This window comes from Nocardia sp. N2S4-5 (assembly GCF_044628355.1).
In the GTDB taxonomy this organism is placed as follows: Bacteria; Actinomycetota; Actinomycetes; order Mycobacteriales; family Mycobacteriaceae; genus Nocardia; species Nocardia wallacei_B.
In genome coordinates this window covers 2,736,339-2,791,740 of the sequence record NZ_JBIUPM010000001.1, presented here as the reverse complement: position 1 = coordinate 2,791,740, position 55,402 = coordinate 2,736,339, and the positions used below count along the sequence as shown (strand labels likewise).

At 67.9% G+C, this 55,402-nt stretch carries 58 protein-coding genes and 1 riboswitch (2 of these 59 only partly in view); of the genes, 33 read left to right on the top strand and 25 right to left on the bottom strand.

The window, feature by feature from the left end; genetic code table 11:
• Positions 1–621 carry the 5' portion of an IclR family transcriptional regulator gene (locus ACFMRZ_RS12470; protein WP_280274734.1) on the bottom strand. 81 nt of this gene lie to the left of the window's left edge, so only the first 621 of its 702 coding nucleotides appear in the window; its start codon is at positions 619–621; its stop codon lies off the left edge, out of view.
• A 207-nt stretch (positions 622–828) separates the two neighbouring features.
• On the opposite strand from ACFMRZ_RS12470, the gene leuC reads away from it, so the two are divergent.
• From leuC to ACFMRZ_RS12455, 3 genes are all read left to right on the top strand, one after another.
• Positions 829–2,253, top strand: coding sequence for a 3-isopropylmalate dehydratase large subunit (gene leuC, locus ACFMRZ_RS12465; protein WP_280274733.1), 1,425 nt, complete (start codon positions 829–831; stop codon positions 2,251–2,253).
• A gap of 34 nt (positions 2,254–2,287) precedes the next feature.
• Positions 2,288–2,896 carry a 3-isopropylmalate dehydratase small subunit gene (leuD, locus tag ACFMRZ_RS12460; protein ID WP_280274732.1) on the top strand — a complete coding sequence of 203 codons (609 nt, stop codon included), beginning with the start codon at positions 2,288–2,290 and terminating at the stop codon, positions 2,894–2,896.
• A 156-nt stretch (positions 2,897–3,052) separates the two neighbouring features.
• Entirely contained in the window at positions 3,053–3,715 is a 663-nt protein-coding gene (locus ACFMRZ_RS12455; protein WP_280274731.1) for an HU family DNA-binding protein, read from the top strand.
• Positions 3,716–3,791: 76 nt separating this feature from the next.
• On the opposite strand, the gene ACFMRZ_RS12450 is transcribed toward ACFMRZ_RS12455, so the two are convergent.
• From ACFMRZ_RS12450 to cofC, 3 genes are all read right to left on the bottom strand, one after another.
• The gene (locus tag ACFMRZ_RS12450; RefSeq protein WP_400179267.1) at positions 3,792–4,760 is read right to left on the bottom strand and encodes an NUDIX domain-containing protein; all 969 of its coding nucleotides are present in this window, start codon (positions 4,758–4,760) and stop codon (positions 3,792–3,794) included.
• A gap of 35 nt (positions 4,761–4,795) precedes the next feature.
• Positions 4,796–6,979: an RNA degradosome polyphosphate kinase gene (locus ACFMRZ_RS12445; protein ID WP_280272760.1), complete on the bottom strand. Its 2,184-nt coding sequence runs from the start codon at positions 6,977–6,979 to the stop codon at positions 4,796–4,798.
• A 66-nt stretch (positions 6,980–7,045) separates the two neighbouring features.
• Positions 7,046–7,777 carry a 2-phospho-L-lactate guanylyltransferase gene (gene cofC, locus ACFMRZ_RS12440; RefSeq protein WP_400179266.1) on the bottom strand — a complete coding sequence of 244 codons (732 nt, stop codon included), beginning with the start codon at positions 7,775–7,777 and terminating at the stop codon, positions 7,046–7,048.
• A gap of 323 nt (positions 7,778–8,100) precedes the next feature.
• On the opposite strand from cofC, the gene ACFMRZ_RS12435 reads away from it, so the two are divergent.
• Together ACFMRZ_RS12435 and ACFMRZ_RS12430 are read left to right on the top strand one after the other, a co-directional pair.
• Positions 8,101–9,096 carry an NAD(P)H-dependent glycerol-3-phosphate dehydrogenase gene (locus ACFMRZ_RS12435; protein ID WP_400179265.1) on the top strand — a complete coding sequence of 332 codons (996 nt, stop codon included), beginning with the start codon at positions 8,101–8,103 and terminating at the stop codon, positions 9,094–9,096.
• A gap of 34 nt (positions 9,097–9,130) precedes the next feature.
• Positions 9,131–10,228, top strand: coding sequence for a D-alanine--D-alanine ligase family protein (locus ACFMRZ_RS12430; protein WP_280273235.1), 1,098 nt, complete (start codon positions 9,131–9,133; stop codon positions 10,226–10,228).
• Between the two features lie 88 nt (positions 10,229–10,316).
• On the opposite strand, the gene ACFMRZ_RS12425 is transcribed toward ACFMRZ_RS12430, so the two are convergent.
• Positions 10,317–11,222: a DUF3515 domain-containing protein gene (locus ACFMRZ_RS12425; RefSeq protein WP_400179264.1), complete on the bottom strand. Its 906-nt coding sequence runs from the start codon at positions 11,220–11,222 to the stop codon at positions 10,317–10,319.
• 208 nt (positions 11,223–11,430) lie between these two features.
• On the opposite strand from ACFMRZ_RS12425, the gene ACFMRZ_RS12420 reads away from it, so the two are divergent.
• Genes ACFMRZ_RS12420 through ACFMRZ_RS12410 form a run of 3 tightly spaced genes read left to right on the top strand, consistent with a single transcriptional unit; the run spans position 11,431 to position 13,421 of the window.
• Positions 11,431–12,399 carry a thiamine-phosphate kinase gene (locus ACFMRZ_RS12420; protein WP_400182841.1) on the top strand — a complete coding sequence of 323 codons (969 nt, stop codon included), beginning with the start codon at positions 11,431–11,433 and terminating at the stop codon, positions 12,397–12,399.
• 39 nt (positions 12,400–12,438) lie between these two features.
• The gene (locus ACFMRZ_RS12415; protein WP_400179263.1) at positions 12,439–13,116 is read left to right on the top strand and encodes a uracil-DNA glycosylase; all 678 of its coding nucleotides are present in this window, start codon (positions 12,439–12,441) and stop codon (positions 13,114–13,116) included.
• A 38-nt stretch (positions 13,117–13,154) separates the two neighbouring features.
• On the top strand, positions 13,155–13,421 hold the full coding sequence (locus tag ACFMRZ_RS12410) for a hypothetical protein (RefSeq protein WP_280273238.1): 267 nt from the start codon (positions 13,155–13,157) through the stop codon (positions 13,419–13,421).
• Here ACFMRZ_RS12410 and ACFMRZ_RS12405 read toward each other — a convergent pair.
• Together ACFMRZ_RS12405 and rpmB are read right to left on the bottom strand one after the other, a co-directional pair.
• Complete coding sequence (locus tag ACFMRZ_RS12405; RefSeq protein WP_400179262.1) at positions 13,384–13,902, bottom strand: GNAT family N-acetyltransferase; 519 nt, start codon at positions 13,900–13,902, stop codon at positions 13,384–13,386. The two genes, ACFMRZ_RS12410 and ACFMRZ_RS12405, sit on opposite strands and share 38 nt — an antisense overlap.
• Positions 13,903–13,990: 88 nt before the next feature.
• Positions 13,991–14,182 carry a 50S ribosomal protein L28 gene (gene rpmB / locus ACFMRZ_RS12400; protein ID WP_011210730.1) on the bottom strand — a complete coding sequence of 64 codons (192 nt, stop codon included), beginning with the start codon at positions 14,180–14,182 and terminating at the stop codon, positions 13,991–13,993.
• A 330-nt stretch (positions 14,183–14,512) separates the two neighbouring features.
• On the opposite strand from rpmB, the gene ACFMRZ_RS12395 reads away from it, so the two are divergent.
• From ACFMRZ_RS12395 to ACFMRZ_RS12385, 3 genes are all read left to right on the top strand, one after another.
• Positions 14,513–16,348: a DAK2 domain-containing protein gene (locus ACFMRZ_RS12395; protein ID WP_400179261.1), complete on the top strand. Its 1,836-nt coding sequence runs from the start codon at positions 14,513–14,515 to the stop codon at positions 16,346–16,348.
• On the top strand, positions 16,349–18,619 hold the full coding sequence (gene recG / locus ACFMRZ_RS12390; protein WP_400179260.1) for an ATP-dependent DNA helicase RecG: 2,271 nt from the start codon (positions 16,349–16,351) through the stop codon (positions 18,617–18,619).
• Positions 18,620–18,873: 254 nt separating this feature from the next.
• Positions 18,874–19,713, top strand: a complete 840-nt coding sequence (locus ACFMRZ_RS12385; RefSeq protein ID WP_400179259.1) for an EamA family transporter — start codon at positions 18,874–18,876, stop codon at positions 19,711–19,713.
• 7 nt (positions 19,714–19,720) lie between these two features.
• Here ACFMRZ_RS12385 and ACFMRZ_RS12380 read toward each other — a convergent pair whose 3' ends face one another.
• The 5 genes from ACFMRZ_RS12380 to ACFMRZ_RS12360 form a co-directional block, all read right to left on the bottom strand.
• A complete protein-coding gene (locus ACFMRZ_RS12380) occupies positions 19,721–19,954 on the bottom strand; it encodes a hypothetical protein (protein ID WP_400179258.1) in 234 nt (77 codons plus the stop codon).
• 416 nt (positions 19,955–20,370) lie between these two features.
• Positions 20,371–20,634 (bottom strand): hypothetical protein, encoded by a 264-nt coding sequence (locus tag ACFMRZ_RS12375; RefSeq protein WP_400179257.1) that lies wholly within the window; start codon positions 20,632–20,634, stop codon positions 20,371–20,373.
• Between the two features lie 174 nt (positions 20,635–20,808).
• Entirely contained in the window at positions 20,809–21,462 is a 654-nt protein-coding gene (locus ACFMRZ_RS12370) for a hypothetical protein (RefSeq protein WP_400179256.1), read from the bottom strand.
• Positions 21,463–21,518: 56 nt separating this feature from the next.
• Entirely contained in the window at positions 21,519–21,839 is a 321-nt protein-coding gene (locus ACFMRZ_RS12365; RefSeq protein ID WP_400179255.1) for a hypothetical protein, read from the bottom strand.
• Positions 21,840–21,889: 50 nt separating this feature from the next.
• A complete protein-coding gene (locus tag ACFMRZ_RS12360; protein ID WP_400179254.1) occupies positions 21,890–23,080 on the bottom strand; it encodes a hypothetical protein in 1,191 nt (396 codons plus the stop codon).
• 301 nt (positions 23,081–23,381) lie between these two features.
• Between ACFMRZ_RS12360 and ACFMRZ_RS12355 the strand changes: the two genes are divergently transcribed.
• From ACFMRZ_RS12355 to ACFMRZ_RS12315, 9 genes are all read left to right on the top strand, one after another.
• Positions 23,382–23,747 (top strand): hypothetical protein, encoded by a 366-nt coding sequence (locus ACFMRZ_RS12355; protein ID WP_400179253.1) that lies wholly within the window; start codon positions 23,382–23,384, stop codon positions 23,745–23,747.
• On the top strand, positions 23,728–23,970 hold the full coding sequence (locus tag ACFMRZ_RS12350; protein WP_400179252.1) for a hypothetical protein: 243 nt from the start codon (positions 23,728–23,730) through the stop codon (positions 23,968–23,970). Before ACFMRZ_RS12355 ends, ACFMRZ_RS12350 begins: the two co-directional genes overlap by 20 nt.
• 28 nt (positions 23,971–23,998) lie before the next feature.
• On the top strand, positions 23,999–24,181 hold the full coding sequence (locus ACFMRZ_RS12345; RefSeq protein WP_280366943.1) for a hypothetical protein: 183 nt from the start codon (positions 23,999–24,001) through the stop codon (positions 24,179–24,181).
• Positions 24,182–24,197: 16 nt separating this feature from the next.
• The gene (locus tag ACFMRZ_RS12340) at positions 24,198–24,503 is read left to right on the top strand and encodes a hypothetical protein (RefSeq protein ID WP_400179251.1); all 306 of its coding nucleotides are present in this window, start codon (positions 24,198–24,200) and stop codon (positions 24,501–24,503) included.
• 348 nt (positions 24,504–24,851) lie between these two features.
• A complete protein-coding gene (locus ACFMRZ_RS12335) occupies positions 24,852–25,208 on the top strand; it encodes a hypothetical protein (protein WP_400179250.1) in 357 nt (118 codons plus the stop codon).
• 121 nt (positions 25,209–25,329) lie between these two features.
• Complete coding sequence (locus tag ACFMRZ_RS12330) at positions 25,330–25,857, top strand: DUF3558 domain-containing protein (RefSeq protein WP_400179249.1); 528 nt, start codon at positions 25,330–25,332, stop codon at positions 25,855–25,857.
• A gap of 24 nt (positions 25,858–25,881) precedes the next feature.
• Complete coding sequence (locus ACFMRZ_RS12325) at positions 25,882–26,265, top strand: hypothetical protein (RefSeq protein ID WP_400179248.1); 384 nt, start codon at positions 25,882–25,884, stop codon at positions 26,263–26,265.
• A gap of 5 nt (positions 26,266–26,270) precedes the next feature.
• The gene (locus tag ACFMRZ_RS12320; protein WP_400179247.1) at positions 26,271–27,671 is read left to right on the top strand and encodes a hypothetical protein; all 1,401 of its coding nucleotides are present in this window, start codon (positions 26,271–26,273) and stop codon (positions 27,669–27,671) included.
• 93 nt (positions 27,672–27,764) lie between these two features.
• Positions 27,765–28,535, top strand: coding sequence for an ESX secretion-associated protein EspG (locus ACFMRZ_RS12315; protein WP_400179246.1), 771 nt, complete (start codon positions 27,765–27,767; stop codon positions 28,533–28,535).
• Positions 28,536–28,829: 294 nt separating this feature from the next.
• On the opposite strand, the gene ACFMRZ_RS12310 is transcribed toward ACFMRZ_RS12315, so the two are convergent.
• Entirely contained in the window at positions 28,830–30,251 is a 1,422-nt protein-coding gene (locus ACFMRZ_RS12310) for a short-chain fatty acyl-CoA regulator family protein (protein WP_280273257.1), read from the bottom strand.
• 116 nt (positions 30,252–30,367) lie between these two features.
• Here ACFMRZ_RS12310 and ACFMRZ_RS12305 point away from each other — a divergent pair, with 116 nt between their 5' ends.
• Positions 30,368–31,876, top strand: a complete 1,509-nt coding sequence (locus ACFMRZ_RS12305) for an MmgE/PrpD family protein (protein WP_400179245.1) — start codon at positions 30,368–30,370, stop codon at positions 31,874–31,876.
• A gap of 2 nt (positions 31,877–31,878) precedes the next feature.
• Here the strand turns inward: ACFMRZ_RS12305 and ACFMRZ_RS12300 are convergent, their stop codons facing one another.
• The gene (locus ACFMRZ_RS12300) at positions 31,879–32,049 is read right to left on the bottom strand and encodes a DUF1737 domain-containing protein (RefSeq protein WP_280273259.1); all 171 of its coding nucleotides are present in this window, start codon (positions 32,047–32,049) and stop codon (positions 31,879–31,881) included.
• A 47-nt stretch (positions 32,050–32,096) separates the two neighbouring features.
• On the opposite strand from ACFMRZ_RS12300, the gene prpB reads away from it, so the two are divergent.
• Together prpB and ACFMRZ_RS12290 are read left to right on the top strand one after the other, a co-directional pair.
• Positions 32,097–33,005: a methylisocitrate lyase gene (gene prpB, locus ACFMRZ_RS12295; RefSeq protein ID WP_400179244.1), complete on the top strand. Its 909-nt coding sequence runs from the start codon at positions 32,097–32,099 to the stop codon at positions 33,003–33,005.
• Between the two features lie 4 nt (positions 33,006–33,009).
• A complete protein-coding gene (locus ACFMRZ_RS12290; protein WP_400179243.1) occupies positions 33,010–34,140 on the top strand; it encodes a bifunctional 2-methylcitrate synthase/citrate synthase in 1,131 nt (376 codons plus the stop codon).
• Positions 34,141–34,192: 52 nt separating this feature from the next.
• Here the strand turns inward: ACFMRZ_RS12290 and metE are convergent, their stop codons facing one another.
• Positions 34,193–36,496 carry a 5-methyltetrahydropteroyltriglutamate--homocysteine S-methyltransferase gene (metE, locus tag ACFMRZ_RS12285; RefSeq protein ID WP_400179242.1) on the bottom strand — a complete coding sequence of 768 codons (2,304 nt, stop codon included), beginning with the start codon at positions 36,494–36,496 and terminating at the stop codon, positions 34,193–34,195.
• A 100-nt stretch (positions 36,497–36,596) separates the two neighbouring features.
• A riboswitch (cobalamin riboswitch) is annotated at positions 36,597–36,795 on the bottom strand.
• Between the two features lie 214 nt (positions 36,796–37,009).
• Here metE and ACFMRZ_RS12280 point away from each other — a divergent pair.
• Both ACFMRZ_RS12280 and rsmD read left to right on the top strand, forming a co-directional pair.
• Positions 37,010–40,414: a pyruvate carboxylase gene (locus tag ACFMRZ_RS12280; protein WP_400179241.1), complete on the top strand. Its 3,405-nt coding sequence runs from the start codon at positions 37,010–37,012 to the stop codon at positions 40,412–40,414.
• A 52-nt stretch (positions 40,415–40,466) separates the two neighbouring features.
• Positions 40,467–41,030: a 16S rRNA (guanine(966)-N(2))-methyltransferase RsmD gene (gene rsmD / locus ACFMRZ_RS12275; RefSeq protein WP_400179240.1), complete on the top strand. Its 564-nt coding sequence runs from the start codon at positions 40,467–40,469 to the stop codon at positions 41,028–41,030.
• A gap of 6 nt (positions 41,031–41,036) precedes the next feature.
• Here the strand turns inward: rsmD and ACFMRZ_RS12270 are convergent, their stop codons facing one another.
• Positions 41,037–41,624 (bottom strand): helix-turn-helix domain-containing protein, encoded by a 588-nt coding sequence (locus tag ACFMRZ_RS12270; RefSeq protein WP_400179239.1) that lies wholly within the window; start codon positions 41,622–41,624, stop codon positions 41,037–41,039.
• 83 nt (positions 41,625–41,707) lie between these two features.
• On the opposite strand from ACFMRZ_RS12270, the gene ACFMRZ_RS12265 reads away from it, so the two are divergent.
• Positions 41,708–42,814 carry an NAD(P)/FAD-dependent oxidoreductase gene (locus tag ACFMRZ_RS12265; RefSeq protein ID WP_400179238.1) on the top strand — a complete coding sequence of 369 codons (1,107 nt, stop codon included), beginning with the start codon at positions 41,708–41,710 and terminating at the stop codon, positions 42,812–42,814.
• A 205-nt stretch (positions 42,815–43,019) separates the two neighbouring features.
• On the opposite strand, the gene coaD is transcribed toward ACFMRZ_RS12265, so the two are convergent.
• The 3 genes from coaD to ACFMRZ_RS12250 form a co-directional block, all read right to left on the bottom strand.
• Complete coding sequence (gene coaD / locus ACFMRZ_RS12260; RefSeq protein ID WP_280273211.1) at positions 43,020–43,505, bottom strand: pantetheine-phosphate adenylyltransferase; 486 nt, start codon at positions 43,503–43,505, stop codon at positions 43,020–43,022.
• A 68-nt stretch (positions 43,506–43,573) separates the two neighbouring features.
• The gene (locus ACFMRZ_RS12255; protein WP_400179237.1) at positions 43,574–44,404 is read right to left on the bottom strand and encodes a hypothetical protein; all 831 of its coding nucleotides are present in this window, start codon (positions 44,402–44,404) and stop codon (positions 43,574–43,576) included.
• A 928-nt stretch (positions 44,405–45,332) separates the two neighbouring features.
• Positions 45,333–46,127 (bottom strand): GtrA family protein, encoded by a 795-nt coding sequence (locus tag ACFMRZ_RS12250; protein WP_400179236.1) that lies wholly within the window; start codon positions 46,125–46,127, stop codon positions 45,333–45,335.
• Between the two features lie 245 nt (positions 46,128–46,372).
• Here ACFMRZ_RS12250 and ACFMRZ_RS12245 point away from each other — a divergent pair, with 245 nt between their 5' ends.
• The 7 genes from ACFMRZ_RS12245 (at position 46,373) to ACFMRZ_RS12215 (ending at position 51,520) form a co-directional block, all read left to right on the top strand.
• Entirely contained in the window at positions 46,373–47,119 is a 747-nt protein-coding gene (locus ACFMRZ_RS12245) for a DivIVA domain-containing protein (RefSeq protein ID WP_400179235.1), read from the top strand.
• Positions 47,120–47,211: 92 nt separating this feature from the next.
• Entirely contained in the window at positions 47,212–47,892 is a 681-nt protein-coding gene (locus ACFMRZ_RS12240; RefSeq protein ID WP_280370068.1) for a DUF177 domain-containing protein, read from the top strand.
• A gap of 2 nt (positions 47,893–47,894) precedes the next feature.
• Positions 47,895–48,077, top strand: coding sequence for a 50S ribosomal protein L32 (rpmF, locus tag ACFMRZ_RS12235; RefSeq protein ID WP_280273214.1), 183 nt, complete (start codon positions 47,895–47,897; stop codon positions 48,075–48,077).
• A gap of 20 nt (positions 48,078–48,097) precedes the next feature.
• On the top strand, positions 48,098–48,835 hold the full coding sequence (gene rnc, locus ACFMRZ_RS12230) for a ribonuclease III (protein WP_400179234.1): 738 nt from the start codon (positions 48,098–48,100) through the stop codon (positions 48,833–48,835).
• Between the two features lie 104 nt (positions 48,836–48,939).
• Positions 48,940–49,797, top strand: coding sequence for a bifunctional DNA-formamidopyrimidine glycosylase/DNA-(apurinic or apyrimidinic site) lyase (mutM, locus tag ACFMRZ_RS12225; RefSeq protein ID WP_280273215.1), 858 nt, complete (start codon positions 48,940–48,942; stop codon positions 49,795–49,797).
• Between the two features lie 116 nt (positions 49,798–49,913).
• A complete protein-coding gene (locus tag ACFMRZ_RS12220) occupies positions 49,914–50,495 on the top strand; it encodes a dihydrofolate reductase family protein (protein ID WP_280370051.1) in 582 nt (193 codons plus the stop codon).
• Complete coding sequence (locus ACFMRZ_RS12215) at positions 50,495–51,520, top strand: PHP domain-containing protein (RefSeq protein ID WP_400179233.1); 1,026 nt, start codon at positions 50,495–50,497, stop codon at positions 51,518–51,520. Before ACFMRZ_RS12220 ends, ACFMRZ_RS12215 begins: the two co-directional genes overlap by 1 nt.
• A gap of 63 nt (positions 51,521–51,583) precedes the next feature.
• Here the strand turns inward: ACFMRZ_RS12215 and ACFMRZ_RS12210 are convergent, their stop codons facing one another.
• From ACFMRZ_RS12210 to ACFMRZ_RS12185, 6 genes are all read right to left on the bottom strand, one after another.
• Positions 51,584–52,033 carry a DUF350 domain-containing protein gene (locus ACFMRZ_RS12210; protein ID WP_400179232.1) on the bottom strand — a complete coding sequence of 150 codons (450 nt, stop codon included), beginning with the start codon at positions 52,031–52,033 and terminating at the stop codon, positions 51,584–51,586.
• Between the two features lie 39 nt (positions 52,034–52,072).
• Complete coding sequence (locus ACFMRZ_RS12205; protein WP_400179231.1) at positions 52,073–53,239, bottom strand: glutathionylspermidine synthase family protein; 1,167 nt, start codon at positions 53,237–53,239, stop codon at positions 52,073–52,075.
• Positions 53,239–54,045, bottom strand: coding sequence for a hypothetical protein (locus tag ACFMRZ_RS12200; RefSeq protein WP_400179230.1), 807 nt, complete (start codon positions 54,043–54,045; stop codon positions 53,239–53,241). The genes ACFMRZ_RS12205 and ACFMRZ_RS12200 overlap by 1 nt, the downstream gene beginning before the upstream one ends.
• A 24-nt stretch (positions 54,046–54,069) precedes the next feature.
• Positions 54,070–54,348, bottom strand: coding sequence for an acylphosphatase (locus ACFMRZ_RS12195; RefSeq protein ID WP_280273221.1), 279 nt, complete (start codon positions 54,346–54,348; stop codon positions 54,070–54,072).
• The gene (locus ACFMRZ_RS12190) at positions 54,345–54,794 is read right to left on the bottom strand and encodes an OsmC family protein (protein ID WP_400179229.1); all 450 of its coding nucleotides are present in this window, start codon (positions 54,792–54,794) and stop codon (positions 54,345–54,347) included. The genes ACFMRZ_RS12195 and ACFMRZ_RS12190 overlap by 4 nt, the downstream gene beginning before the upstream one ends.
• A gap of 215 nt (positions 54,795–55,009) precedes the next feature.
• On the bottom strand, positions 55,010–55,402 hold the 3' portion of the coding sequence (locus ACFMRZ_RS12185) for a response regulator (RefSeq protein WP_280270295.1). 309 nt of this gene lie beyond the right edge of the window; only the last 393 of its 702 coding nucleotides appear in the window; the start codon falls outside the window, past its right edge; its stop codon occupies positions 55,010–55,012.

Below are 55,402 nucleotides of genomic sequence, written 5' to 3'. Positions count from 1 at the left end.
GATCGGTCCCGATACCGACACCGCGGCGACCACGGCGCCCGCCGAGTCGCGTACGGGCGCCGAGACGCTGGCCACCCCGGCCGCTCGCTCGGCGGCGCTCTGCGCCCAGCCGCGGCGGCGCACCTCGGCCAGCGCGCGCTCGCCGAACACGGCATCGAGCAGTACTCCGCGCTGTATTTCCGGATCCGCCCAGGCCAGCAGGACCTTTGCGGCCGAGCCCGCGGTGAGCGGCAGGCGGGCGCCGACCGGCACGGTGTCGCGCAGGCCCGACGTCGGTTCCAGGGCGGCGAGGCAGATGCGCGAGTGGCCGTCGAGACGGTAGAGCTGCACACTTTCCCCGGTGATCTCGCGCAGCCGGGGCAGGATGGCCGTGGCGGCCTCCAGCAGCGGGTCCTCGGCGGCGTTGGCCAGCTCCGACAGCGCGGGGCCCGGCCGCCACAACCCGTTGACGTCCCGGGCGAGCATGCGGTGCACCTCGAGCCCCACGGCCAGCCGGTGCGCCGTGGCGCGGGGCAGGCCGGTACGGGCGCACAACTCGTTGAGGCCGCAGGGCTGCTCGGCCGCCGCGTAGAGCACGGCCATGGCTTTGTCGAGCACCCCGATACCGCTATGCTGTCTCATAGAACGATACTAACGTCTCGCATGTTGAGATAGTCAACCTTCTGCCGCCGGGCCGTGTGTTTCCTGCGGGTCGTGGCCCGCCTCGGGCCTGGACTGACGGAGCGGAGGCCGCCTGCGGCCGGAGCGGAGGAGGGAAGGCCCGAGGTCACGAGGGCCACGACAGCGACGGCGGAGCCGGCGCAATCGAACACGGAAAGGTGAACCACGATGGCCGAGCGGCCACGCACTCTGGCGGAGAAGGTCTGGGAGCAGCACGTCGTCGCGCACGGCGCGGGGGAGGGCGATGCCCGCGAACCGGATCTCATCTATATCGACCTGCACCTGGTGCACGAGGTGACCAGCCCGCAGGCCTTCGACGGCCTGCGCGCGGCCGGCCGCCCGGTCCGGCGTCCGGATCTCACCATCGCCACCGAGGACCACAACGTCCCGACCGTCGACATCGATAAGCCGATCGCGGACCCGGTTTCCCGCACCCAGGTCGAGACGCTGCGGCGCAATTGCGCGGAGTTCGGGGTCCGGCTGTACCCCATGGGCGATCTCGAGCAGGGCATCGTGCACGTGGTCGGCCCGCAATTGGGTCTGACACAGCCGGGGATGACCGTGGTGTGCGGTGATTCGCACACCTCCACGCACGGCGCGTTCGGCGCGATCGCGATGGGCATCGGCACCAGCGAGGTCGAGCACGTGCTGGCCACCCAGACGCTCTCGCTGCGGCCGTTCAAGACCATGGCGGTCAACATCGACGGGCAACTGCCGCCCGGCGTCACGAGCAAGGACGTGATCCTGGCCGTGATCACGCAGATCGGTACCGGCGGCGGTCAGGGCTACGTGCTGGAGTACCGGGGCGAGGCCGTGCGGGCCATGTCCATGGAGGCGCGGATGACCATGTGCAACATGTCCATCGAGGCCGGCGCCCGCGCGGGCATGGTGGCTCCCGACGAGATCACCTACGAATTCCTGAAGGGCCGCCCGCACGCCCCGCAGGGCGCGGACTGGGACGCCGCGGTCGCCGCCTGGGAGGCGCTGAAGACCGACGAGGGCGCCGAATTCGACGCCGAGGTGCACATCGACGCCTCGACACTGACCCCGTTCGTCACCTGGGGCACCAACCCCGGACAGGGCGCGCCGCTGGGCGCCGCCGTACCGAATCCGGCCGATATCTCCGACGAGACGGCGCGGGAATCGGCCGAGAAGGCACTGCGATACATGGATTTGGAGCCCGGAACTCCGCTTCGCGCGGTCGAGGTCGATACCGTATTCGTCGGCTCGTGCACCAACGGGCGTATCGAGGATCTGCGCGCCGTGGCCGAGGTATTGCAAGGTCGCAAGGTCGCCGACAGTGTCCGGATGTTGATCGTGCCGGGTTCGATGCGGGTGCGCGCGCAGGCCGAATCCGAGGGATTGGGCGAGATTTTCACCGCGGCCGGCGCGGAATGGCGGCAGGCCGGCTGCTCGATGTGCCTGGGAATGAATCCCGATCAGCTTTCCCCCGGTCAGCGCTGCGCCTCGACATCCAACCGGAACTTCGAGGGCAGACAGGGCAAAGGCGGCCGGACGCACCTGGTTTCGCCGCTGGTCGCGGCGGCCACCGCGGTCCGCGGAACGCTGTCCTCACCTGCGGATCTGAACTGATCGGCCGATTTTCACGGACTTTGGAGGAGAACTGATGGAACCGATCAAGGTACACAAGGGGATCGGCGTGCCACTGCGGCGATCCAACGTCGACACCGACCAGATCATCCCGGCTGTCTATCTGAAGCGGGTCACGCGAACGGGATTCGAGGACGGGCTGTTCTCGGCGTGGCGGTCGGATCCGACGTTCATTTTGAACACCGAGCCCTACAACCGGGGATCTGTCCTGGTGGCGGGTCCGGATTTCGGCACGGGCTCCTCGCGCGAGCATGCCGTTTGGGCGCTGACGGACTACGGCTTCCGGGTGGTGATCTCGTCGCGCTTCGCGGACATCTTCCGCGGCAACGCCGGCAAGGGCGGTCTGGTGGCGGCTCGGATGTCACAACATGATGTCGAATTGCTCTGGAAGTTGCTCGAGGAACAGCCCGGCCTGGAATTGACGGTCGATCTCGAGGCGCGCACGGTGGCCGCTGGAACCACCGTGTTGCCCTTCGATATTGACGACTACACCAGGTGGCGCCTGCTGGAGGGCCTGGACGACATCGGACTGACACTCCGGCGGGAAGACGCCATCAGTGCCTTCGAAAAGGCAAGGCCGGCATGGAAACCCACCACCATTCCAGACGCTATTTCGCAGGCGTAAACAGTCCGGGGTGTTAGCTGGGAGCTACCAATCACGGTTGCTGTGCGTGTGCCACGCCACATGAAATTTGGCGTGGCACATAGACTCTTGCCCATTGAGGGTTTACCGTGGTACCTAGTCGGTCCGACGACGGGCCATTAGTCTGCGGAGGATTCAATGAACAAGGCGGAACTGATCGACGTTCTGACCGAAAAGTTGGGTACTGACAGGCGCACGGCCACTGCGGCAGTCGAGCAGATTGTCGACACGATCGTGCGCGCGGTGAACAAGGGTCAGAGTGTCACCATCACCGGATTCGGTGTGTTCGAACAGCGCAAGCGCGCGGCGCGGGTGGCGCGTAACCCCCGTACCGGCGAAACCGTGAAGGTGAAGCCCACTTCGGTGCCGGCTTTCCGGCCGGGCGCGCAGTTCAAGGCGATCATTGCGGGTAAGCAGAAGATCGCCGCGGCCGGTCCGGCCGTGAAACGTGGTGTCGCAGCGCCGGTATCGGGTGCGGCGAAGAAGACGACGGCCAAGAAGACCGCCGCCAAGAAGACGACGGCCAAGAAGACCGCCGCCAAGAAGGCGCCGGCCAAGAAGACGGCCGCCGCCAAGAAGACCACGACGGCGAAGAAGACCGCCGCCAAGAAGGCGCCGGTCAAGAAGACGGCGGCCGCCAAGAAGACCACGGCGGCCGCGAAGAAGACCACGGTCAAGAAGGCGGCCCCGGCCAAGAAGACGGCCACCAAGGCCACCGCGAAGAAGACGGCGGCCAAGAAGGCCCCGGCCAAGAAGACCGCCGCCAAGCGCACCGCCGCCAAGCGGACCACGCGCCGCTGACGGCTCCCGACGCGAAAGCGGCCCCGGCCAATTCGGCCGGGGCCGCTTCGTTGTGCGTTCGTCGGACGCGGCGGGTTTAACCGGCCCCGTCCGTGGAACTCGTTCTGCCCCGCTCCGATTCGTGCTTGTGGCCGTGCACGCGCAGGGCCTTGTCGAGGTGGTCGGCGGCCACCAGGCGACCGTCGGCGACCGACAGCACCCACATGCTGCCTTTGCGGTTACGCGCGGGTGGCAGTGTGACACCGTCGATTTCGGCCCAGCGCTGCAACAGCGGCGGAATCACCTTGCCCTGACTGCAAATCGTCCGCACGACCGGGGCGGACACCAGCTCCCGCACGCGCGCCAGCGCCTCGTCCGGGGCTGCGGCATAACCGCTTTCGGACAGCAGCGGCTCCAGCTCGATCTCGGCGCCGAGGGACTCCGCGAGCGGGGCCACCGTCTGCACGCAGCGCAGCGGCGGCGCCGAATAGATCTCGGCGGCACCGAATGCCAGCAGATTGGGGGTCAGTGCCGCCGCCTGAGCGCGGCCCGCCTTCTCCAGCGGGCGTTCGTCGTCGGGTCCGCGGAAACGCTCGCGCCGGCCCGCCTTGCCGTGGCGCACCAGCAGCAGCGTGGCGGTGTCCGGCGGCAGCCGCAGGAAATTCCGCACCATGGTGCGGTCCATCGGGTAAGACAGCTGATCCATCACGCGGTCGACACGGTGCCAGCGCAACTGGTCGACCTCCGAATTGGGAACGAAGGCGCCCTCGGCGACCGACGCGGCCCAGTAGTCCACCCGCTTGAGTTTCCGATGCCCGGTAACCGGATAGGTCACATGACCGAGATAGCGGCTCAGGCGGCTGTGCAGCCCCGTTTCCTCGGCTACCTCGCGGACCGCGGTGACCACCGGGGTCTCACCGGGATCGATTTTCCCCTTCGGCAGCGACCAGTCGTCGTATTTCGGGCGGTGCACGAGCGCCACCTCGATCGCGCCGCTGCCCGGCGCCCGGCGCCACAACACGGCGCCCGCGGCGAGAATATTGGCCTTCACCCGGGGATCGGACACCCCGACGTCCTCGAAATCCTGTGTCGCCGAGCGGTTCACTGCTGACCCGGTCGCCGCAGTCGCATGAGGAACTCCTGGTGGTCGCGGACCTGTTCGTCGTGGACGCGGTCGGGATCGGGCTGGGCCTGCCAGCCGCCGTCGGGTTCGAGTACCCAGCAGCGGGTCGAACGATGCAGCGCCGAATCGAACACCTGCTCCAGCTGCTCGCACAGCCTGGCGTCCTTCACCTGCGCCATGACCTCCACCCGCCGATCCAGATTGCGATGCATCATGTCGGCGCTGCCGATCCAGAACTCGTCCTGCGCGCGGAAATGCAGCACGCGCGAATGCTCCAGGAAACGGCCGAGGATCGAGCGCACCTCGATGTTGTCGCTCATGCCGGGCACGCCGGGGCGCAGCCCGCAGATCCCGCGCACCACGATCTGCACCGGCACCCCCGCCTGCGACGCCCGGTACAGCGCGTCGATGATCTGCTCGTCGACGATCGCGTTGGCCTTCAACCGGATCCGGGCCGGCAGGCCCTGCTGCGCCAGCTCGGTCTCGCGGCGGATCCGCTCGACGATGCCCGAGCGCACGCTCGACGGAGCCACCAGCAGATTGCGGTAGTCGGCCTTGCGCGAGTATCCGGTCAGCGAGTTGAACAGGTCGGTCAGGTCGGCGCCGATTTCCGGTGCGGCGGTGAGCAATCCGACATCCTCGTACAGCCGCGCCGTCTTCGGGTTGTAGTTGCCGGTGCCGATGTGGCAGTAGCGGCGGATGGTCGCGCCCTCGCGGCGCACCACCAGGCAGGTCTTGCAGTGCGTCTTGAGGCCGATGAGGCCGTAGACCACGTGCACCCCGGCCTGTTCCAGCTGGCGGGCCCACTTGATGTTGGCCTGCTCGTCGAAGCGGGCCTTGATCTCCACCAGCGCCACCACCTGCTTGCCGGCCTCGGCGGCGTCGATGAGGGCGTTGACGATGGGGGAGTCGCCGGAGGTGCGGTACAGCGTCTGCTTGATCGCCAGCACCTGCGGGTCGGCGGCGGCCTGTTCGATGAACCGCTGCACGCTGGTGGAGAACGAGTCGTACGGGTGGTGCACGAGGACGTCGCCCTCGCGCAGCGCCGCGAAAACGTTTCGGGGCGTCTCCCTTTCGCCGAACGCCGACGGCGTGGCCGGGACGTAAGGGGCGTCCTTGAGATGCGGCCGGTCCACCCCGTACACCTGCCACAGGCACGACAGGTCCAGCAGGCCCGGAACCTGGATCACGTCGCCCGGGTCGACGTCGAGTTCGCGCAGCAGCAGATCGAGCATGTGCTCGGTCATGTCGTCGGACACTTCCAGGCGCACCGGCGAACCGAAGCGCCGCCGCGCCAGTTCGCGTTCGAGCGCTTGGAGCAGATCCTCGTCGCGATCCTCGTCGACCTCGAAGTCGGCGTTGCGGGTGATCCGGAACGAATGCTGTTCCACCACTTCCATTCCCGGGAACAGCTGATCCAGGTGCGCGGCGATCAGGTCCTCCATCGGGAGGAAAGCCGCGAGCCGGGCGGCGGCGCCCTCGGCGGTGGTGCGGCGCACCCGCACGAAGCGATCGACGTTGTCGGGCACCTTCACGCGCGCGAAATGCTCACCGCCGGTCTCGGAATCCTTCACCGTGACAGCGAGATTGAGACTCAGGCCGCTGATGTAGGGGAACGGGTGCGCGGGATCGACGGCCAGCGGGGTCAGCACCGGGAAGACCTGATCCTGAAAGTATCCCGACAGCCGCCGCCGCTCCTCGTCGTCCAGATCCGACCAGCCGATGATGGCAATGCCCTGCTCGACCAGCGCGGGCTGCACCTGATCGAGGAACACCCGGGCGTGCCGGCCCGCCAGATCCTGGGTGCGCTTGGCGATCAGTTCCAACTGCTCGGTGGGAGTCAGGCCGTCGGCCGACCGCACCGACAGACCGGCCTCGGCGCGCCGCTTCAGGCCCGCGACCCGGACCATGTAGAACTCGTCGAGATTCGAGGCGAAGATCGCGAGGAACTTGGCGCGTTCGAGCAACGGCTCCGACACGTCCTCGGCCAGGGCCAGCACCCGGGCGTTGAAGTCCAGCCAGCTGAGTTCGCGGTTGAGATAGCGATCGGCGGGCAACTGTGGTGTCGCGGTGTCGGTGGGCGGCGGGGTGGCCGCCGGTGGCGCGGCCGGTAGTCGCGGCTGCTGCGGGACGGTCTCCGTTTCACTCACACTCACGATCATCCCTTACCCTCGGGTGGTGTCACACGCAACACCACCGTTGCACTCTCTACGGCGCCGCCCCGGCGATCATCCAGCACACATGTGATTCATCGCGAACCTCCGCGTGTGTTCCGGGTGAACATGTTCCGGCCATCCGATGGCCTGCAGCGCGGCGGCGGTGGCCGGGCCGACGCCCAGCGCGACCGCACGGTCCAGGTCCGCCTCGGTATCGACGTCGAGGCGCAGGCCGGGCCAGTCGCCGTCGAGTTCCTTTGCGCCCGAGTCGCGGTGCCGCCGGGCCGAATCGCCGCCGAACAGGGGATTCAGTGCGGCCGCACCGTCGCGGACCAGCAGTGCGGCGGTGCCGCGGGCGGCGTGGTCGGCGACGAACGCGCGCGGGGCGGGCGCGGCGGTCAGCATGTCGGTCAGTTCGGCGGGGCGCAGCGACGGGAGATCGGCTTGCAGGGCGAGGAGGTGGACGTCGCCGTGCCGGGCGCGGACCGCCTGCGCCGCGGCGGTCAGGGCGATGTTGAGGCCGCTGTCCGTGCCGGGGGGTTCGTTGTGGGGGTCGTTCTGTGTTGTCGCCGGGTCTGGATGTACCTCGGCGCCGAGTGCTCGGACGGTGGCGGTGACCTCCGGGTCCGGGGTGACGACCGTGACCGAGCCCAGGCCCGTGGCGAGGGCGGCCGCCACGGTGTCCGACAGCATGGCCAGCACCAAGCGCGACCGGTCGCCGGGGGGCAAGCGGTCGGCCAGTCGGCTCTTGGCGCGCTCGAGGTGCTTGACCGCGATCACGGCGTGGACGGAATCCGGACGCATGGTCTCGAGTCTATGGGGGTGGGTGTGTTGGTGCCGTGTTCGGCGGTGTGGCTGGGTTGGGTGGGGATCGCTGCTGTGTTTTTGGCCTCCGCTTCGCTCCGGCGGGTTTTCGGCGCCCTGTGGCTCGGTTTTCGGGTGCCGCTGCTGGCTCCTTCGTCGCTTCGCAGCGGCACCCGAAAACCGAGCCGCGCCGAAAACCGTTGTGGTTGGGTGGGTGGGGAGGTTGTTGTGGTTGCGTGGGAGGGTGTGGAAGTTCACATGGGGGGTGTTGGGTTGCGGCGGACTCGGGGCGGGTGGGGTGTGGTGAATGGCATATTGGCTGCATGACTAGGGCGGCAGTAATGGGCGCGGGGTCGTGGGGGACCGCGTTCGCGAAGGTTTTGAATGATGCTGGGACCGACGTGACGGTGTGGGCGCGGCGTTCGGAGGTGGCAAAAGCGCTTGCGACCGAGCATCGCAACCCGGCCTATCTGCCCGATGTGCTGCTGCCGGGCATCGCCGCCACCGACGACTTCCGCGCGGCGCTGGACGGGGCCGACACCGTGGTGCTGGCGGTGCCGGCGCAGTCGCTGCGCGCCAACCTCGCGGCGTGGCGGGACGCGATCGGCGCGGATGCCACGCTGCTGAGTCTGGCCAAGGGCATCGAGACCGGGACTTTGCTGCGGATGAGCGAGGTGATCGCCGAGGTCACCGGGGCGGCCGAGGGCCGCATCGCGGTGCTGTCGGGGCCGAACCTGGCTCGCGAGATCGCCGCGCAGCAGCCCGCCGCCTCGGTGGTCGCCTGCACCGACGCCGCGCGCGCCGAGGCGGTGCAGCACGCCTGCGCCACCGGATACTTCCGCCCGTACACCAACACCGACGTCGTGGGGTGCGAAATCGGTGGGGCCAGCAAGAACGTCATCGCGCTCGCCTGCGGTATCGCGGCGGGAATGGGGCTGGGCGACAACTCGATCGCCAGTCTGATCACGCGCGGGCTGGCCGAGATCATCCGGCTCGGCGTGGCGCTGGGCGCCAATCCCGTCACCCTCGCGGGCCTGGCCGGAGTGGGTGATCTGGTGGCGACGTGCACCTCGCCGCTCTCCCGCAATCGCTCGTTCGGCCATGTGCTCGGCGAGGGCGGTTCCATGCAGGCCGCGCAGGAGGCCACGCACGGGCAGGTCGCCGAGGGAGTCAAGTCGTGCACCTCGATTCGCGCGCTGGCCGAGCGGAACGGCGTGGAGATGCCGCTGACCACCGCGGTGCACCGGGTCTGCCACGAGGGGTTGTCGGTCGCGGAGGCGGTCGGCCAGTTGCTCGGCCGGCGGATGAAGCCGGAATGATTGGCCCGTACCCGGTCCGGGTACGGTTCGCTCTATGAGTCGGATCAGGGTGGCGGTCGTGTTCGGCGGTCGCAGCAACGAACACGCCGTGTCGTGTGTGTCGGCCGGTTTCGTGCTGCGCAGCCTCGACCCCGAGCGATTCGAGGCGGTGCCGGTGGGCATCACCCGGGCGGGCACCTGGGTGCTGGGCGGCTCGGATACTCGCGAGCTCGCCATCAACGACCGGGCCTTGCCCGCGGTGGATTCGACCGGGACGGAACTGGTGCTGGCGGCCGATCCGACCCGGGCCGGCAATCTCCTGGCACTCGGCGACTCCGACGCCGGTCTCGGCGCGATCGACATCGTGTTCCCGGTCCTGCACGGCCCGTTCGGCGAGGACGGCACCATCCAGGGCCTGCTGGAGCTGGCGGGCCTGCCGTACGTCGGACCGGGCGTGCTCGCCAGCGCCACCGGCATGGACAAGGAGTTCATGAAGAAACTCCTGGTCGCCGAGGGACTTCCGGTCGGCGACCACGTGGTGCTGCGGCCGGGCACGGCCACCCTGTCCGAAGCGGACCGGCAGCGGCTCGGGCTGCCGGTGTTCGTGAAACCGGCCCGCGGCGGATCCTCCATCGGCATCACGAAGGTGAACCGGTGGGCGGACCTCGACGCCGCCGTCGCCGCGGCGCGGCAGCACGATCCGAAGGTGATCGTGGAGGCGGCTCTGGTCGGACGCGAAATCGAATGCGGCGTACTGGAATTCCCCGACGGCCGGGTGGAAGCCAGTGTGCCGGCGGAGATCCGGATGCCCGAATCCGAGCGCGAGGAGGCCGCGGGCTTCTACGACTTCGACACCAAATACCTCGACGACGTGTGCGAGTTCGACATCCCCGCCAAGCTGAACGACGATGTCGCCCAACAGGTCCGGGACCTCGCGGTGCGCGCGTTCCGGGCGCTGGACTGCCAGGGCCTGGCCCGCGTCGACTTCTTCGTCACCGCCGACGGCCCGGTACTCAACGAGATCAACACCATGCCCGGCATGACCTCCATCTCGATGTACCCGCGGATGTGGGAGGCCACCGGCATCGACAACCGGACCCTCGTCACGACCCTGATCGATACCGCCCGCGCCCGCGGCACCGGCCTGCGCTGAGCAACCTGCGCGACCGCACCGGAGCTGAACAACGGACGGCCGCGTCCCCAGGTTCGGTGCTGCGCGGGCGCGGCTCGGTGGAACCGGCTCAGTTCGGGAGGGGACCCGGATCGATGGGCTGGGCGGGCAGTGTCTTGGTGAGGGTGTCCGAGATGTCCTGTAGCGGAGTCGGTCCGGCGCTGTCGGCGACGGTGACGGCGATGTAGGTGCCGCGGTCGACGGCGAACCAGGTGCCGGAGGTGACGCCCGAGGTCCGGTCGCGCACCTCGAACCAGGTGACGCCGTTGATGATCTGCAACGCGGACGCCTTGTCGAATTCCAGCGGACGATCCAGTCCACAGCGCAGCACGATCGGCTCGCCGCCGTCGGGCAGCTGCCAGGCGACGGTGGCGGGCGGCGCGGGCTGCGCCAGCTCCGCCCTGGTGTAGTCGCCCAGAGCGTCGGGCAGTGCGGGCAACAGCGCCGCACAGCCCGGGCCACCGGCCGCCGGGGCGGGAACGGACCCGAGCGCCAACGGCTCCCGATCCGTGTTCTGCCGCGACATCACGGCGATCAGCAGCACGGCGACGATCAGCGCGACGGGCAGCGCCACAGCGGTAGCGATCAAGGCGGGGGAGTACTTCGGGGTGTCGCCGGGGTTGTCGTAGCGGTCGGCTCCCGCCGATTCTTCGCCTTCGGCACCGGCTTCCGCGTCGCCGCTCTCGGCGCTCGTGGAATCGTCGGGCGCGTACTCGGCCGAGGAGCGATCCGACTCGGCATGGGCGGTGTCCGCGGCGGCAGAGGCGTTGGGTGCGGCATCGGTCGCGGAGTGGTCCGGCCCGGCACGTTCGTCCCCGGTGTCTCCACGGGCGGATGTGGGGAGTGCGCCATTCGATGCCGCGGCGGATTCTCGGCTCGCGGGTTCGGGGGCGGCGGCGTCCGGTGCCGGATCTGACGACCGGTCGGTAGGGCGGGACGGCGTCGAGTCCTCGGGCCGTTCCGTGTCGCTGCTCATCCGGGGCTTCGTCTCCGCTCGTCCTCGATCGGGCCGCGGGTCCGGCGGTCCGATGGCGCCGCTGCTGGGATTTCCGGACTCGAGCGTAGCGAACCGCGGCGGTGGGCAGTCGGTGTGTACGGGCATCCGCCGTTTCGGTGTCCGCGGCGCCGGCGCCAGTACTGTCTATGCCGCCCGGCTCACCCGGCTCATCGGAAAGGAGAGCGCCATCACCGACAACACCCCGCGCACCGTGCGCGAACTGGGGGAGTTCGCCTTGATCGCGCGCATGAACGGCGGCCGCAGCCAGAGCACCGGCGTGCTGCTGGGCCCCGGCGACGACGCCGCGATCGTGGCCGCGCCCGCCGGACGGTATGTCGTGAGCACCGACATGCTGGTCCAGGACCGGCATTTCCGGCTCGACTGGTCCGCGCCCGGCGACATCGGCCGCAAGGCGATCGCTCAGAACGCCGCCGACGTGGTCGCGATGGGCGCGGCGCCGAGCGCGTTCGTGGTGTCGCTGGGCTGCCCCGCCGACACCCCGGTCGCCTTCATCGATGAATTCGTCGACGGCCTGTGGGCCGAGGCCCGCCGGGCCGGAGCCTCGATCGCCGGTGGTGACGTGGTGCGCAGCCCGCTGCTGGTGATCTCGGTGACGGCGTTCGGCGATCCCCCCGACCGCGCGGTGCTGCGCTCGGGCGCGCGGCCCGGCGATATCGTCACGGTGGCCGGACGGCTGGGCTGGTCGGCGGCCGGGCTGGCGCTACTCGCTGCTGGCGCCGATCTCACGAGATTCCCCGAAGTCGTTGCCGCCCACCGCGTTCCGCAACCGCCCTACGACACCGTGCTGGCCATGCCCGCCGACGCCGCGATCACGGCCATGGCCGACGTCTCCGACGGCCTGCTCGCCGACCTGGGCCATCTCGCCGCGGCGTCCGGCGTCGCCATCGACGTCGACTCCGCCGCGCTCGGCGATCCGGCGTTGCCTCCGGTGGCCGAACTGCTCGGCGCGGACCCGCTCGGCTGGCTGCTGACCGGCGGCGAGGATCACGCCTTCGCCGCGACTTTCGATGGCGCACAACCGCTTCCGTCGGGTTGGGTAGCGGTGGGGCGGGTCGGTCCCGGGTCCGGCGTGACCGTCGACGGCGCGGCCTGGGCCGGACCCACCGGCTGGGAATCGTTCGCGGACGGCGGGTGAGGTATCGCCGTGCGACTCGCCACGCTATGTTGTCCCGACATGGGCGGAAAACCACTGTCGGAGATCATCAATACGGGCTGGGCCGAGGCGCTGGAACCGGTAGCCGACCGGATAGCCGAGATGGGCGAATTCCTGCGTGCCGAGAACAACGCCGGCCGCGGCTACTTTCCCAAGGGCGAGAACGTACTACGGGCCTTCCAGCGGCCCTTCGACAAGGTGCGAGTGCTGATCGTCGGTCAGGATCCGTACCCCACACCCGGCCACGCCATGGGGCTGAGTTTCTCGGTGGCGCCGGACGTTTCGCCCGTCCCGCGCAGCCTGGCCAACATCTTCTCCGAGTACTCCAAGGATCTCGGGCATCCGACGCCGTCGTGCGGTGACCTGTCGCCGTGGTCGGATCAGGGCGTGCTCATGCTGAACAGGGTGCTCACCGTGCAGCCCGGGCAGCCCGCCTCGCATCGCGGCAAGGGCTGGGAAGCGGTGACCGAGCAGGCGATTCGCGCGCTGGTCGCCCGCAAACAGCCGCTGGTCGCGATCCTGTGGGGCCGCGATGCGTCGACCTTGAAGCCGATGCTCGACGGCGTCCCGTACATCGAATCGGCGCATCCCTCGCCGCTGTCTGCTTCGCGTGGATTCTTCGGATCGAGGCCGTTCTCCCGGACGAACGAATTGCTGGGTACATTGGGGGCCGCTCCGGTCGATTGGCGGCTGCCCTGACCGGGGCTGTGTCGTTCGAGCTAACCAGGAGAAGTTGCATGCAGAACAAGTCCGTGCGTGGCGCTGTCGTCACCGTCGCCGCCGGAGCGGCCATCCTCGGCGCGTCCGCGGTCGCTGAGGCCGCGCCGCTACCGCTGGAGCCCGCCGCGCCGCAGGAGATGGTCACCGAGCAGGCCGCGCCGGTGCTGGCGCTCTACGATCCGCAGACGGGCTCGGCCTCGCTGTCGTCGAATGTGAACGCCTTCGGACTGTGCGCGTTGCAGAGCATCAGCGCCGACGTGCAGTGCATCGGCGGAGGGAACTGACCATCCGCACTTCCCATGCGGGAGTGAAGGCTTCGACTCGGCGCGAGCCGTCGAGTTCGAAGCCGAATTTTCGATAGAACGCCTGGGCGCGCGGATTGTCCTCGAACACCCACAGCGACGTGGCCGTGTCGGGACGCAGCACCGCGCGCATCAGTTCGTGTGCCACACCGGTGCCGTACCAAGCGGACCGGACGTACATGGCATTCACTTCACGTGCCGCCACCGGCGGGTCGTCCCGGGACGGCCCGCCACTGGCGAATCCGATGACGGTGTCTCCGGCGCGGGCGACCACCGTGGAGTCGGGGTAGCGCACGCGGATACGCTCCCACTGCTCCGCGCGGCGCTCCACGTCGAACGCGTCGAGGACATGCTGGGGCACCAGTTCCCGATAGGCCTCCCGCCAGCAGGCGATATGGCATTCGGCGAGGCTGTGGGTGTGCGCGGCGGCCAGTGGTTCGATGCGCCAGATGTGTGCGGTCATCGATCTCCCTGGGTGGCCCCGGCAACGACAACGGCGCCCCGGTCACCCTCGCGGGTGCGCCGGGGCGCCGTTCGGTAGTTCGCGCAGCTCAGCCGCGTACGACCTTGCCCGCCTTGAGGCAGGAGGTGCACACGTTCATCCGACGGGTGTTGCCCGGCGCGACCTGCGCGCGGACGGTCTGGATGTTCGGGTTCCAGCGACGGTTGGTGCGCCGGTGCGAGTGCGAAACCGACTTACCGAAGCCGGGGCCCTTGGCGCAGACGTCGCAGACGGCAGCCATAGTCGCGAGCTCCTTCATGTCATGTGGGGACCGCTGTCTTCACGGGACAGCCTGTCCGGAAACCTTGTCGTCTAATGCCTGCCTGCGGAGATCCGCGGGCGAACGCAACCGGGCACCGGTCGCGTGAGGCAACTTTGCAAGAGTAGCGGGGGCCCACGATCAATGTCCAATCGCGGTCCGTGCTCCGGGCGTGCGACCGACTCCCCTGTGAGCCGGCGCACAGCCGCGGCCCGGCGCGCGATGCCCACTGCGCTGCCGCCTTGTCGGTCCTTCCTATTACGCTGGCGAGCGGGGTGTGTGCGCGATCGATGACGGCGAGAGGACGGTGACGTGCCCGGCTTCCGGGATGAGTTGAACGGTGCTGCGCTAGCGCAGTGGGCCCGGCTCTGCCTGGACGGACTCGAACGCCACCGCGACGAAATCAACGCCCTGAACGTCTTCCCCATAGCCGACGCCGACACCGGCACCAACATGCTCGCCACCATGCGTGCCGCCACCGAGGCAGTCGAAGCGGTGACGGCTTCGGGTGGAGGAGGGGTGCCGAGTGCTCGCGCGGAAGCGGGCGTGTGCGGGGAAGCGTCGACCGCGCGGGCGGATGTTGCGTCGGCTGTGTCTCTCGAGCGGGCGGTGGCGACCGCGATGTCGCGTGCGGCGATCGCGGGGGCGCGGGGGAATTCGGGGATCATTCTGTCGCAGGTGTTGCGGGGGATCGCGGAGGGTGTGGCGGACGGGCCGCTGACTGCCGTGACGTTGCGGATCGCGCTGCGGCGGGCGGCGGTACTGGTTCGGGACGCGTTGAGTGTGCCGGTCGAGGGGACCATGCTGACCGTGCTGGAGGCCGCCGCCGACCGGGCCGAGGACTGCGCCGAGGACACCCTCGCGGCCGTCGCGCTCGCCGCCGCCGACGGTGCGTCGAAAGCATTGGGCGACACACCTTCTCAATTGAGCGTGCTGCGCGCGGCAGGTGTCGTCGACGCCGGAGCGCGCGGCCTGCTGGTCCTGCTGGATGCCCTGGTCACGACGGTGACCGGCCGGGTGCCGCCCCGCCCCGAGTACCCCGGCTCCGAACGGATGCGCCCCCGTGCCGTGGCAACGGAGACGGTCGGTAACGCAGGGACGGAAGCGGCCCGCGCGGCGACGCATCGAGCGGGTGGAATCAGGCCCACCGATGCGGTGCCCGGCTCGGCCGAAGCGACCATTCCCGCAGCGCCGCAGTCGGATTCGTCAGGTCAGACCGTGGCGGCGGTCTGCTGTGCCGGCGACGGCGTCGTCGCCCGGCCGCATTACGAGGTGATGTACCTGCTGGCCGACACCGACGCCGAACGGATCACAGCGCTCCGGGAATCCCTTGCGCGGCTGGGCGATTCGGTAGTGGTGGTCGGTGACGGCGACGACACGTGGTCGGCGCACGTGCACTGCGCCGACGCGGGAGCGGCCGTCGAGGCCGGGCTGGCAGCCGGAACATTGCGGAATATCCGGATCGAAGGTCTGTCCTCGCAGGAGCCCCCCGGCCCGGCCGACCGCGGAATCCTCGCGGTGGTCGGCGGCCTGGGCGCGGCCCGGCTGTTCGAAGACGCCGGCGCGGTCGTGCTGGAAGGCGCCGTCACCGCCGACGCCCTGCTGACCGCCATCCGCGACATGCCGCACCGCGAGGTCGTGGTGCTGCCCAACGGCGCCCTGCCCGCCCACGAACTCGTCGCCGTCAGCGTCGCCGCCCGCGACGGCAGCCGCGACGTGCTCATGCTCCCGAGCGGCTCGATGGTGCAGGGCTTGGCGGCCCTGGCCCTGCACGACGGGGCCCGCTCCGCCGCCGACGACGTCTTCGCCATGTCGGAGGCCGCCGCCGCCACCCGCTGGGGCGCGCTGCGAGTGGCGCCGGAGCGCGCGCTCACCATCGTCGGCACCTGCGAGCGCGGCGACGGTCTAGGCCTGGTTGGCAACGATGTCGTCGTGATCGACGCGGACACCGGCGCGGCCGCCCGCACCCTGCTGGACCTAATGCTCGGCCTGGGCGGCGAACTGGTCACGCTGCTGCTCGGCGCCGCCGCCCCGGCCGGGTTGAGCGAGGAGCTGACCGAACACATCACCGTGACCTTCCCGGGCGTCGAGGTCATCACCTACGACGGCGGGCAAGCCGCTGACCTGGTGCAGATCGGGGTGGAATAGATGACGACGCTGACCGACCGGCTGGACCACGTGCTCGGCGTGAAGGCCGCCGAATCGCTGGTAGACGCCTTCGACATGCACACCGTGGAGGACCTGCTGCGGCACTACCCGCTGCGCTACGCCACGCAGGGCCAGCCGCTGACCGAGGAGGCCCCCGAGGAGGGCGCTCACATCACGGTCGTCGGCCGGGTGACCAAGACCGAGAAGCGCCCGATGCGCCAGCGCCGGGGCAACCTCCTCAAGGTCGAGTTGGATACGGGCTCCAATCGCCCCGTGGAGATCACCTTCTTCAACGGTGACAAGGTGAATTACCTTGTGAAGCAGGGTGTCCGGGCGATGATGTCGGGCACGGTGCACTACTGGCGTCCGGACCGCTGGAACCTCTCGCACCCGTCGTACCTGATCCTGCCCGAGGTCGGCGAGTCGGTGGAGAACCTCACCTCGGTCCGGGGCTCGGGCAGCCTGCGCGGCCTCGCCGAGAGCGCGAAAGGCGCGGAGGGCGTGGACGTCTCGTTCTTCGAACGTGAATACATCCCCGTGTACCCCGCCACCGCGAAGGTCCAGAGCTGGGACGTGCTGGCCTGCGTGCGCCAGGTACTCGATCAGCTCGACCCGATCGATGATCCACTGCCGCAGGAGCTGCGCGAGGAACGCGAGCTGATGCCGGTCACCGACGCGCTGCGACTGATCCACCTGCCAGAGCACAAACTCGATATCGAACGGGCAAGGGAGCGGCTGCGTTTCGACGAGGCGCTGGCCCTGCAGCTGGTACTGGCGGAGCGCCGCCACGACGCCGAGGGCCGCGCGGCACACTCCTGTCCGCCCCGAAAAGACGGGATCGCCAAGGCTTTCGAGCATCGCCTGCCGTTCGAGCTGACCGCCGGACAGCAGAAGGTCATCGCCGAGATCTCCGCCGACCTGTCCCGCGCCCACCCGATGCACCGGCTGTTGCAGGGCGAGGTCGGCTCCGGCAAGACGATCGTGGCACTGCACGCCATGCTGCAGGTGGTCGACAGCGGACTGCAGTGCGCACTGCTGGCCCCGACGGAAGTGCTTGCGGCACAGCACTACCGGTCGTTGCGGGCGATGCTCGGTGATCTCGGCACCGCGGGCGAGCTGGGCGCGGCGGAGAACGCCACCAAGGTGGTGCTGGTGACGGGATCGATGTCGGCGGGCGCGAAGAAGGCCGCGCTGTTGGACGCGGTCACCGGCGAGGCGGGCATCGTGATCGGCACCCACGCACTGATCCAGGACGCGGTCGAGTTCTACGACCTGGGCATGGTGATCGTCGACGAGCAGCACCGCTTCGGCGTCGAACAACGGGACGCGTTGCGCGCCAAGGCGAAAAAGGGCATCACCCCGCACCTGCTGGTGATGACCGCGACCCCGATCCCGCGCACCATCGCCATGACCACGCTCGGCGATCTCGAAACCTCCACGCTCACCGAACTTCCGCGCGGCCGCTCGCCCATCACCACGAAAGTCGTTCCCGCCAAGATGCATCCGAAGTGGGTGGACCGGGCATGGGAACGCATTCGCGAGGAGGTGGCGGCGGGCCGGCAGGCGTATGTGGTGTGCTCCCGCATCGGCGGTGACGAGGAAGAAGGCGCAACGGGTAAGGGCCGCAAGGGGAAATCGGCCGAGGAGAAGGAGGGGCCGACCACGCACGCGGCCCTCGACGTATACGAGACGCTGCGCGCCGGTGAGCTGGCGAATCTGCGGGTCGGGCTGCTGCACGGGCGGCTGCCGAACGACGAGAAGGACCGCGTGATGCGGTCGTTCAACGACGGCGAGATCGACGTGCTGGTCTGCACCACGGTCGTCGAAGTCGGCGTGGACGTCCCGAACGCGACGGTGATGGTGATCCTCGACGCGGACCGTTTCGGCGTGAGCCAGCTGCACCAGCTGCGCGGCCGCGTGGGCCGCGGCAAGCACGCCGGACTGTGCCTGCTGATCACCGAGACCTCGCCGATGGGCGGCGCCATGGTCCGGCTGGAAGCGGTCGCGGGCACGCTCGACGGCTTCGAACTGTCGGTCCTGGACCTGCGCCAACGCCGCGAGGGCGACGTACTCGGCTCCGCGCAGTCCGGCACCGCTCGCAGCCTGCGCCTGCTGTCGCTGCTCGACGACCTCGAGGTGATCACCGCCGCGCAACAGCTGGCGCGCGAGGTGGTCGATTCCGATCCCGGCCTGAAGAAACATCCGGGCCTGGCGACGATGATGCACGCGGCCGTGGACTCCGAACGCCTGGAGTATCTGGCCAAGTCCTGACGTCCGGTCGCCGGTTCCTGTGTACAAAGGAAGGGCCGCATGCCGCCGGGTGGCGCGAGGAGCGTAGGCGGCAGTCGGCGCGGGAGACGAAGTGGGCGGTGGGATTTCGCATCGCCCGGACATGTCTCGGTGGTGGGGGATGCTGCCGGAGTAGCGCACGGCGTCGGCCCACCGCGAGTCGGAAGGGAGTGCCCGTGGTAGCGATCGAAGTCGGGTGGGGACGCAAACCAGTACTGCCGCAAACGCTTTCCAGAGTGCGACTGCGTCAGCGCCTGGGCGGGGTGCCGCCGACCATGCTGGTGCTCACCGGCATCGTGAGCGTGCAGGTCGGCGCCGCGGTGGCGAACAAGCTTTTTGCCGCCACCGGGCCGGCTGGAGCGGTCGGGCTGCGGCTGTTCTTCGCGGGGGTGGTGCTGCTGGTCTTCTGGCGTTCGTCGCTGCGCGTAGACCGCCGGGCCTTGCCGGTGGTTCTGGCATACGGCGCCGTGCTGGCGGCGATGAATCTGTGCTTCTACGAGTCGATCGACCGCATCCCCCTCGGCATGGCCGTCACCATCGAATTCCTCGGCCCACTCGCGGTGGCGCTGGGCGGTTCCCGCCGTTGGGTCGACCCGGTGTGGGCGGTGCTGGCCGGCGGCGGCGTCCTACTGCTCACCCGCGCCGACGGCCCCGTCGCCTGGACCGGCGTCCTGCTGGCGCTCGCCGCCGCGGCCTGCTGGGCCTGCTACATCCTGCTCAGCGCCAAACTCGGCGAAAAGACCAGCGGCGGAGGCGGTTTGGCCCTCGCAATGGCCTTCGGCGGCGTCCTCATGGCCCCGGTCGGCGTAGCGAGCGCGGGCACCGCCCTACTCGAGCCCGCCGTCCTGGCCATCGGCTTCGGCGTAGCCATGCTGTCCTCGGTCCTGCCCTATTCGGTAGAACTAGAAGCCCTCCGCCGCATCCCACCCCGCATCTTCGGCGTCCTCATGAGCCTCGAACCCGCCGTCGCGGCATTAGCCGGGCTGGCGGTGCTGGGGCAGTTGCTCAACATCCAGCAGTGGAGCGGAATAGCCTGCGTGATCGCAGCCTCAGTGGGCGCCACCCGCACACGGTAAGCCCAATTCAGGACTCGGACGGGTCATTTCGGCGGCGAACGGCGGCGGCGAAATCCGGGTGGGCACGGATGGCAACCATGCTTTCGTCCGTCAGCGGTCCACAACGAACGAATCGCTGCGCTGCGCCGAAAGCCAGTATGGCGGCCCAAACTCCACCGGGCAGCCAGAAAGGAAAAAAGGCCACAAACAGGGGAATGGAGAACTGCTCGTACCCTGCGACCCGGCTGAGCACCGCTGCCACCAGAATCACTCCACCCAAGAGCAACAAGGCACGGCCGAGTTGCCGCAACCTGCGGTGTCGTCGGACGCAGTCCGCGCAGAGGGGCCACTCGCCGTACAGGATGGCGTTGACATCCAGAGCGGGATAGGCCCAGTTCAAGAAGAGGTCGTGCAACAGTTTCCGGAGAACCGACCGCGGCGTCCACTGCTCACGTCCACGGGATGTCTGGTGGAATCGAATTGTGCCGCTCCGGTGCTCCGATACCGGTTTCCCGTGCTCACTACAGACGCCAGGGAGCTGGTCCCGAAGCTCGAGCGATAAAAATCTGACACCAGGCGTGGGATTCATCCGCTTCTTTTCTCCCCAGCCGACTGATGACCCGACACGTTCTTGCAGCGGAATGAATACACACTGCATATCACTAGGAGACTGTGTCATCAAATCAGCCAGCCACGTTGCCGGCGCTCCTGAAAGTATGCGTCGTCTGCCTCGTCGGGATCCTCATAAACGAAAATCTCGTCACGATTCGCTGTGTGCTCGATCGGCGCGGGGTGCGAGTCGTCGATCTGCTGGCCTCGACGTTCCAACTCTGCCTCGGCCTGTGCGGCCAATCTGGTTCGCTCCTGTTCCGACATGGCGGCCACCTGGTTGAGCGGTTGATCGGAGACTCGTTCCAATACCCTGGCGAAGTCCTCGGACATTCCGAACTCGCGTAGGCTCGTGCGTCCTGCGAGTACGTCATCGAGCCGTCTTCCGAGGTCCGAATCAGCGACCGACGACGATCGGACCCTCTTCAAAGAGTCGCGCAGATATCGCGATAGCCCGACATCTCCACGAGCTACATCGAATGTCTCGTTTTCGCGCTCCATCGAATATCAAACTCCAGGGTGATCGTAGGTGGATTGCGGAAGGGGCGGTAGCGACTGCGGCGTCGTCTGGCTGACCAGATGCAGTGCGGCAGACCCCATGCCGGTCACGGCGATGTAGATAATTCCGATCTTCGACCACATCCTGTTGATTACCAGTCCGATCCTCACGACAGACAGTGCAAGAGCCGCTATGGCTGCGGTCTTCGTGATCGGTTCCGGATCCGCTGACGCAACCGCGGCTTCGATCGCTGCGACGATGGCGAGATCTACCAGTTCCTGCAGCATATCTCCGAGTGCGGTGGTGAGGTCTGACATAGAGTTTGCGATTTTGGTGAGATGATGCTCTATCTGCTCCAATGAGCGAACCTGAAATTTTACGGCTCCGGCTAGGTTGTCGAAGTAGCTTTGCGCACTGCCCGCAGCGTTACCGTGCCAAGACTCGGCTACGGTATTTTTCCAATCTCCTTTTACGGTGTCGTGGTAAACCGTGTTGAATCTGCTCAGATTCCCTGCCGCATCGGCTGCTCTGCGTACGGCCTCCCAGTCGCCGGCTACCTGCGAAGATGCCCATTCGAAAACATCCATACCGGTAAGTTTTTCGAGTACTTGCGAGATGTAATAGGCTGGGGATATAAAGTTTCCGCCCACCCAGAACTTCACGTTCTCCGGGACGGGCTCTGGGGCCTCGGGCACCTTTAGGACTTCCTCTGGTCTGATCACCCGTGACCGTCCGAGTAGGTTGCGTCCAGTCGCTTCGCTATTTCAAATTCCGTGGTGCGGTACATCTGCGCTGTTCTCGTCATCTCCATCGCCGATCCGTCGCTCAGTCTGAGTAGGTGATCGTAGTTGGAGATCAAATTCTCGCGCATGGTGTCGACAACGCCTTTGACATATGCATAGATTCTGGCCTGTTCGGCATTTACGCTGAAGTAGTTCGAAGCGTATTTCTTGGCAGTATCACATTGTGTCGTCAAGTCAACCATGGAATTGGCGAACCGATCGATATCGTCCGGTCGGACCTCGAGTTCTTCGGTCATAGAATGTGTAACCTCGCTCTAATGTCGAGAGGCTGCGTTTTGAGGAGTTGTCAGGCGAGGACTCCGGCGGCGTAGTCGTCCAGTTGACGTACGGCGCGGGCGGATGCCCATGGTGTCATTTGAGCCCTGGTGTCGGCGTATACCTGTCGGACACGCGGCGAGGCGTTCCCTCGAGTGAGGTCGACTGCGGTGCGTGCTGCTGCACATGCGCGGTCGATGTCGATCCCGGCCGCGGTGTTCGCCAGATGTAGATTCCACAGCGCTTGATCGCGCTTTGCGTGCGCAGGGATGAGCGGCAACATCATCTGCAACGTATCGGCTGCGGCATCCATTTCGCTCGAGGCCTCGAGGCAGCGAGCTGTGAGTGCGCCCGTGGTCCACCGTGACTGGTAGTAGCAGTACGATTCTTCCGGAGTCGTCTGCTCCGCGTAATCGTCGGTGACGCGGTCCAACTGCGCCCATGCATCGCGATTGCGACCGCTGGCTGCGAAAGCCTGTGCTGCACAAAGCCTTCGGAAATCGATGACTCGGCCGTCGTGCGCAGGAATCAGTAACATCGCGTCCGCCAAGTCAGCGCCTCGTGTGTATTGGTGTGTGTAGACCGCCAATTGAGTGCGGTGACACAAGATTCCGGCCGCCAGGTCTGTGTCCCCGGACTCCTCGGCATGCTTGTAAGCCAGTTGGAACAACTCGTCGGCGCGCTTCAAGTCACCCTGATCCCACACGGCCCATGCACTGCTGGCCGTAGCCTCGCCAGTAAGTGACTGAAGTTCATGTTCGAGATTCGGCGGACATTCGCGCAGCAGCGCCGTGCAGGTCTGGGCCTGCGCCTCGATAATTGGGCGCGCCGCGTTGGAGCCGAGCTTGTCGTCCAACTGTACTGCCGAATGGACGGTGGTTCGTAGATGCTCGATCGCGTCAGCGCTGACGATGGGTGTGTCGTTACCTCGCAGGGTTGACATGCCAACGACTGCCGCAGTCGAGGCCAGGAAGTCTCGACGGTTCACGTCCGGGTCTCCCGTCAGTTCGAAGAATCGCCTCTTCGTCCCATGGTCCGCGTTGATCAGAACCCTGTCCAGGCGCGCTTGGAAGGCGATGCTGACCTTCGCGTCGGGGCGGCTCTCCCAGAAACTCACCGTGCGTTGTGCGCACGCCAAGTCCTCCGCCAACTGCTGCTGAGTCTTTCTGGTCGCTTCCCGCAGAGCCTTGACATGCCGCCCGGTCCACATCGTTACGTCCACTACGGCACCCCTCGTTGCCTCTTGCTGCCGATTTCTGAAACCTGCGTGCTTACTACGTTCCTCGGCCCTCTGACCTGAGCAAGATCTATCTCGTGCTGGGTCGACGGAAGTCTGGGCCGCTCTCGAATGAGCCACCGAAGCATGCACACCCGTTGAACTTCGATTCGAAATGTTCCCGAACACAGAAGGTTTGAAGCGGTGACGAATTTGCAAGTAGCAGAGAAGGATACAGCACAGGCGTCGTGGATCAGCGGCGATTCGCCGGAAGTGGTCGGCCCGCGAGGTCCGGTGGAGCGGCGTGATGGGTGACGACGCGATCGTGGTGCCTCCGGCGGTGTGTGGGTATGCCGATGCCGAGTTGGCCCATGAACAGATGCGCAGGCACCGTGAGTGCCGTCTCGACCGATGCGTGTGTAAGGCAGCGGCGTACCACACCTTGGTCGAAACAGCCTGTCTGGCACCGCAATCAGTCACTCCACGTGAACGGGCTGCTGCGCGTGGAATCGCCTATTCGCCGTTGCGGATCGAACTACCACCACCGGCCGCTCCGACGGCCGAAACATTGCGCGAGGTGCTGGACCGGCTCTCCGAGCTGGCGTTGCCGCTCGTCTGTTCCGGTGCGGCCGACAGCTACGGGGGAGTCCGGGATGAGCGACCGTCGCACTGAAGTGGATGGCTGGCAGGCGATCTGGCGGATCGACCGGCACCGCATTCGAATGCTGTTGGTCCGCAACCTATCCGAATCGCAACCTCTGCTGTCGGTGCCCGCACCGGCCACAGCGCCGGATCTCGTGCAGATGCGTGAGCAATTCCCGGAACGCTCGCGGTTGTGGGACGCGATACGACACGAGTACTGGACTGAATTTAGTGCACCCCAAGAACTTTCATAACGATCGAGCTGACAGAAAGGTGTGTCCGGTGATATCCGATCCGGCTTCTGACTCGGTGCGGCTGCTCACCGCGCGGGCGGCGCGCGCCGGCTACCGCTTGGTCCACGGACTCGGTGGTCCCCATACCTGGGTGCTGTTGGACGCCGACGACGGCGTTCCGCTGTACTCCGCCGCGACGCTGGACCTCATCGAACAGTGGCTCTCCGAATGAAGAGGCGGGCCGCTCGGTGAACCCGCGCGGCTACGGCATCGTGCGCGCCGACGTGTCGCCATCGTCGGTAGACGGCTACGTCCGAGATATTCGCGCCTTGGCCGTGGAACGGAGCTGGGACCTGCGAGCCATCTTCGTCGAACCCTCCGACATTTGGTTCCCCCTGCTCGTGACCTCCCTCGGCGTGCCCGGCACCGGTGTGGTGATCGTGCCGACGCCGGCGCACCTCGGCGGATGGATGGATGTGGTCCGGCGCTCGGTGGAGGTGTGGACGCTGTATCCACTGATGCGTTGGTCGCGGACGGGCGACAACTGCGAATGAGCAGGAGCAGAGAGTCACAGCGTAGCGATTGGTTGTCCGGTGATCCGGATCGGGCGGAACCATCAGTCGTCGTGCTGCGTCTGAAGAAGTAGAACCAAGATGTTGCGCCAGAGGAGATTCGGGGGATCACTCGAAGGGGTGCCCCTACTCCTGGTCCAGCATGTTTGTGGTCGGTCGATGCCGCGCTCACGATTGGGAATCGGGAGGATCGCAATGGAAGCATCAAGCAGGTCGGCGCTACGGATCAGTGGTGGGGCGGATGACCACTACATTTGGCAGATCGCCATCGGGCTGGGGAAGCCGGACCAAGAAGGTCCTGGATCGGCGTCGAGCGATGAGATTCATCCGGTGGCGCTGTTGCTGGAGGACAGCGTGCACAAACTTGGAGGGGGACAGTGGATTCCGTGCGTCACGGGGTTCGGTCCGGTGTCGGATCTGGCCGAGGCCGCGGTGCGGCTGGAGGGGTACGACTACGGTCTGGCCCAGGTACCGTTCGAGTGCACATTGACGGTGTACGCAACGGACGACGAAATGGACATACTGCTTCGCCAGGTCGCCGCCGACCTAGCCGTCGATGCCTCGGGTTACTCCTCGGTGGTGGACCGGCACGTGACCATTGCGTTGCGCCCGATCTTCGACTACGCCGCGAAGGCGGATTCATATCGTTTCCTGGTCGATCAGTACTCGGCGAACGCGGAGACATGAGGGCACAGATCGCGTCCCGGCCCGCTGCTAGGGCCGCTCACGACGCGACGGGCGGAGCACCTGGTTTGGTAAGGTCAGGCAGTCACGATGCGGCAGGGGATCGAGCTGAAGGGGGCGGTCGATGACACGCCGACTCGCGGTAGTTCTGCTGGCGACCTTGGTCCCGGTTCTGGCGGCGTGCGACGGTGGGGGCGGGGGCGGTTCGACGGGGTCGGAGACGACCACTGCCGAAGTTGCGCTGTGGGATCCGTGCACGCAGGTTCCGGACGATGTACTGCAGCGCGCTGGGGTCGACCCGAAGACCAAGGAGAGCGGGATCGCGGGGGTCCACCAGAGCGGGTGGGAGATCTGCGCCTGGAAGGGCAAGAAATATCACCTGAACGTCTTTTCAGGAAATCGAACCGTGCAAGAAATAGAGACCAAAGAAGGCAACGTCGAATTTCAAGATGTGGTGATCGCGGGGCGTTCAGGGCGGAAATATCGGGTGGAGGGCGCCAGCAAGAACGATACTTGCAACGTCGCTTTCCCTGCCGCTCAGGGCGTATTCGAAATCATGATTGGTAACAGCGCCATCGTCGACAACCCGGGCGATCCATGCGAATCGCTCCGTAACGTCGGCGAACAAGTGGTTCCCCTGTTGCCGAAGTGACGCCTGAGGGAGGGAAGGTGCGCTATGTCTGGAGAAGAAGTCGCGAAGTGGCAACAGTTGGCTGAGCAAGCACGCTCGGGTGAGTTGTACTTGGATGATGAGGCGGTGGCACGGGAGTGTTTGGCGGCATGTGACCAACGGCTTATCGCTCTCGACGACTTGCTGAACACTGCGCGGCAGACTCAACATGTCTCCGGTTTCGGTGACTTCGACATGGGCCACGCCCTCGAATCCGGGTTTCTGAAACAAGCCACGGGCGAGCCGAACTCGGTCGACCAGATCATCCGCGACCACATCGACACCGTCAAGAACATGCGCGAAGTCATGGCGCTCTCCATCAAACAGCTCACCGGCCAAGACGTCGACAATGCCGGTGAGATCGGCTCCACCGATCCGACGGGCAGGTAAACGTCGTGTCGTACCCCTATTACGGCATTCCCGATATGTCCCTTCCCGCCATCGGCTCGCGGTTGGGGCATGCGTTGACCAGTTTGATTGCCGGGGAGGATATTCCCGATGCCACCAGTCCGGGTGACGTGCAGGATCGGTACAACCGGCAGCGCGATACCGTTCGTGGTGAGGCGTCGAAGATCGGGTTCGAGGGTGCGTTCCGGCCTCAATCCGTCACCGCCACAGACAATTTCGAGCGGCACGACCTGGCGACGTTGCGGGGGAAGGTCGACAAGATCGACCTGAAGGCTGTCGGCGACCTGGTCGAGGCGTGGCGGCAGATCGGGGTGAAGGAGACGACCTCGCTGCAGACGTTCCAGCTGGCCATGACCAAGGCCACCGGTGAGGACATCTGGCGCGGCGAGTCGAGCAAGGCCGCCGCGCAGGCCGTCACCGATTACACGACCCAGGCGTCGCAGGTTGCCAAGGCCGCTGCGTTGACCAGTAGCAAACTGTCGGAGTTGCGGACGGGCCTGGAACCGACGAAAGATCTTGTGCCGCATGTGCCGGAGCATCGCTCGGGCACGAGCAATCTGCGGCACTGGGTGGCCGGCCGGGGCTGGCGCAACGACGACACGGCGTACGCGAACGCCTACGCCGAGGCCAAGCGTGTGCTGCAAACCGTGTACGCGCCGGTGGTCCACGAGAGCGACACCAACGTCCCGATCATTCCGAAGCCCAACGAGCCCAAACCCGGACCGCCGGGTGATCAGCCGCCACCCTGGAAGCCTGGAGGCACCGATTCCGGCGGCCCGATCCCGGCTACCGGTCCGGACGGCAAAACCGTGGCACCGACTCCGGGCGAAGACGGCTCCGGCACGCAGGGTCCGAGCACGGAGAATCCGCAGCCCGACCCGACCGGCACGGGTCAGTCGGTCGGCGCGGAGAATCCGGCGGATCAGGCTGCCACCGACCCGGCGGCAGCGACGACCGCCGCCGGTGCGGACCCGAACGCCACGGGGTCGCCCGCACCGGGTTCGACCGTGCCTCGGGGAGGTATCGGCGGACCCGTCGGCACGGGTGGACCGGGTGGAGCTGGCACGGGCGGACCCGGCGGAGTCGGACAGGGCGGAGTCGGACAAGGCGGAATCGGACAAGGCGGAGTCGGCACCAGCGTGCCCTTCGCCGGACGCCCCGGCGCAGCCGCTGACGCCGGTGCGCGTCCCGGGTCGTCCGCCGGTCGCGGCGGCGCCAACGGCCTGCCCGGTATGGGCGGTCCGGCAGCCGCGGGCCGCGGTAAGGGCGACAAGAACGAGGACCGCAACAAGGACATTCCCGACTACCTGGTGACAAAGGAACATGGTGACGAGCTGACGGGCATACCGGACCTGCCGAAGACGGTGCCGCCCGTTCTCGGCACATGACGGCGGCCGTGCGACCGACCGGCCAGTACGGCAAAATCCGCTGTGGCAGAAGCATTTTCGGATCCCCAGGTAGACGGGCGCGGGGGTCGGCAGATGCGCGGTGAGAGACGATGGCGCTTCGATGCCGTCGAGTTCCGAGTGCTGTGGGATTCCACCGGCAGGGATGTGCTGCCGTACCCCTTGGCCCACCGCTTCACCACCGAACACACCCAGGAGGACGTCAACCGCACGCGGCAGCGGGTAGCGGGCACGGTCCTGCCGCGGTTGGACGAGGATCTCGAACGCGCCGTCGCCGTACTGCTGGCACCGGAGGCCCGCGTCGAGGTATCGGGATTTCGCGGACGTAGCCGCGAACACCGGATCCGCATCCACGGCGCGGTGCACGACCGCCACGGCGCCATCGCTGTCCAGGAACCCGGCCCGGACGACACCACCGGTGGCGACGTCCAGCTGACGTTCCTCCCAGCCGCCCGCTTGGCCTCCGCATTGGTCGGGAAGCTGCCAGAATGTGCTGCGGGACAAGGAAAACCGGTGTCCATCCCGGTGGAGGAACTGGACCGGCCCGCCGGGCGCGACCCCTGGGCCGTCGGGCCGAGGGACCAGCTGGCCCGCTTGTTCGACCGACCCACCACCGCGACATTCCACATCGCCGTGTACCCGTGGGGCAGCCCCGACAACCGGCATACCGACGGCCGCAAGGACTTTCAGATCATCGACTGGGCCGACGACGGCCGCTACGCGAGCTTCGGCGACCGCACCGTCACCGTGAAACCCACGGACTCGGCCCGCATGGTCGCCCAGGTCCGGCAGATGTTGTCCCGCACGGTCTCCGAGGTCCGCAACGGCATACACCCGCGCCCCTGAGCCGCCCCACCACTCCATGCCCTGTCTTGGAGAGGGCGACCGACTGCTCGAAGGCTAGAGTCGGACTCATGAAAGACCGACCCGTCCTCGTCGCGGCGCTGATCGGGGGCATCATCGGCGCGATATTGTCGAGCCCGCTGGCTGTGTACTTCGGCTTCGGCACTCCTGTGCTCGCTACCGTCATTGTCGGCGTGGGAATCTTGCTGGCCGGAATCGGAATCTTCGGTGGGTTTTCCGCCGCATTGGTATCGGCGATCCGGGCCGATCGGCGTAACGGGGGTTATCGCTGCCTGGTCACTGAACCGCCCGGGGGTAGGGGAGATCGATCGACGTAGTCTCGGTGACTGCCAAGGGGCGGCCGATCTGGGGGAATGCCCGCTGGGCGCAAGTAGATCGCTCGCACACCTTGCACCCCGCACCGATGGGAATCGCGGCGGAGGGATCATCGAGCTGCAAGCCCTTGGAATACACCAGCTTGTCGGCGTATTCGATGTCACACCCCAGCCCGATCGCGAATTCCTTTGCGGCAGTGCCGAACCCGCGCGGAGTGGAGTGGGCGGTTCGGGCGATCCAGAGATATCGGCGTCCGTCGGGCATCGAGGCGACCTGGGTGAGGATGCGCCCGGGATGCGCGAACGCCTCGTGCACCACCCACAGTGGGCAGCTCCCGCCGACCCGGGAGAAGTGAAATGCGGTGGCGGACTGGCGTTTCGAGATATTCCCGGCACGGTCGGTGCGCACGAAGAAGAACGGCACCCCGCGCTGGCCTTGCCGCTGCAACGTCGAAAGGCGATGGCACACCGTCTCGAAACCGACCTCGAAGCGCAGCCCGAGCAGATCGATGTCGTAGTGCAATTCCTCCGCCGAGCGCAGGAACTTCCCGTACGGCAGCACCAGCGCACCGGCGAAGTAGTTCGCCAGCCCCACCCGCGCCAGCGACCGGGACTCGCCGGTGAGCGACGGCGTATCGCTGAGCACCTCGTCGATGAGCGGCCCGTACAGCAGGAACGCGAGCGTGGTCGCGATCTGGAACGCCCGCTGCCCGGGACGAAGCCGCCGCGCCAGGGTGAGGGTCCGGGTCTCGATGTCGAAATGGCGCTTCGGAATGGCCGGGTCGGCGCCGTCGCCGCGGACCAGCACCGTCACCCCCGCCCGCTCCTCGGCGACCCGGGCGAGCTGTCGGTCCAGCGATCCGATCGACAGCCCGCACTCGTCGAACAGCCGCTCGGCGGCCAGATCGAGCTGGGCGATGTGGTTGTGGTGGTCGTAGAAGAAGTCGCGGACATCCTCGTACGGCATCGGCACGCCGGGCGCACCGGTCGGCGTGGCGACCTTGGAGGACAGCAGGTCCAACTGGTCGGTGGCCGCACGTAGGCGGCGGTGCATCGCGACGATGGTCTTGGCGACCTCGGGTAGTCGAGTGGCGAGATCCTCGACCTCGGCGGCGGGCGGCGCCGTGCCGCCGGCGGCCTCCACCAGCACCTCGTGCAGGTCCGACACCAGCCGGGCGTCCGAGTCGGCGGCGAAGAACTGGACGTCCAGATCGAACGTCGAATTGAGTTTCAGCAGTACCGGAATGGTGAGCGGCCGCTGATCACGCTCGAGCTGGTTGAGATAGCTGGGGGACAGCTCCAGCGACTTGGCCAGCGCCGCCTGCGTCATCCGCCGTTCCTCGCGCAACCGCCGTAGTCGGGCACCCGCATACATCTTGCGCACGCCGCCGATGCTACCCACTGGCTTCGCAAACATTGCAATATTGGCAGTACTCGCCGACAAAAATCTGCTGTTGCAAGGTGTTTTGCACTCACGCCGTGCTGCGTAGCGTGCGAAGTATGAAGCCTCATATCGTACGTGCCCACGCCGCGGCCGATGACTTCCCCCGGGCGGAGCATCTGGCGACGCGGATCGCGGAGGTCGCCGCGGACCCGGTCGCGGTGCCGGACGAGGTTGCCGAGATGATCGTCAACCGGATCATCGACAACGCCGGGGTGGCTGCCGCGGCGCTGGTCCGCCGCCCGCCCACGACCGCCCGGCGTCAGGCCGAGGCGCACCCGCACCGGCCCGGCGCTACCGTGTTCGGTTTGCCTGCCACGCAGCGGTTCTCCCCGGAGTGGGCGGCGTGGGCCAATGGAGTCGCGGTGCGGGAGTTGGACTTTCATGACACCTTCCTGGCCGCCGAGTACTCGCATCCCGGCGACAACATTCCGCCGATCCTGGCGGTCGCGCAGCACGCCGGGCGCAGTGGCTCCGAGCTGATCCGCGGCCTGGCCACCGGTTACGAGATCCAGATCGACCTGGTGCGCGGAATGTGCCTGCACGAGTACAAGATCGACCATGTGGCCCATCTGGGTCCGTCGGCGGCCGCGGGCATCGGGACGCTGCTAGGCCTCGACACCGAGACCATGTATCAGGCCGTCGGCCAGGCGCTGCACACCACCACCGCGACCAGGCAGTCGCGCAAGGGCGAGATCTCCAGCTGGAAAGCGTTCGCGCCCGCGTTCGCCGGGAAGATGGCCGTGGAGGCGGTGGACCGCGCCATGCGCGGCGAGGGCGCGCCCGCCCCGATCTGGGAGGGCGAGGACGGCGTGATCGCCCGGCTGCTGGGCGGGCGAGACGCGGAATACGCTGTGCCGCTACCTGTTCCGGGCGAGCCGAAGCGCGCGATCCTGGACAGCTATACCAAGGAGCATTCCGCCGAGTACCAGAGCCAGGCTCCGATCGATCTGGCGCGGCGGATGCGGTCGCGCATCGGTGATCTGGACCAGGTCGCCTCGATCGTGTTGCATACCAGCCACCACACCCATGTGGTGATCGGTAGCGGGTCGGGGGATCCGCAGAAGTACGACCCGAATGCCAGCCGCGAGACGCTGGACCATTCCGTGCCTTACATTTTCGCCGTCGCATTGCAGGACGGGACGTGGCATCACGAGCGCTCGTACGGCCCGGAAAGGGCGCGGCGGCCCGACACCGTGGCGCTGTGGCACAAGATCCGCACCGTCGAGGATCCGGAGTGGACGCGCCGGTACCACTCGGCCGACCCGGCGGACCAGGCCTTCGGCGCGCGTGCCGAGGTGACCCTGGTCAGCGGCGAGACGATCGTGGACGAACTGGCCGTGGCGGACGCGCATCCGCTGGGCGCGCGCCCGTTCGGCCGAGAGCAGTACATCGCCAAATTCCGCACGCTCACCGAGGGCGTGCTCGAGCCCGCCGAACAGGACCGCTTCCTGGCCGCGGCGCAACACACTCCGCGGTTGCGGCCGGGCGACCTGGACCAGCTCACATTCACCGTGTCACCCGAGGTGCTCGCCACCGCACCGGCTACCGGAAAGGGAATCTTGTGATGTCAGCGCGGATCCCACACGACGGCCTGCGCCGCGATCACCCCGGTGCCGTTGTAGGTAACCGCCGGCGAACCGTGCAGCCGATACCCCTCCTCGAGCAACTTGCTGATCCGCTCACAGAAGGCGACATCATCGGGTCCGGTGATCAGGCGATAGCGCAGCGGCTCGGTCATGAATCGAGCCTAGTGGGGGCGGTTCGTACCGAGGGGCGGTGGAGGGCGTGAGTGGGTTGATGGCGGCGGAGAGGTCGGCGGGGGAAAAGCGGCGGGCGCTGCGGGATGGGCTGGGTAGTGGGCGGATTCAGCGGTTGCCGGGGGCATTCAATCCCTTGGTGGCCAAGGTGATTCAGGAGGTCGGGTTCGAGGGTGTGTATGTGTCCGGGGCGGTGGTTTCGGCCGAACTCGCGCTGCCCGATATCGGGCTGACGACGCTGAGTGAGGTGACTGCGCGGGGGCGGGAGATCGCGCGGGTCACCGATCTGCCGACGTTGATCGATGCCGACACCGGGTTCGGGGAACCGATGAATGCCGCTCGCACCATCACGTTGCTGGAGGACGCGGGCCTGTCCGGGTGCCATATCGAGGACCAGGTCAATCCGAAGCGGTGCGGGCATCTCGATGGCAAGGCGGTGGTTCCGGCCGCCGACATGGTGCGGCGGATCCGGGCCGCCGTCTCCGCCCGCCGCGATCCGGACTTCGTGATCTGCGCCCGCACCGACGCACGCGGCATCGAGGGCCTGCCCGCGGCGATCGACCGGGCCAAGGCTTACGCGGATGCCGGAGCCGACCTGATCTTCACCGAGGCGCTGGCCGACGCCGCGGAATTCGCCAAGTTCCGTGCAGCCGTGAATATTCCGCTGCTTGCCAACATGACCGAGTTCGGCAAATCCGAACTGCTGCCGGCGCGGACGCTGGAGGACCTCGGCTACAACGCCGTCATCTATCCGGTCACCACACTGCGCCTGGCCATGTTCGCCGTGGAGCGGGGACTACGCGAGATCGCCGACAGCGGAACCCAATCCGGGCTGTTGGATCGCATGCAACACCGAGCGCGGCTGTACGAGTTGCTCGACTACCAGCGCTACAACGAGTTCGATTCCGGCATATTCGATTTCACCGTGAGCGAGTAACCTGATGACCGAGATCAAGAAGGGCTTGGCCGGAGTGGTGGTCGACACGACCGCCATCTCGAAGGTCGTGCCCGAGACCAACTCCCTGACCTACCGGGGCTATCCGGTGCAGGATCTGGCCGCGCACTGCGGTTTCGAGGAGGTCGCCTACCTGCTGTGGCACGGCGAACTGCCCGACGCGGACCAGTTGCCGGCGCTGTGCCACCGCGAACGCGCACTGCGGCCCCTGGATCGCTCGCTACTGGGGCTGATCGACAAATTGCCCGAGACCTGCCACCCGATGGATGTGGTGCGCACGGTCGTGAGCTACCTCGGGGCGGAGGACCCGCTCGAGGACAGCGGCAAGAGCCCGGATGCGCTGCTGGCCAAGGCTTTGCGGATGACCGCGGTGCTGCCGACGGTGATCGCGGCCGATATGCGCCGTCGCCGCGGGCTCGACCCGATCGCCCCCGACGAGCGGCGCGGGTTCGCCGAGAACTTTCTCGCCATGTGCTTCGGCGACTCCGCGGCGCAATGGCAGCTGGACCCGCGCATCGTGCGAGCGTTCGAGACATCGCTGATCCTGTACGCCGAGCACAGCTTCAACGCCTCCACCTTCGCCGCTCGCGTCGTCACCTCCACTGAATCGGACATGTACAGCGCCGTCACCGCGGCCATCGGAACCTTGAAGGGGCCGCTGCACGGCGGCGCCAACGAGGCCGTTATGCACGCGATGCTGGAGATCGGGCGGCCCGAGCTGGCGCGGGAGTGGTTGCGGGACAAGCTGTCCCGCAAGGAGAAGGTGATGGGTTTCGGGCACCGGGTCTACAAGAACGGCGACTCGCGGGTGCCCACCATGGTGGCCGCCCTGGCGGAGATCGCCGAGGTGACCGGCGGCCACGAGTGGCTGCGGATGTACACCGAACTGGCGGCCGCGATGGCGGAGGCGACCGGCATCGAACCGAACCTGGACTTCCCGGCCGGTCCCGCCTACTACCTGATGGGCTTCGACATCGACATGTTCACACCCATTTTCGTGATGAGCCGCATCACCGGCTGGACCGCGCACATCATCGAGCAGTCCCAATCCAACGCCCTGATCCGCCCGCTGTCGGCGTATGTCGGTGTGCCGCAACGAACTATGGGCGTCGCGTAGTCCTCGGGCTGATCGTGACCCCGGCCGTCCTCGACGGCCGGGGTCACCGATTTCAGCGCACGGTGTGCGCGGCGGCGACCATGTTCCGCAGCGACGCCTCCACCTCGGCCGGACCGCGGGTTTTCAGCCCGCAGTCCGGATTGACCCAGAGACGTTCGGCCGGAACAGCTTTCAACGCCCCGCGCAGGGAGGCGGTGATCTCCTCGACGCTCGGCACTCGCGGCGAGTGGATGTCGTAGACGCCCGGCCCGACACCCAGGTGGAAGCCCGCCGCGTTCAGATCGTCGAGTACCTCCATCCGGGAGCGCGCCGCCTCGATCGAGGTGACGTCGGCGTCCAGATCCGCGATCGCCCCGATGATCTCACCGAACTCCGAATAGCACAGGTGCGTGTGGATCTGGGTAGCGTCCGAGACGCCGCTGGTCGCCAGCCGGAACGCCGCCACCGCCCAGTCCAGGTACCGCCGCTTGGCGTCGGCGCGCAGTGGCAGCAGTTCCCGCAGCGCCGGCTCGTCGACCTGCACGATGCGGATACCGGCCGACTGCAGATCGACCGTCTCGTCCCGGATGGCCAGCGCCACCTGCCGGGCGGTGTCGGCCAGCGGCTGGTCGTCGCGCACGAACGACCAGGCCAGGATCGTCACCGGCCCCGTCAGCATGCCCTTGACCGGCTTGTCGGTCAGCGACTGGGCGTATTCGATCCACTGCACGGTCATCGGCGCGGGCCGGGCGACGTCGCCGTACAGGATCGGCGGCCGCACACAGCGGGTGCCGTAGGACTGCACCCAGCCGTTGGCCGTGGCGAAGAACCCGTCCAGCTGTTCGGCGAAGTACTGCACCATGTCGTTGCGCTCGGGCTCGCCGTGCACCAGCACGTCGATGCCCAGCTTCTCTTGCAGCGCAACGACGTCCGCGATCTCGGCGCGCATCCGCTCGTCGTACTGCGCGGCCGTGATCTCGCCCTTGCGCAGCGCCGCGCGGGCCTGCCGGATCGCGGAGGTCTGCGGATAGGAGCCGATCGTGGTGGTGGGCAGCAACGGCAACCGCAGCCGTTCTCGTTGCAGCGCAAGGCGTTCCGCTGCGGGGGAGCGGCGGATGGCTTCGGGGCCGAGGGTCGCCAGCCGGGCCCGGACGGCGTCATTGCGCAAACGCGGATCGGTGGCGCGGCTCGCCGATGCCGCACGGGCCGTGGTGAGTTCGTCCGCGATGGCCTCGGTGCCTCGGTGCACCGCCGTCGCGAGCAGCCGCACCTCGGCGACCTTCTCCGCGCCGAACGCCAGCCACGATCGCAGCGCCGGGTCGGTCCCGGTTTCGTCGTCCAGCGAATACGGCACGTGCAGTAGCGAACTGGAGGTCGAGACCGCCAGCGCACCCGAACTGCCCAGCAGCGTGCCCAATGTCGACAGTGCCTGGTCGAGATCGGTGCGCCAGACATTGCGTCCGTCGACCACGCCCGCCACCACCAGCTTGCCTGCCAGCGCGGGAACTGCGGCCACGTCGTCCACGGTGGCGCCCGCGACGAAGTCGAGCGCGATGCCCTCTACGCCCATGTCCGCCAGCGCGGGCAGCGCCGCACCCGGACGCCCGAAATAGGTCGCGACCAGGATCGCCGGGCGCTGTGGCACGCCCGCCAGCTCGGCATACGTGCGCCGCAGCAGTGCCAGTTCGGGGGCGGTGAGATCGGTGACCAGCACCGGTTCGTCGATTTGCACCCATTGCGCGCCCTCGGCGGCCAGCAGCCGCAGCAGTTCGCGGTAGTGCGGGAGCAGATCGTTCAGCCGGTCCAGCGGTGCTGTCCCGTCGATGCCCTTCGCCAGCTTCAAGAAGGTCAGGGGACCGATCACGACCGGGCGGGCCGGAACGCCCAGTTCCCGGGCCTCGCGCAGCTCACTCAGGAGCTTGTCCGGTTGCAGCGCGAACGTGGTCCCGGGGCCGATTTCGGGGACCAGGTAGTGGTAGTTGGTGTCGAACCACTTGGTCATCTCCAGCGGTTCCACCGTCTCCGTGCCGCGGGCGGCCGCGAAATAGCGGTCCAGCGGATCGGCGATATCGGCCACGCGCGGTGGCAGCGCGCCGAACATGGCCGCGGTGTCGAGCATCTGATCGTAGAAGGAGAAGGTGCCGACCGGAACGGAATCCAGTCCGGCCGCGGCCAATCCGGCCAGTTGACGGGTGCGCAGGTCACGGCCGACGGCCTGCAGTTCGGCCGCGCTGATACGGCCGGCCCAGTAGCTCTCGGTCGCGCGTTTCAGCTCGCGCCGCGGCCCGATCCGCGGAATGCCGAGAACCGTTGCGGTGAAAGGGTTGTGAAAAGTCACGGTCTCTCTCCAGTGCTGGAAGCCACAGGTCACCGCCATAGGGGAGGACGGAGCCCGAAAACGCTTCTCGCACCGGCAGATCCGGCGTGCGTAGTGGTGTCCGCCCGCCCTGTTCCACGAGGCGGTGGCCGCCGGATACGGCGTATCCGACACAGCCGGCAGGTCTTCGGACTCGCAGGCAAGGCCCGTCGGGGCGGTCCTACTGGCCGTCGCTTCCCGGATGCGCGCATCCAGTGCTGTTGACGGCGGTCGTTCCTGCATACCGCTGCGGGACAGTCCCGGATTCCCACCGGGTTCCCTCTGGCCGATCCGTACGGACCGGTTTCGACGCTGCTGTCCGACGCTCGGGGCTCCAACTCGTCGGCGCAGCGAACCAGCTGCACAACGAGCATAAGCCACGGCCGAAAACGAATATTCCCGCGTGCTGTCCCGCGGTCGGCGGGTTACCGGCGGATTACGCAAATTCGCAGATCGGTACGGTTTCGATGTGAGGTTGGCTGCGAAAGTGTATTCGCCGTCCGGAGTCGCCGACCGGCCAGGTACCTTAATCGGATGTTCTCCAAAGTGCTGGTCGCCAACCGCGGGGAAATCGCCATTCGGGCGTTCCGCGCCGCCTACGAACTCGGCATCGGCACCGTCGCGGTGTTCCCCTACGAGGACCGCAATTCGGTGCATCGGCTCAAGGCCGACGAGTCGTACCAGATCGGGGAGCCCGGCCATCCGGTGCGGGCCTACCTGTCGATCGAGGAGATCATCAAGGCGGCCAAGACCGCCGGGGCAGACGCCGTATATCCCGGTTACGGCTTTCTCTCGGAGAATCCGGACCTGGCCGCGGCCTGCGCGCGGGAGAACATCACGTTCATCGGCCCCTCCGCCGAAGTTTTGGAACTGACCGGTAACAAAGCGCGTGCGATCGCCGCCGCCAAGGCCGCGGGCCTGCCGGTGCTGAACTCGAGCGCGCCCTCGGCCGACGTGGACGAATTGCTGGCGGCCGCGGAGACGGTGCAGTTCCCGGTGTTCGTCAAGGCCGTCGCCGGCGGTGGCGGGCGCGGCATGCGCCGGGTGGCCGATCGGGCGCAGTTGCGCGAGGCCGTGGAGGCCGCGATGCGGGAGGCCGAATCGGCCTTCGGCGACGCGACGATGTTCCTCGAGCAGGCGGTGGTCAATCCCCGCCACATCGAGGTGCAGATCCTCGCCGACCAGCACGGCAACGTCATCCACCTGTTCGAGCGGGACTGTTCGCTGCAGCGGCGGCATCAGAAGGTGATCGAACTGGCGCCCGCCCCGAACCTGGATCCCGCTCTGCGCGAACGCATCTGCGCCGACGCGGTGGCGTTCGCGCGGCAGATCGGTTACAGCTGCGCGGGCACGGTGGAATTCCTGCTCGACGAGCGCGGCAATCACGTCTTCATCGAGATGAACCCGCGCATCCAGGTCGAGCACACGGTGACCGAGGAGATCACCGATGTCGATCTGGTGGGCGCGCAGCTACGGATCGCGACCGGGGAATCGCTGGCCGACCTGGGCCTGAGCCAGGACGCGATCAGTATTCGCGGGGCCGCCATGCAGTGCCGGATCACCACCGAGGACTCGGCCAACGGGTTCCGGCCCGACACCGGGCGCATCACCGCCTACCGCAGTCCCGGGGGCGGCGGCATTCGCCTCGACGGCGGCGCCAACCTGGGCGCGGAGGTCGGCGCCTATTTCGACTCGATGCTGGTGAAGCTGACCTGTCGCGGGCGGGACTTCGGCCAGGCGGTGGCGCGGGCGCGGCGCGCGCTCGCGGAGTTCCGCATCCGCGGTGTCTCGACCAATATCCCGTTCCTGCAGGCGGTGCTGGACGACCCGGACTTCCGGGCCGGACGGGTCACCACCTCGTTCATCGATGAGCGGCCGCACCTGCTGACGCAGCGCGGTTCCGCCGACCGCGGCACCAAGATCCTCACGTATCTGGCCGACATCACCGTCAACAAGCCGCACGGTGAGCGCCCGACCACGGTGTATCCGCACGACAAGCTGCCGTCGATCGATACGACCGTGCCGCCGCCGGACGGTTCGCGTCAGCGGTTGCTGGCGCTGGGGCCGGAGGGTTTCGCGCGGTGGCTGCGTGAGCAGAAGGCGGTCGGGGTCACCGACACCACCTTCCGCGACGCGCATCAGTCGCTGCTGGCGACGCGGGTGCGCACCAACGGCCTGTTGCAGGTCGCCGGGCACGTCGCCCGGATGACTCCGGAGCTGCTGTCGATCGAGTGCTGGGGTGGCGCGACTTACGATGTGGCGCTGCGGTTCCTGCACGAGGACCCGTGGGAGCGGCTGGCCGCCCTGCGCGAGGCGATCCCGAACATCAACCTGCAGATGCTGCTGCGGGGCCGCAACACCGTCGGGTACACGCCGTATCCGGAGAAGGTCACGCGCGCTTTCGTTTCCGAGGCGACCGCGACCGGTATCGACATCTTCCGCATCTTCGACGCGCTGAACAACGTCGATCAGATGCGCCCGGCGATCGACGCGGTGCGCGAAACCGGTACGGCCCTGGCCGAAGTCGCGATGAGCTACACCGGGGATCTGTCGAACCCGGACGAGAATCTCTACACCCTCGACTACTACCTGAAGCTGGCCGAGCAGATCGTCCAGGCCGGGGCGCACGTCATCGGCATCAAGGACATGGCCGGGCTGTTGCGCGCGCCCGCCGCGCACACGCTGGTGACCGCGTTGCGGGAGAACTTCGATCTGCCGGTGCACGTGCACACTCACGACACCCCGGGCGGCCAGCTGGCGACCTACCTGGCGGCGTGGCACGCGGGTGCCGACGCGGTCGACGGGGCGTCGGCGCCGATGGCGGGCACCACCTCTCAGCCCGCGCTGTCGGCAATCGTTGCGGCGGCGGCCAATTCGCCGTTCGATACCGGACTCGATCTGCAGAACGTGTGTGATCTGGAGCCGTACTGGGAGGCGCTGCGAAAGGTGTACGCGCCGTTCGAATCCGGGCTGCCGGGGCCGACGGGGCGGGTGTACCACCACGAGATTCCGGGCGGGCAGCTGTCGAATCTGCGGCAGCAGGCGATCGCGCTGGGTCTGGGAGACCGCTTCGAGGAGGTGGAAGCCAAATACGCTGCGGCGGACCGGTTGCTGGGACGGCTGGTGAAGGTGACGCCGTCGTCGAAGGTGGTCGGGGACCTGGCGTTGTCGCTGGTGGGTTCGGGTGTGACGGTGGACGAGTTCGCCAGTGACCCAGGGCGCTTCGACATCCCCGATTCCGTCATCGGTTTCCTGCGTGGCGAACTCGGCACACCGGCCGGTGGCTGGCCCGAGCCGTTCCGCAGCCGGGCGCTGGCCGGGCGCGGTCCCGCTAAGCCGGAGACGCAGCTGTCGGCCGCGGACGAGGCGGGGCTGAACGGCAACTCGGACGAGCGCCGGGCGACGTTGAACCGCTTGCTGTTTCCGGGGCCGGCCGCCGAATTCCTCGCGCACCGTGAGAAATACGGCGACACCTCGGGCCTGTCGGCCAACCAGTTCTTCTACGGGCTGCGTCACGGTGAGGAACACCGGGTGCAGTTGGAGAAGGGCGTGACCTTGCTCATCGGGTTGGAGGCCATCTCCGAACCCGACGACCGCGGCATGCGGACGGTGATGTGCATCCTCAACGGGCAATTGCGCCCGGTCACCGTGCGCGACCGCTCGATCGCCAGTGAGGTGCCGGTCGCCGAGAAGGCCGACAAGACCGATCCCGGGCACATCGCGGCGCCGTTCGCCGGTGTCGTCACGCTGGTCGTGGCCGAGGGTGACACGGTGGCCGCCGGTGACACCGTCGGCACTATCGAGGCGATGAAGATGGAGGCCGCCATCACCGCGCCGCGCGCCGGGACCGTGCGTCGCGTCGCCATCGGCAAGGTACAGCAGGTCGAGGGCGGCGACCTCTTGGTCGACCTGCGCGTGAACGAGGCCGCGGCGGAGTGAGGGCGGCGGCCGCGGGAGGCCCCGGCCGGGTTATCGCGGGCGTGATCGGGCGATGACCCGGATTGTGGCGGGTGTGGCCGGTGGGCGGCGGCTGCGGGTGCCGCCGGCGGGGACTCGGCCGACCTCCGACCGGGTGCGCGAAGCGCTGTTCAGCGCGTTGGCGGCTCGGATCGACTTCGATGGTGTGCGGGTCCTGGATCTGTATGCCGGGTCGGGGGCGCTGGGTCTGGAGGCGCTGTCGCGCGGGGCGTCGCACGCGCTGCTCGTCGAGTCCGATCGGAAGGCGGCGGCCGTCGTGCGGGGCAATATCGCCGACCTCGGTCTGGCCGGTGCCGAATTGCGGGTGGGCGCAGTAGGTTCGGTGCTGTCCGGGACGCCCGGCGAACCGTACGATCTGGTGTTCTCCGATCCGCCGTATGCGCTCGACGCCGCCGAGGTGGAAGCGGATCTGACAGCGTTGACGGCCGGGGGCTGGCTGCGCGAGTACGCCACCGTGGTCGTGGAGCGGTCGGTGCGCTCACCCGAGATCGACTGGCCGACAGGCTTTTCCGTGCGGAAGCCGCGGCGCTACGGCGAAACGCGGATCGAGATGGCCGAATTCGAGCCGGAGGCGTGAGAGGCGTTATGCGCCGGGGCCTTTGGGTCGGGCGCGCAGGTGTGCGCGTTCGCCCTGCTTGCCGAAGAGGCTGAGCAGTTCGACCGGTTCGGAACCGGCCGCACCGAACCAGTGCGGCACCCGGGTGTCGAATTCGGCCGCCTCGCCGGGGGACAGCACCAGATCGTGTTCGCCGAGGATCAACCGCAGTCGGCCGTTGAGGACATAGACCCAGTCGTATCCCTCGTGCGTCTGCGGGTTCGGCTCGCCGGAACGGTCTTCGGGGTCGAGCACCATCTTGTAGGCCTGGATACCGCCCGGCCTGCGCGTGAGCGGCACCATGGTCATCCCGTGATGAGAGATCGGGCGCATATGGACGCGCGGGTCTCCGGTGAGCGGTGCGTCCACGAGTTCGTCGAGGGTGACGCCGTGGGCGCGGGCTAGCGGAAGCAACTGCTCGAGCGTCGGCCGCCGTGCGCCGGATTCCAGCCGGGACAGCGTGCTCACCGAGATGCCCGTCACGGCGGACAGGTCGGCGAGCGTGGTCTCGCGCTGCCGTCGCAGCGCACGTAACCGCGGGCCGACCGCGTCGAGTGCCTGGTCGATGTTCTGCATACCTCCCATTTTGCCATTCCGGCAAAGAACTTTGCGCAAACGACCGATCGGCCCGCATGGTCGTAGACAAGGAGGTGGTCGAGATGACCGACGAACTGAGGGACCACTACGACGTAGTCGTAATCGGCGGCGGCGCGGCCGGACTGAACGGTGCGCTGATGCTGGCCCGCGCCCGCCGCTCGGTAGCCGTAATCGATTCCGGCAGCCCGCGCAACGCCCCCGCCGACGCCGTACACGGCCTGCTTGCCCGCGAGGGCATGCCGCCCGCCGAACTCCTCGCCCGAGGCCGAACGGAAGTCCGCATCTACGGCGGGCACATCATTTCCGGGACCGTCGAGACCGTGATCCGCGGGGACAGTCCGGCTGCCGCGCAACCGGACCGCGCGGCCAGTTCGCGCCAGGTGCCCGGTGCGCGGGGTGAGTCGCGTGCGCAGTCGGATGAGGACGGGTTCACCGTTGTGCTGGCGGATGGGCGGAGTGTGCGGGCTCGGCGAATATTGGTCGCCAGTGGGCTGGCCGATGTGTTGCCCGAGGTGGCCGGGTTGTGGGAACGGTGGGGGCGCGATGTCGTGCACTGCCCGTACTGCCATGGATGGGAGGTGCGGGATCGGGCGATCGGGGTGCTCGCGAACGGGCCGATGTCTGTGCATGGTGCGTTGCTGTGGCGGCAGTGGAGCGATGACGTCACGTTGTTCTGTCACACGATGGCGGCACCGACCGGTGAGCAGGCCGAGCAGTTGGCCGCGCGGGGCATCCGGGTGGTGACCGGCGAGGTGGCGAACCTGGAGATCAGCGATGACCATCTCACGGGCGTGCGGCTGGCCGACGGCACCGTGATCGCCCGCGAGGTGCTGGCAGCGCCGCCGCGCATGGTGGCGCGGGCCGGATTCCTGGCGGATCTGGGTCTGCACCCGGTGGCGCATCCGAGCGGGATGGGCGACCACATCGCCGCCGACCCGACCGGCCGCACCGAGGTGCCCGGAGTGTGGGTCGCGGGCAATGTCGCCGACCTCTCCGCCCAAGTTGGTGGCGCCGCCGCCGCAGGCGCAGTCGCCGGTGGTCAGATCAACGCCGACCTCGTCACCGAGGAGACCCACCGCGCCGTAGAAGCCTCCCGCGCCCCCTTCTCCGCGGCAGCGGAAGCCCAAGTCGGCCAACTGGTTACCGGCGACCGCCGCCACGGCCTGTAGTCACCCGATATGGCCCTCGGCCAGCCACCGCCGGACACGCCCCTTCGTCGAGCGGTCCTAGCCGAGCGCAGCCTAGTTGAGCGCCGCGTCGCCGAGCGCCTTTACGCTGACCGCCGCGTCATGGAGGGCCGCGTCGCCACGGGCAGGCATCGACCGAGTGCGGCCCCGTGTCAGCCGCCTGTTGGGCGACGGCGGGTGGGACGGGTCAGTTGCGGCGTTCGGCGATGCGGGTGAGGAGGCGTTTGTGGACGGCGTCGGGGAGCATGCCGGTGACGTCGCCGCCGAAGGTGGCTACCTCCTTCACCAGGGAGCTGGACAGGTAGCTGTGGGTGGGGCTGGTGGCGAGGAAGTAGGTGTCGACGCCGGAGAGTTTCTTGTTCATCTGCGCCATCTGCAGCTCGTAGCCGAAGTCGGTGGCGTCGCGCAGGCCCTTGACGATGGCGGTGATGCCCTGTTCGCGGGCGAACTCCACCAGCAGTCCGTGCCAGGATTCGATGCGGACGTTCGGCAGGTCGGCGGTGGCGTCGCGGAGCATTTCGATGCGCTCGTCGACGGTGAACATGCCCTGCTTGCTCTTGTTGATCATCACCGTCACGACGACCTCGTCGAACTGCGCGGCGGCCCGCCCGATCATATCGATATGCCCATTGGTCACCGGATCGAACGACCCGGGGCACAGTGCTCCAGCCATGCTCGAACGCTAACAGGTACCCGCACCGGCCGTACCTCGCGGCAGGCGCGATACGGCCGGCGGCGGGCTCACAGTGCGCGCACCGCAAGCGGTTTCGGCTCCGGCAGCGCGGCCTGGCAGATGAAACCCTCCGGACGGACCCGCCGGGCGCGGCCGAACGCGGCGCGCAGCCGCGGCGCCGCCTCGCCCGTGGCGAGTTCGTCCCAGGTCCAGCGGACCACCTGTAAACCGCTGCCGCGCAAGGCATCCTCGCGACTTCGCTCGGCCCGCACCGCCTCGCTCATATCTTGGCCGGGTTGCCACGCGCGCCCATACGCGACGCGACCGTCGAATTCGGCGACCACGCCCGTATCGCCGAAATAGAAGTCGACGCGGCCGACCATTCGCCCCGCACCGCCATAGACGTCGCCTTGCGATCGCGGTCGCGGCAGGCCGAGCCGCCGCAGCATCACCCGGCTGCGGGACTCGCCGACGCTCTCGCTGTGCGGATCCAGGAAATCCACCACCCGCCGCGCCGCGGCGACACCGTGCCGCCGGTGCGCCAGCTCCAGCTCCACATCCAGATCGTCCGGCGTGACGCCGTATTCGCGGGCGAGCGCGTCGCCGACGACGACCGCCGCTTCGAACGGCGCGGTGCGAGCCACGTCGACGATCGTGCGCGCGGGTGTGGTGAGCACGAACCCGTCCAGCTCGGCCACCGTGTCTACCGGAGCGCAGTGCACCTTCATATCCGGCCGGATCCGCCCGCCGTTGCGGCGGTTGCGAGTGACGTCGATCCGCCCGAGCAGCGCGACCCACACCGGCGCCCCGTAGATCACCGCCGCCGACTGATGACTGAGGATCGCGTCGGTGGCCAGATCCGGCAGCACCGCGTCGGCGAGCACACGATGCCGAGCCATGGCATCCAGCCCCGCGAACGCCGCCTCATCGGCATACGCCCCACGCCGCAGCCGCCGCCACCGCCCGCCCGAACACCGTCGCCGAATCTCGTCATCGCTGACGCCCCGCCGAACAACCTCCCGACGGCGGTGAATCCCGGTGTGCGCCTTGGCTTTCCCGGTATCCGCATAGTCTGCACACGGCTCGGGCAGCGTAGCCCGCGAGGCCTCGCCCCAGTTCGGTGGCGGCACAGACGGCGGATTGTGACCAGCCTCGGCGCAGTTCGGCGACAGTCCGGGCGGCGCGGCACGACCGGCCGCGGTGGAGTCCGGTGGCGGCACGTGCGGCGGACTGTGCCAGGGCTCGGCACCGTCGGGCGACAGTCCGGGCGGTGCGACATGACCGGCCGCAGTGGAGTTCGTTGGCCGCCCGGGCGGTGCGGTGCGGCCTGCCGCGTTCGTCCGCCGGGCTGGTGGTGGGGCGTGCCCGGCCTCGGCGCGGTTCGTCGGTCGCCCCGGTGGCGCGGCGCGACCGGTCTCACAGTTCAATGGCCGCCCGGGTGGCTCGGTGCGACCGGCTTCGGCGCGGTTCACCCGCCCGGGCAGCGCGGCCTGGCCGGCCGCGGGTGGGGGATAGGCCGGGGTGTTCATTCGGGGTCGCGATCGGTTCGGGGGCGGCGCAGTCGTGGTGAGGTGAGGCGGTCGCACCGTATGGCGGGGGTGGTGTAAGGGCGGAAGCGCAGGGCGTCGGGTCGCGTTCCGCTGCGGGCTGATGTACGGCATCCCGGGCAACGTTTCATCGCTGGACCTCCACATCGAGTACACGGAAAGGCGTTTGCTGTCCTTGGACGCCGGGTAACCCGATGCGGTTCCTTGCTCGTTCGACCAGCTTCTTCCCGCACCCTGTGCCGGTTGACGCACCGGTTGCAGGGACGGCCGGGAGATCGGGTCAGAAGACCCAGAGCCGCAAGGTGAGGAAGCGCAATGTGCCGACCGCGGCCGCGATGGCGATGACCGCGAGCGCCTCGGCCACATCACTCATGCCCGGCGCGATGAAATCGAGCGCCGCCAGCGAGGCGGAGGTGATGGCGAGCCCGGCCAGCGCCAGGCCGCCACCCTCGAGCTGCGCGGTGAGCCAGCCGACGCGATCGGCGGCGTGGAAGGTCAGGCGCCGGTGCATCTCGTTGGCCAGCGCGGTGCTCACGATCGATCCCGTGAGATTCGCCAGCTGTGCACCGCCGCCGTAGCAAGCCATGAACAAGAGGAAGTAGCCGATATTGCTGAACCCGCCGACCAGCGCGAACCGGATCAGCTGCGGCAGCCACTTGTCACCGCGCAGATAGGCGCCCAGCTGCCGGGCCGTCCGCCGCCCGGTGGCGTCCGGCGCCTGCTCGATCTCCGGTGTCTCGGGGCGGTCCTCGACCAGCGTGTCCGAACCGCCGGAGCGGGGGTGATGTTGCGCGGCGCCCCGGGACAATCCACCCGTGGTGAGACGCGACAACAGCGTCGGCTGACGCACCTTCGGCGCGGATCGGGACGGTTCGTCGTGGCGCGGAGTAAGGAAGGCCTCGGGCGGTGGCACGGCCAAACCCAACGGCAGCCAGGCCAGCCAATAGAACGACCACCGGCTACGCCGGGCGGGTCGACCAGCGACGTCCCCGTCAGGCTGTGCGGGTACATCGAAGCCGGGCTGGGGGTCGGCCCCCAGCCCTCGATGTACCGGATACAGGACAGCCATCGTCATTCCGATCCATGTCGCCGGGTGTCCGAGGCATGCGGTGCGCCCGGCTGGTCTACCGCTCAGTACAAAAGATATCACCAAGTGGAGAGATTTCCTCCACTTGATTTTTGTGGCATAGGAAACACACCCACGACACACCGCGAGTGAACTGGGCAGACGATCGTGACGAGAGGCACACTGAGCCCAGGCTGCAATAGGCTGGCGGCGGAATCCGCCGCGAGAGTTCGGTAGGAGAGTGGGGTCAGCAGATGTACCGCGTATTCGAAGCACTCGACGAACTGGTCGCGATCGTGGAGGAGGCGCGGGGCATCCCGCCGACCCGAAACTGCATCGTTCCCCGCGGCGATGTGCTCGAGCTGCTCGACGACGTGCGCGACGCCATTCCCGGCGAACTCGACGATGCGCAGGACGTCCTGGACCACCGCGACAAAATCGTCTCCGACGCCCGCGACACCGCCGACACCACCGTCACCACCGCCGACGAACAAGCCAGGCAGACCGTCACGGCGGCCCGCGAGGAGGCCGACCGCATCCTGTCCGACGCCAAGGCGCACGCCGACCGGATGGTCGCCGAGGCCGGCGCCCACGCCGACCACCTCGTCGCCACCGCCCAGGCCGAGGCCGAACGGGTCATCGCGGACGGCAAGGCCGAATACGAATCGGTCACCGGCCGCGCGCGCACCGAGTCCGAGCGGATGATCGCGGCGGGGCAGGCCGCCTACGAGCGGTCCGTCGCCGACGGCCGCGCCGAACAGGAGCGCTTGGTCACCCAGACCGAGGTGGTCCGGGCCGCTCACGCCGAGTCCGCCCGGCTCATCGACTCCGCGCAGACCGAGTCCGACCGGCTGCGCGAGGAATGCGACCTCTACGTGGACTCCAAGCTGGCCGACTTCGAGGAGACGTTGCACGGAGCCCTGCGGACCGTCGGCCGCGGCCGCCAGCAACTCCGCGCGGGCGGCGGCGTCCCCGATTACGCCGCTGAATTCGGCAGGTGACAGGTTCCTATCTGCGGTTTGGGTAGAAAACCGCTGTTCGCGTATCGTGGGTGGTTGTTCAAATCCCCGTCGAATATGTGAGTGAGTTCGTGATGCCCGCCGAATCCGGTTCCGGTTCGCGTCGTCGGTCGGTCGATCGTCGTCCCGCCGACGGTGACTTCGTGCTGGACACTCGTAGCCTCGGGCGCGCGCCCGGTTCGATCAAGCAGGTGCGCCGGACCGTGACCGCGCCGGAGCGGATCGGCCTGGAGATGATCGCCATCCCGGCCGGCAGCGATCTCGATCTCGATCTGACACTGCAGGCGGTTTCGGAGGGCGTGCTGGTCACCGGCGCCGTGCGGGGAGAGCTGGCGGGGGAGTGCTCGCGCTGCCTCGAGTCGTTCACCGACGAGATCGACATCCAGATCACCGAGCTGTTCGCCTACCCGGACAGCGCCACCGAGCAGACCACCGACGACGACGAGGTCTACCGCCTGGTGGACGACCGGATCGATCTGGAACCGGTGATCGTCGATGCCATCGGCCTGGAGTTGCCGTTGCAGCCGCTGTGCGAGCCCGACTGTGCCGGGCTGTGCGCCGAATGCGGTGTGCGGATGGCGATTGCGGGTCCGGATCACGGGCATGAGATACTTGACCCTCGCTGGGCCGGGCTCGCGGGATTCGCGGCCGAGGCGCCCGGCGCCGGTGTCTCCGACACCGACGCGCAAACAGACGTAAACCGATCGCTTGCGGGCCGAAACGGCTCGGCAGGTTCCAGAACAGAGGAGAAGTAGTCGTGGCCGTTCCGAAGCGCCGGATGTCCCGTGCCAACACCCGCTCGCGGCGCAGCCAGTGGAAGGCCACCGCGCCGACCCTGATCACCTGCCCGAACCGGGCCTGCGGTCAGAAGACGCTGCCGCACATCGCGTGCCCGAGCTGTGGCACCTACAAGGGCCGTCAGGTCGCTTCGGCAATCTGAGCGCCCATCCGGTAGCGAACGTGACCGCCAGCAAGGATGGAGCGGAAGCTCCCGCCGTGGGCGAGGCCGCCGACGAGACCTCGCTACTCGAGGCGCTCGGCGTGGAGGTGCGCCCGGACCTGCTCCGGCTCGCCCTCACCCACCGCTCCTACGCCTACGAGAACGGCGGTCTGCCGACCAACGAACGCCTGGAGTTCCTCGGTGATTCGGTGCTCGGCCTGAGCATCACCGAGCGTCTGTATCTCGAGCACCCGGAGAAATCCGAGGGCGAGCTGGCGAAGCTGCGGGCGAGCGTGGTCAACATGCACGCGCTGGCCGAGGTCGCCCGTGGTCTCGGCGAGGGCGGCCTGGGCCGGCATCTGCTGCTGGGCAAGGGCGAGGAGCTGACCGGCGGTCGCGACAAGCCGAGCATCCTGGCCGACGGCATGGAGTCGCTGCTGGGCGCGGTGCATCTGGAGCACGGGATCGATGTCGCCCGCAGCGTGGTGCTGCGGCTGTTCGCGGATCTGCTCGAGCGCGGGCCCCGCATGGGCGCCGGGCTGGATTGGAAGACCAGCCTGCAGGAGCTGACCGCCGAGCGCGGCATCGGCGTGCCCAGCTACGAGATCACCTCGACCGGCCCCGACCACGACAAGGAATTCACCGCGACCGCGATGGTCGGCGGCCAGGCCTACGGCAAGGGCATCGGCCGGTCGAAGAAGGAAGCGGAACAGAAGGCGGCCGGCGCGGCCTGGCAGGCGCTGACCGCCGACAGCTAGGCCCGGCGGGTTCGCCCGTCCGGCCGCGAACAATCGCTCGTGAGACCACGCACCGCGCGTGGTCGGCGGGCGATTTCTGCGTTGGTGAGCCAAGAGGAGTAGCGGTGCCCGAACTACCCGAGGTCGAGACGGTCCGGCGGGGGCTGGCCGAGCACGTGGTCGGCAGTGTCATCGAATCCGTCGCGGTCAAGCATCCGCGTTCGGTGCGCAGGCATCTGCTCGGCGGTGACCATTTGGCCGCGGAGCTGGCCGGGCTGCGGGTCGAGTCGGCGCAGCGGCGGGGCAAGTTCCTCTGGTTGACCTTCGACGATCCGGATCTCGCCCTGGTCGTGCATCTCGGGATGAGCGGGCAGATGCTGGTGCAGCCTGCCGACGCCCCGCTGGAGAAGCATGCCCACATCGTCGCGACCCTGGACTCGGGCGCGCAATTGCGGTTCGTGGACCAGCGCACGTTCGGCGGCTGGGCGTTGCATCCGCTGATCGAGGTGGACGGCACCCTGGTCCCGGAGGCGGTCGCGCACATCGGCCGCGATCCGCTGGACCCGCGCTTCGACGCCGACGCGGTGGTGCGCGTGATGCGGGCCAAGCAGTCCGAGATCAAGCGGGTGCTGCTGGATCAGACCGTGGTGTCGGGCGTCGGGAACATCTATGCCGACGAGGCGCTGTGGCGGTCGCGGCTGCACGGCGAGCGGATCGCCGCCAAGCTCACCCGGCCCGCCCTGCACGGGCTGCTGACCGAGGTGCGGGCGGTGATGACCGAGGCGCTGGAGGTCGGCGGCACCTCGTTCGACGCGCTGTACGTCAATGTCAACGGCCAATCCGGCTACTTCGAGCGCGCGCTGGCCGCCTACGGCCGCGAGGACGAGCCGTGCAGGCGCTGCGGTGCGCCGATGGTGCGGGAAAAGTTCATGAACCGCTCCTCGTTCTCCTGCCCGCGCTGCCAGCGCAGGCCGCGTGGATAGGACCGGTTCGCGCACCGAACTGTGTTCGGCGTCGGTGTGAAGCGCTACCGTTTTGAGTGTGCCCGCTGTGTCGGTGCGCCCATCGGCACCGTCGATGGCACGGGAAGGGAGCAGAGATGCGCAAGCTGACCTACTACGTCGCTGCGACGATCGATGGGTTCATCGCCACCGAGGACGGCTCCGTCGACTTCTTCCCTGTCGGGGGTGATCATCAGCCGGCGATCACGGCGCAGTACCCCGAGACCCTGCCGGCGAAGGTGCGGGAGTCGCTGGGTATCGACAAGCCCAACCGCTACTTCGACACCGTGCTGATGGGCCGTAAGACCCACGACTTCGGCGTGCGCACCGGCACTTCCAGCCCGTACGCGCATCTGCGGCAGTACGTGGTGTCCACGACGTTGCCCGAGAACCCGGCCCCGGACGTGGAGTTGATCTCCGCCGATCCACTCGAACGGGTGCGAGAACTCAAGCGGGAGAAGGGACTCGGCATCTGGCTGTGCGGCGGCGGCGAACTCGCGCAGGTGCTGCTGCCGGAGATAGACCAGGTATTCCTGAAGTTGTACCCGATCGTGCTCGGCAGCGGTCGCCCGCTGTTCGGCGGCGGCGTCCGGCTGCCTGAGCCCGCCCGGTTCCGGGTGCTGACCAGCCGTGTCTTCGAGGACGGTGTCGCCTTCGTGAAGTACGTACGGATTCGCTAGTGGCAGAACATGTTCCGGGCCCGGTGCAGGCGCTGCGGGAGATTGCGTTCTGGATGGAGCGCTCCCGCGCCGAGACCCATCGCGTGAAGGCCTACCGGCGGGCGGCCGATGTCGTGGCCGCCCTCTCGCCGGAGGAGTACGACGGCTACCGCAGAAACGGTGGCTGGCAGGAACTTCCGGGGATCGGCCCGAAGACCGCCGACGCGATCGCGCAGGCGTCCGCGGGCCGGTTGCCGGATAGGTTGACCGAATTGCGCACGGCCGCAAGGCCGCTCGGCCCGGAGGGGGCGCCGTTGCGCAAGCAGCTGCGCGGGGATCTGCACACCCACTCCGACTGGTCCGACGGCGGCAGTCCGATCGAGGAGATGATGCGCACGGCCGTCGCCCTCGGGCACGAATACTGCGCGCTCACCGATCATTCGCCGCGGCTGACCGTGGCCAACGGGCTGTCTGCGGACCGGTTGCGGCGGCAGCTGGACATGGTGGCGGAGCTGAACGAGGAGCTGGCGCCGTTCCGGATTCTCACCGGGATCGAGGTCGACATCCTCGAGGACGGCACCCTCGATCAGGAGGCCGATCTGCTGGCGCGGCTCGACATCGTCGTCGCCAGTGTGCATTCCAAGCTGCGCGCCGACAGCGAGACCATGACCCGGCGCATGGTGTACGCGGTCGCCGACCCGAATGTGGACGTGCTCGGGCACTGCACGGGCCGGTTGGTGACCGGCGGCCGCGGCACCCGGCCGGAGTCGCAGTTCGACGCCGAGGTGGTGTTCGAGGCGTGCCGCAGCTACGGCACCGCGGTGGAGATCAACAGCCGCCCCGAGCGCCGCGACCCGCCCAGCCGCCTGATGCGGCTGGCCGTGGAGATGGACTGCTACTTCGCCGTCGACACCGATGCCCACGCCCCTGGCCAATTGGATTGGCAGGGTTACGGATGCGAGCGGGCCGTCGCCAACGGCGTTCCGGCCGAACGCATCATCAACACGTGGCCGATGGAGAAGCTGCTCGAGTTCACCGCGGCCTGAACGCTCCGCGTCAGGCAGGAACGGGAGTCCCTGCGGGGATGCGCGTCAGGCAGTGGGGAGCTTCTACAGGATGGCGAAGGCTACGACCAGGCCGAGGCCCAGGTGGGCGGCCGCGACGACCAGTGACTGCACCTTGTACTGCTCGGCGTGCAGCAGGTCGCCGATGTCCAGGCCGAGTACCCATTCCAGTACGCGTACCGAGATCACCTGGGAGACAATGCCGATCAGGCCGTAGACCGCCGACGCGATGAGTCCCTCGGCCAGTTTGCCGCCGGAGGAGTAGATCGCCAGCACCACGATCAGCGCCATGCTCACCATTCCCGAGGCGGTGACGACCACGGCGTTCGGGTTGCCGGAGGCCACCAGCTTGCGCAGGGGGCCGGGCGTGGTGACGTCGATGGCGAAGAAGCCGATCAGCATGAGCGCCAGGCCGACGATGGCGTACGAGATGATGGCGCCGACGCCGTGGCCGACGTTCCCCCAATACCCCGACTCGAGCGCGAAGGTGGTCATCGATGGTCCTCCAGATGATGTGGTGCGGTGCCGGTGGTCTCAGTGCTGTGGAATGCGGTGCGGGACGAAGGTCGAGCTGTCGTCGGTGATCAGGCCGGGCGTTTCGCGGATGCCCAGGCCGGCCGAGGCGTCGCCGACGATCCAGGCGCCCAGCACCGGGCGCATGCCGTCGAAGTCGGGGAGCGGATCGAACAGCTGGTAGACGTAGCCCTCCTCGCCGTAGACCCCGCCGGTGGCGGCCTCCACGCCCGCGCCGACGATCGTCATGTTCGCGCCCTCGCGGCCGAGCTTGGGTTTGCGAATGTACTCGGTGAGTTCGTGCGGGTCGTCGATATAGGCGGGCAGCAGGTTCGGATGGCCGGGGTACATCTCCCACAGCACCGCCAGCAGCGCCTTGTTCGACAGCATCGACTTCCAGAGCGGTTCGATCCAGATCGTCTGTGGCAGCGAGTCGACCACGCGCTTGCCGAACTCGTCGTCGAGCGCCCACTCCCACGGATAGAGCTTGAACAGCGATTCGATCGGCGCCTCCGCCAGATCGACGAAACGTTCCAGCTCCGTGTCGTATCCGATCTCCTCGATCGGCAGTGCCACGGTGTGGAATCCGGCCTCGGCGGCGGTCTCCTGCATGTAGGCGGTGGTGACGTTGTCCTCACCCGAGGCGTCGGCCGAGGACCAGGTGAAGTGCAGGTCGCCGGTGGGCAGCGTCTCGCGCAGCTCACCCCAGCGCTCGACCAGCTTCTCGTGCAGCGAATTCCACTGATCGTCGTCGGCGTGGGTGTCGGTCAGCCAGTGCCACTGCACGATCGCCGCCTCCAGCAGCGAGGTGGGCGTATCGGCGTTGTACTCCAGCAGTTTCGCCGGGCCGCGGCCGTCGTAGCGCAGGTCGAAACGGCCGTAGACGTAGGGGTCCGAGCGTTGCCAGGACTTCTTGATCGGTTCCCAACTCCATTGCGGCAGACCGAAATCGGCGAAACGCTCGGTGAGGATGATCTGCTCGACGGCGTGCAGGCACATCGAATGCAGCACCTCGACCTGTGCCTCCAGCGCGAGGATCTCGTCCAGGTCGAATTCGTAGTGCACCGATTCGTCCCAGTACGGCCGCGGATGACCGTTCACGTCGCGGCCGGGCGACCCGAAGACCAGGCCCTGATCCTGAATGATCCGCTGCCAGCCCGGCCGCGGTTGGCTGCGCACTCGGCGCACTAGGAACCTCCACTGGTGCTGCTGCTTTTGGTGCCGAGGCCGCCGCGAACGATGGTGCCGCTCTTGGTCTTCACCGACGCGCTCTTCGGCGCGACGGTGCTGCCGCCGGTGGGCGGCCGGCCGACGGTGTTGTTGCCGCCGTAGTAGTAGCGGTACTGGTGACCGTTGTAGATGAAGATGCCCGGGAAGCCGCCGCCGTAGTATCCGCCGCCGCCCGAGGTGGTGGCGTACTGCTGAGCGCGCACGCAGTCGTCGTCGTTGACGACCGTCTGCTGGCCGTTGTCTTCGGTGACGCAGTAGGCGGTGACCTCGTCGGGTGCGGTGACCGCGCGGTAGGTGAGGTATCCGGCGCCCACCACCGCGGCGATGCCGACCACGGCCACGCCGCCGATCAGCAGCCGTTTGCGGGTGCGCTTCTTGGCCGCGAGGGCCTCCTCGGCCGCCCGCTGCGCCTCCTCGGCCCGGCGGCGCGCCTTGTCGCGGGCGCGCGCCTCGGCCACGGTCGGGGGGCGAGGCTGGGTGAGGCCGGGTTCCTGCCGCTGGATACTGCCGCGCATGGAGCGCGGGGGACCGGCTTCGGGCGGCGGTTCGGGTGGGGGCACGCCGATTCCGCCTGCTTTCGTCGCGGGAGGAAACAGCTCGGGCATGCCGGGTAGCGGTGCGGTGGGCTCGGCGAAACCAGGGGGTGGATTCTCCGAGGGCGGCGGCGTCGCCTTGCCCGCGTCGGCCCCGGACGCACCGGACTCGTCGGGTTTGCCAGGGTCCGGATTCTCTCCGGAACGGTTGCCGGACTGTTCACTTGCCAACGATCGACTCCCTGTTCCCCGCCGCTACCGTTCCTCGAATCCGGTCAATTCGCCCAGCGCGGCGCCCCAGTCTTCCACAACCAGGTCGACGCGGCCAGGCGTGTTGCCGGACCGCAACCACGCCAGCAGTTTGTCACATCGGTCCCTCGGACCCTCTGCAATAACATGCACTCGTCCGTCGCTGGTGTTACGCGCATAGCCCACCAGACCCCATTCGAGCGCCCGCGACCGAGTCGACCACCGGAATCCGACGCCCTGCACCAGGCCGTGCACCCAGGCGCTGAGCCGGACCGGATCGCTCACGCGTCCACCTGAAATGTCAGGTTCACCTTGCTTCCCGCCTTCAAGGTCCGCCCCACGGTGCACACCTTGTCGATAGCGCGCTGCACGGTAACCAGCAGCCGTTCCCGCCCCGCATCGTCGAGTTCGGACAGATCCAGCTCCACCACCTCGTCGAGTTCCGGATAAACCTCGTTCTCCCGATCAGCGGCCCCCGACACCCGAATCGTCACGTCATAGTTCTCGCCGAGCCGATTCGACAACGGAAAGTCCGAACTCATCCCCGTACAAGCCGCCAACGCGATCTTCAGCAACTCCCCCGGAGTGAACACCCCCTCCACCCCCTCGGACCCGACAAGCACCTCCGCCCCCCGAGAACTACGCCCCGTATAACGCCGAGTCCCAGTCCGCTCAACCCACAGCTGAGCCGCCCCCTTATCCGCTGCCGCCCCAACCGTCTGTTCAGTCATGCCCCCGATCCTGCCATCCAGCAAACCCCACCGCCCCACCCACCAACAGCCACAGCTCACCCCCACCCCCGCAACCCCGCCCGGTTTTCGGCGCGTCTCGGTTTTCGGGTGCCGCTGCGAAGCGACGAAGGAGCCAGCAGCGGCACCCGAAAACCGAGACCAAGGGCGCCGAAAACCCGCCGCAGCGAAGCGGAGGCCAAAAACACAGCAGACCCTCAAACGCTGAACCGATACCCCATCCCCGCCTCGGTCAACAGATGCTTAGGACGCGAAGGATCATCCTCCAACTTCCGCCGCAACTGCGCCAAATACACACGCAGATAATGAGTCTCGGTCGCATACGAAGGCCCCCACACCTCCCGCAGCAACTCCCGCCGCCCCACGAGCTTCCCCTGATTACGCACCAACATCTCCAAAACCCCCCATTCCGTCGGCGTCAAATGCACGTCGACCCCATGCTTGGTCACCTTCTTGGCCGCCAGATCGACGACGAACGACGAGGTCTCGATCACCGGATCGGTCCCCTCCCCGCCGTCGGCCGCCCGCCGCACCGCCGCCCGCAACCGCGCCAGCAGCTCATCCATCCCGAACGGCTTGGTGACATAGTC

Excerpts from the sequence above, each read along its gene's own strand:
- ACFMRZ_RS12250 (WP_400179236.1), bottom strand. The coding sequence starts at position 46,127 with ATGACGATGGCTGTCCTGTATCCGGTACATCGAGGGCTGGGGGCCGAC.
- ACFMRZ_RS12190 (WP_400179229.1), bottom strand. The coding sequence starts at position 54,794 with ATGACTGAACAGACGGTTGGGGCGGCAGCGGATAAGGGGGCGGCTCAG.
- ACFMRZ_RS12305 (WP_400179245.1), top strand. The coding sequence starts at position 30,368 with ATGAAGCCTCATATCGTACGTGCCCACGCCGCGGCCGATGACTTCCCC.
- ACFMRZ_RS12455 (WP_280274731.1), top strand. The coding sequence starts at position 3,053 with ATGAACAAGGCGGAACTGATCGACGTTCTGACCGAAAAGTTGGGTACT.
- ACFMRZ_RS12330 (WP_400179249.1), top strand. The coding sequence starts at position 25,330 with ATGACACGCCGACTCGCGGTAGTTCTGCTGGCGACCTTGGTCCCGGTT.
- rpmB (WP_011210730.1), bottom strand. The coding sequence starts at position 14,182 with ATGGCTGCCGTCTGCGACGTCTGCGCCAAGGGCCCCGGCTTCGGTAAG.
- ACFMRZ_RS12325 (WP_400179248.1), top strand. The coding sequence starts at position 25,882 with ATGTCTGGAGAAGAAGTCGCGAAGTGGCAACAGTTGGCTGAGCAAGCA.
- recG (WP_400179260.1), top strand. The coding sequence starts at position 16,349 with ATGACGACGCTGACCGACCGGCTGGACCACGTGCTCGGCGTGAAGGCC.
- ACFMRZ_RS12315 (WP_400179246.1), top strand. The coding sequence starts at position 27,765 with ATGCGCGGTGAGAGACGATGGCGCTTCGATGCCGTCGAGTTCCGAGTG.
- ACFMRZ_RS12415 (WP_400179263.1), top strand. The coding sequence starts at position 12,439 with ATGGGCGGAAAACCACTGTCGGAGATCATCAATACGGGCTGGGCCGAG.
- ACFMRZ_RS12220 (WP_280370051.1), top strand. The coding sequence starts at position 49,914 with ATGCGCAAGCTGACCTACTACGTCGCTGCGACGATCGATGGGTTCATC.
- ACFMRZ_RS12270 (WP_400179239.1), bottom strand. The coding sequence starts at position 41,624 with ATGCAGAACATCGACCAGGCACTCGACGCGGTCGGCCCGCGGTTACGT.
- ACFMRZ_RS12405 (WP_400179262.1), bottom strand. The coding sequence starts at position 13,902 with ATGACCGCACACATCTGGCGCATCGAACCACTGGCCGCCGCGCACACC.
- ACFMRZ_RS12290 (WP_400179243.1), top strand. The coding sequence starts at position 33,010 with ATGACCGAGATCAAGAAGGGCTTGGCCGGAGTGGTGGTCGACACGACC.
- ACFMRZ_RS12350 (WP_400179252.1), top strand. The coding sequence starts at position 23,728 with ATGAGCGACCGTCGCACTGAAGTGGATGGCTGGCAGGCGATCTGGCGG.
- ACFMRZ_RS12410 (WP_280273238.1), top strand. The coding sequence starts at position 13,155 with ATGCAGAACAAGTCCGTGCGTGGCGCTGTCGTCACCGTCGCCGCCGGA.
- ACFMRZ_RS12365 (WP_400179255.1), bottom strand. The coding sequence starts at position 21,839 with ATGACCGAAGAACTCGAGGTCCGACCGGACGATATCGATCGGTTCGCC.
- coaD (WP_280273211.1), bottom strand. The coding sequence starts at position 43,505 with ATGGCTGGAGCACTGTGCCCCGGGTCGTTCGATCCGGTGACCAATGGG.
- ACFMRZ_RS12435 (WP_400179265.1), top strand. The coding sequence starts at position 8,101 with ATGACTAGGGCGGCAGTAATGGGCGCGGGGTCGTGGGGGACCGCGTTC.
- ACFMRZ_RS12355 (WP_400179253.1), top strand. The coding sequence starts at position 23,382 with ATGGGTGACGACGCGATCGTGGTGCCTCCGGCGGTGTGTGGGTATGCC.
- ACFMRZ_RS12245 (WP_400179235.1), top strand. The coding sequence starts at position 46,373 with ATGTACCGCGTATTCGAAGCACTCGACGAACTGGTCGCGATCGTGGAG.
- ACFMRZ_RS12210 (WP_400179232.1), bottom strand. The coding sequence starts at position 52,033 with ATGACCACCTTCGCGCTCGAGTCGGGGTATTGGGGGAACGTCGGCCAC.
- ACFMRZ_RS12430 (WP_280273235.1), top strand. The coding sequence starts at position 9,131 with ATGAGTCGGATCAGGGTGGCGGTCGTGTTCGGCGGTCGCAGCAACGAA.
- metE (WP_400179242.1), bottom strand. The coding sequence starts at position 36,496 with ATGGCGGTGACCTGTGGCTTCCAGCACTGGAGAGAGACCGTGACTTTT.
- ACFMRZ_RS12280 (WP_400179241.1), top strand. The coding sequence starts at position 37,010 with ATGTTCTCCAAAGTGCTGGTCGCCAACCGCGGGGAAATCGCCATTCGG.
- rsmD (WP_400179240.1), top strand. The coding sequence starts at position 40,467 with ATGACCCGGATTGTGGCGGGTGTGGCCGGTGGGCGGCGGCTGCGGGTG.
- leuC (WP_280274733.1), top strand. The coding sequence starts at position 829 with ATGGCCGAGCGGCCACGCACTCTGGCGGAGAAGGTCTGGGAGCAGCAC.
- ACFMRZ_RS12265 (WP_400179238.1), top strand. The coding sequence starts at position 41,708 with ATGACCGACGAACTGAGGGACCACTACGACGTAGTCGTAATCGGCGGC.
- ACFMRZ_RS12445 (WP_280272760.1), bottom strand. The coding sequence starts at position 6,979 with ATGATCGTGAGTGTGAGTGAAACGGAGACCGTCCCGCAGCAGCCGCGA.
- cofC (WP_400179266.1), bottom strand. The coding sequence starts at position 7,777 with ATGCGTCCGGATTCCGTCCACGCCGTGATCGCGGTCAAGCACCTCGAG.
- ACFMRZ_RS12300 (WP_280273259.1), bottom strand. The coding sequence starts at position 32,049 with ATGACCGAGCCGCTGCGCTATCGCCTGATCACCGGACCCGATGATGTC.
- ACFMRZ_RS12240 (WP_280370068.1), top strand. The coding sequence starts at position 47,212 with ATGCCCGCCGAATCCGGTTCCGGTTCGCGTCGTCGGTCGGTCGATCGT.
- leuD (WP_280274732.1), top strand. The coding sequence starts at position 2,288 with ATGGAACCGATCAAGGTACACAAGGGGATCGGCGTGCCACTGCGGCGA.
- ACFMRZ_RS12375 (WP_400179257.1), bottom strand. The coding sequence starts at position 20,634 with ATGTCCGAGGACTTCGCCAGGGTATTGGAACGAGTCTCCGATCAACCG.
- ACFMRZ_RS12425 (WP_400179264.1), bottom strand. The coding sequence starts at position 11,222 with ATGAGCAGCGACACGGAACGGCCCGAGGACTCGACGCCGTCCCGCCCT.
- ACFMRZ_RS12255 (WP_400179237.1), bottom strand. The coding sequence starts at position 44,404 with ATGGCTCGGCATCGTGTGCTCGCCGACGCGGTGCTGCCGGATCTGGCC.